This window comes from Streptomyces sp. NPDC058279 (assembly GCF_042881255.1).
Lineage (GTDB): Bacteria > Actinomycetota > Actinomycetes > Streptomycetales > Streptomycetaceae > Streptomyces.
Genome location: NZ_JBHVYA010000019.1, coordinates 56,751 through 114,421, shown reverse-complemented (window position 1 = coordinate 114,421; position 57,671 = coordinate 56,751). Strand labels below are relative to the sequence as shown.

Annotated in this window: 46 protein-coding genes, 1 tRNA gene, 1 pseudogene and 1 riboswitch (2 of these 49 cut by a window edge); of the genes and pseudogenes, 17 read left to right on the top strand and 31 right to left on the bottom strand. The window is 72.2% G+C overall.

Features of this window, described 5'->3' with window-relative positions; genetic code table 11:
• Window positions 1-79 (top strand): annotated as a pseudogene (locus ACFVXJ_RS27155) (type II toxin-antitoxin system Phd/YefM family antitoxin) (it extends 82 nt beyond the left edge of the window).
• Window positions 80-100: 21 nt separating this feature from the next.
• Here ACFVXJ_RS27155 and ACFVXJ_RS27150 read toward each other — a convergent pair.
• From ACFVXJ_RS27150 to ACFVXJ_RS27120, 7 genes are all read right to left on the bottom strand, one after another.
• Complete coding sequence (locus ACFVXJ_RS27150; RefSeq protein ID WP_389665562.1) at window positions 101-1,042, bottom strand: exopolyphosphatase; 942 nt, start codon at window positions 1,040-1,042, stop codon at window positions 101-103.
• On the bottom strand, window positions 1,039-1,578 hold the full coding sequence (locus ACFVXJ_RS27145) for a DUF501 domain-containing protein (protein ID WP_389665560.1): 540 nt from the start codon (window positions 1,576-1,578) through the stop codon (window positions 1,039-1,041). The genes ACFVXJ_RS27150 and ACFVXJ_RS27145 overlap by 4 nt, the downstream gene beginning before the upstream one ends.
• A gap of 53 nt (window positions 1,579-1,631) precedes the next feature.
• On the bottom strand, window positions 1,632-2,120 hold the full coding sequence (locus ACFVXJ_RS27140) for a septum formation initiator family protein (protein ID WP_389665558.1): 489 nt from the start codon (window positions 2,118-2,120) through the stop codon (window positions 1,632-1,634).
• A gap of 112 nt (window positions 2,121-2,232) precedes the next feature.
• Window positions 2,233-3,528 carry a phosphopyruvate hydratase gene (gene eno / locus ACFVXJ_RS27135; protein ID WP_389665557.1) on the bottom strand — a complete coding sequence of 432 codons (1,296 nt, stop codon included), beginning with the start codon at window positions 3,526-3,528 and terminating at the stop codon, window positions 2,233-2,235.
• Between the two features lie 306 nt (window positions 3,529-3,834).
• Window positions 3,835-4,539 (bottom strand): transglycosylase family protein, encoded by a 705-nt coding sequence (locus tag ACFVXJ_RS27130; RefSeq protein WP_389665555.1) that lies wholly within the window; start codon window positions 4,537-4,539, stop codon window positions 3,835-3,837.
• Window positions 4,540-4,542: 3 nt separating this feature from the next.
• A riboswitch (cyclic di-AMP (ydaO/yuaA leader) is annotated at window positions 4,543-4,711 on the bottom strand.
• A 276-nt stretch (window positions 4,712-4,987) separates the two neighbouring features.
• A complete protein-coding gene (locus ACFVXJ_RS27125) occupies window positions 4,988-6,043 on the bottom strand; it encodes a transglycosylase family protein (RefSeq protein WP_389665553.1) in 1,056 nt (351 codons plus the stop codon).
• Between the two features lie 114 nt (window positions 6,044-6,157).
• On the bottom strand, window positions 6,158-7,432 hold the full coding sequence (locus tag ACFVXJ_RS27120; protein ID WP_389665551.1) for a cytochrome P450: 1,275 nt from the start codon (window positions 7,430-7,432) through the stop codon (window positions 6,158-6,160).
• A gap of 115 nt (window positions 7,433-7,547) precedes the next feature.
• Between ACFVXJ_RS27120 and ACFVXJ_RS27115 the strand changes: the two genes are divergently transcribed.
• Window positions 7,548-8,771, top strand: a complete 1,224-nt coding sequence (locus tag ACFVXJ_RS27115; protein WP_389665549.1) for a globin domain-containing protein — start codon at window positions 7,548-7,550, stop codon at window positions 8,769-8,771.
• 57 nt (window positions 8,772-8,828) lie between these two features.
• Here the strand turns inward: ACFVXJ_RS27115 and ACFVXJ_RS27110 are convergent, their stop codons facing one another.
• From ACFVXJ_RS27110 to mfd, 5 genes are all read right to left on the bottom strand, one after another.
• Entirely contained in the window at window positions 8,829-9,830 is a 1,002-nt protein-coding gene (locus ACFVXJ_RS27110) for a nucleoside triphosphate pyrophosphohydrolase (protein ID WP_389665547.1), read from the bottom strand.
• Window positions 9,831-9,910: 80 nt separating this feature from the next.
• On the bottom strand, window positions 9,911-10,534 hold the full coding sequence (locus tag ACFVXJ_RS27105) for a SurA N-terminal domain-containing protein (protein ID WP_389665545.1): 624 nt from the start codon (window positions 10,532-10,534) through the stop codon (window positions 9,911-9,913).
• Between the two features lie 157 nt (window positions 10,535-10,691).
• A complete protein-coding gene (locus ACFVXJ_RS27100) occupies window positions 10,692-12,194 on the bottom strand; it encodes a protein kinase (protein ID WP_389665543.1) in 1,503 nt (500 codons plus the stop codon).
• The gene (locus tag ACFVXJ_RS27095) at window positions 12,191-12,823 is read right to left on the bottom strand and encodes a hypothetical protein (RefSeq protein ID WP_389665542.1); all 633 of its coding nucleotides are present in this window, start codon (window positions 12,821-12,823) and stop codon (window positions 12,191-12,193) included. The genes ACFVXJ_RS27100 and ACFVXJ_RS27095 overlap by 4 nt, the downstream gene beginning before the upstream one ends.
• Before the next feature lie 165 nt (window positions 12,824-12,988).
• The gene (gene mfd / locus ACFVXJ_RS27090; protein WP_389665541.1) at window positions 12,989-16,522 is read right to left on the bottom strand and encodes a transcription-repair coupling factor; all 3,534 of its coding nucleotides are present in this window, start codon (window positions 16,520-16,522) and stop codon (window positions 12,989-12,991) included.
• Between the two features lie 258 nt (window positions 16,523-16,780).
• On the opposite strand from mfd, the gene ACFVXJ_RS27085 reads away from it, so the two are divergent.
• Window positions 16,781-18,181 (top strand): DUF2079 domain-containing protein, encoded by a 1,401-nt coding sequence (locus tag ACFVXJ_RS27085; protein WP_389665539.1) that lies wholly within the window; start codon window positions 16,781-16,783, stop codon window positions 18,179-18,181.
• Window positions 18,182-18,264: 83 nt separating this feature from the next.
• Here ACFVXJ_RS27085 and ACFVXJ_RS27080 read toward each other — a convergent pair whose 3' ends face one another.
• Window positions 18,265-20,841, bottom strand: coding sequence for an ABC transporter permease (locus ACFVXJ_RS27080; protein WP_389665537.1), 2,577 nt, complete (start codon window positions 20,839-20,841; stop codon window positions 18,265-18,267).
• Window positions 20,838-21,614, bottom strand: coding sequence for an ABC transporter ATP-binding protein (locus ACFVXJ_RS27075; protein ID WP_389665535.1), 777 nt, complete (start codon window positions 21,612-21,614; stop codon window positions 20,838-20,840). Before ACFVXJ_RS27075 ends, ACFVXJ_RS27080 begins: the two co-directional genes overlap by 4 nt.
• Before the next feature lie 334 nt (window positions 21,615-21,948).
• Here ACFVXJ_RS27075 and ACFVXJ_RS27070 point away from each other — a divergent pair, with 334 nt between their 5' ends.
• The 3 genes from ACFVXJ_RS27070 to ACFVXJ_RS27060 all read left to right on the top strand — a co-directional run bounded on the left by ACFVXJ_RS27070 (window position 21,949) and on the right by ACFVXJ_RS27060 (window position 25,729).
• A complete protein-coding gene (locus ACFVXJ_RS27070) occupies window positions 21,949-23,595 on the top strand; it encodes an MFS transporter (RefSeq protein WP_389665533.1) in 1,647 nt (548 codons plus the stop codon).
• Window positions 23,596-23,781: 186 nt separating this feature from the next.
• Window positions 23,782-24,693, top strand: coding sequence for a hypothetical protein (locus ACFVXJ_RS27065; RefSeq protein WP_389665531.1), 912 nt, complete (start codon window positions 23,782-23,784; stop codon window positions 24,691-24,693).
• A gap of 142 nt (window positions 24,694-24,835) precedes the next feature.
• Complete coding sequence (locus ACFVXJ_RS27060) at window positions 24,836-25,729, top strand: alpha/beta fold hydrolase (RefSeq protein WP_389665529.1); 894 nt, start codon at window positions 24,836-24,838, stop codon at window positions 25,727-25,729.
• Between the two features lie 112 nt (window positions 25,730-25,841).
• Here the strand turns inward: ACFVXJ_RS27060 and ACFVXJ_RS27055 are convergent, their stop codons facing one another.
• The 3 genes from ACFVXJ_RS27055 to ACFVXJ_RS27045 form a co-directional block, all read right to left on the bottom strand.
• Complete coding sequence (locus tag ACFVXJ_RS27055) at window positions 25,842-26,702, bottom strand: cellulose-binding protein (protein WP_389665527.1); 861 nt, start codon at window positions 26,700-26,702, stop codon at window positions 25,842-25,844.
• A 161-nt stretch (window positions 26,703-26,863) separates the two neighbouring features.
• Window positions 26,864-29,380, bottom strand: a complete 2,517-nt coding sequence (locus ACFVXJ_RS27050; protein ID WP_389665525.1) for an SUKH-4 family immunity protein — start codon at window positions 29,378-29,380, stop codon at window positions 26,864-26,866.
• A 7-nt stretch (window positions 29,381-29,387) separates the two neighbouring features.
• On the bottom strand, window positions 29,388-30,383 hold the full coding sequence (locus ACFVXJ_RS27045; protein WP_389665523.1) for an SMI1/KNR4 family protein: 996 nt from the start codon (window positions 30,381-30,383) through the stop codon (window positions 29,388-29,390).
• A gap of 228 nt (window positions 30,384-30,611) precedes the next feature.
• On the opposite strand from ACFVXJ_RS27045, the gene ACFVXJ_RS27040 reads away from it, so the two are divergent.
• Both ACFVXJ_RS27040 and ACFVXJ_RS27035 read left to right on the top strand, forming a co-directional pair.
• Window positions 30,612-31,145 (top strand): YwqJ-related putative deaminase, encoded by a 534-nt coding sequence (locus ACFVXJ_RS27040; protein WP_389665521.1) that lies wholly within the window; start codon window positions 30,612-30,614, stop codon window positions 31,143-31,145.
• A 5-nt stretch (window positions 31,146-31,150) separates the two neighbouring features.
• Window positions 31,151-31,657 (top strand): SUKH-3 domain-containing protein, encoded by a 507-nt coding sequence (locus ACFVXJ_RS27035; RefSeq protein WP_389665520.1) that lies wholly within the window; start codon window positions 31,151-31,153, stop codon window positions 31,655-31,657.
• Here the strand turns inward: ACFVXJ_RS27035 and ACFVXJ_RS27030 are convergent.
• Entirely contained in the window at window positions 31,654-32,919 is a 1,266-nt protein-coding gene (locus ACFVXJ_RS27030; protein ID WP_389665518.1) for a sensor histidine kinase, read from the bottom strand. The genes ACFVXJ_RS27035 and ACFVXJ_RS27030 overlap by 4 nt on opposite strands.
• Window positions 32,920-33,050: 131 nt before the next feature.
• On the opposite strand from ACFVXJ_RS27030, the gene ACFVXJ_RS27025 reads away from it, so the two are divergent.
• From ACFVXJ_RS27025 to pth, 6 genes are all read left to right on the top strand, one after another.
• The gene (locus tag ACFVXJ_RS27025) at window positions 33,051-33,914 is read left to right on the top strand and encodes a hypothetical protein (RefSeq protein ID WP_389665517.1); all 864 of its coding nucleotides are present in this window, start codon (window positions 33,051-33,053) and stop codon (window positions 33,912-33,914) included.
• Between the two features lie 12 nt (window positions 33,915-33,926).
• Window positions 33,927-33,998: transfer RNA gene (locus ACFVXJ_RS27020), tRNA-Gln, on the top strand.
• A gap of 109 nt (window positions 33,999-34,107) precedes the next feature.
• Window positions 34,108-35,556 carry a bifunctional UDP-N-acetylglucosamine diphosphorylase/glucosamine-1-phosphate N-acetyltransferase GlmU gene (gene glmU, locus ACFVXJ_RS27015; protein ID WP_389665515.1) on the top strand — a complete coding sequence of 483 codons (1,449 nt, stop codon included), beginning with the start codon at window positions 34,108-34,110 and terminating at the stop codon, window positions 35,554-35,556.
• A 145-nt stretch (window positions 35,557-35,701) separates the two neighbouring features.
• A complete protein-coding gene (locus ACFVXJ_RS27010; RefSeq protein WP_136213578.1) occupies window positions 35,702-36,679 on the top strand; it encodes a ribose-phosphate diphosphokinase in 978 nt (325 codons plus the stop codon).
• Between the two features lie 206 nt (window positions 36,680-36,885).
• The gene (locus ACFVXJ_RS27005) at window positions 36,886-37,470 is read left to right on the top strand and encodes a 50S ribosomal protein L25/general stress protein Ctc (RefSeq protein WP_389665513.1); all 585 of its coding nucleotides are present in this window, start codon (window positions 36,886-36,888) and stop codon (window positions 37,468-37,470) included.
• A 101-nt stretch (window positions 37,471-37,571) separates the two neighbouring features.
• Window positions 37,572-38,162: an aminoacyl-tRNA hydrolase gene (gene pth / locus ACFVXJ_RS27000; protein ID WP_361313232.1), complete on the top strand. Its 591-nt coding sequence runs from the start codon at window positions 37,572-37,574 to the stop codon at window positions 38,160-38,162.
• Between the two features lie 74 nt (window positions 38,163-38,236).
• Here pth and ppc read toward each other — a convergent pair whose 3' ends face one another.
• Complete coding sequence (gene ppc, locus ACFVXJ_RS26995; protein WP_389665576.1) at window positions 38,237-40,930, bottom strand: phosphoenolpyruvate carboxylase; 2,694 nt, start codon at window positions 40,928-40,930, stop codon at window positions 38,237-38,239.
• A gap of 377 nt (window positions 40,931-41,307) precedes the next feature.
• Here ppc and ACFVXJ_RS26990 point away from each other — a divergent pair, with 377 nt between their 5' ends.
• Entirely contained in the window at window positions 41,308-42,282 is a 975-nt protein-coding gene (locus ACFVXJ_RS26990) for an acyl-CoA desaturase (protein ID WP_389665511.1), read from the top strand.
• Complete coding sequence (locus ACFVXJ_RS26985; RefSeq protein WP_361313226.1) at window positions 42,279-42,953, top strand: TetR/AcrR family transcriptional regulator; 675 nt, start codon at window positions 42,279-42,281, stop codon at window positions 42,951-42,953. Before ACFVXJ_RS26990 ends, ACFVXJ_RS26985 begins: the two co-directional genes overlap by 4 nt.
• Window positions 42,954-43,017: 64 nt before the next feature.
• On the opposite strand, the gene ACFVXJ_RS26980 is transcribed toward ACFVXJ_RS26985, so the two are convergent.
• Together ACFVXJ_RS26980 and ACFVXJ_RS26975 are read right to left on the bottom strand one after the other, a co-directional pair.
• Window positions 43,018-43,380 (bottom strand): VOC family protein, encoded by a 363-nt coding sequence (locus tag ACFVXJ_RS26980; protein ID WP_389665509.1) that lies wholly within the window; start codon window positions 43,378-43,380, stop codon window positions 43,018-43,020.
• 1 nt (window position 43,381) lies between these two features.
• Window positions 43,382-44,239: a trans-aconitate 2-methyltransferase gene (locus tag ACFVXJ_RS26975; protein WP_389665507.1), complete on the bottom strand. Its 858-nt coding sequence runs from the start codon at window positions 44,237-44,239 to the stop codon at window positions 43,382-43,384.
• Window positions 44,240-44,415: 176 nt separating this feature from the next.
• On the opposite strand from ACFVXJ_RS26975, the gene ACFVXJ_RS26970 reads away from it, so the two are divergent.
• On the top strand, window positions 44,416-44,913 hold the full coding sequence (locus ACFVXJ_RS26970) for a MarR family winged helix-turn-helix transcriptional regulator (RefSeq protein ID WP_136213571.1): 498 nt from the start codon (window positions 44,416-44,418) through the stop codon (window positions 44,911-44,913).
• Here ACFVXJ_RS26970 and ACFVXJ_RS26965 read toward each other — a convergent pair.
• From ACFVXJ_RS26965 to ACFVXJ_RS26920, 10 genes are all read right to left on the bottom strand, one after another.
• The gene (locus tag ACFVXJ_RS26965; RefSeq protein ID WP_389665505.1) at window positions 44,872-45,642 is read right to left on the bottom strand and encodes a LuxR C-terminal-related transcriptional regulator; all 771 of its coding nucleotides are present in this window, start codon (window positions 45,640-45,642) and stop codon (window positions 44,872-44,874) included. The genes ACFVXJ_RS26970 and ACFVXJ_RS26965 overlap by 42 nt on opposite strands.
• Window positions 45,643-46,180: 538 nt before the next feature.
• Entirely contained in the window at window positions 46,181-47,140 is a 960-nt protein-coding gene (galE, locus tag ACFVXJ_RS26960) for a UDP-glucose 4-epimerase GalE (RefSeq protein WP_389665504.1), read from the bottom strand.
• 211 nt (window positions 47,141-47,351) lie between these two features.
• Entirely contained in the window at window positions 47,352-48,044 is a 693-nt protein-coding gene (locus ACFVXJ_RS26955) for a response regulator transcription factor (protein ID WP_389665503.1), read from the bottom strand.
• 128 nt (window positions 48,045-48,172) lie between these two features.
• Window positions 48,173-49,900, bottom strand: a complete 1,728-nt coding sequence (locus ACFVXJ_RS26950; RefSeq protein ID WP_389665501.1) for a PQQ-binding-like beta-propeller repeat protein — start codon at window positions 49,898-49,900, stop codon at window positions 48,173-48,175.
• A gap of 43 nt (window positions 49,901-49,943) precedes the next feature.
• Window positions 49,944-51,608: a PQQ-binding-like beta-propeller repeat protein gene (locus ACFVXJ_RS26945; protein WP_389665499.1), complete on the bottom strand. Its 1,665-nt coding sequence runs from the start codon at window positions 51,606-51,608 to the stop codon at window positions 49,944-49,946.
• Window positions 51,609-51,767: 159 nt separating this feature from the next.
• On the bottom strand, window positions 51,768-53,564 hold the full coding sequence (locus ACFVXJ_RS26940) for an ABC-F family ATP-binding cassette domain-containing protein (RefSeq protein WP_389665498.1): 1,797 nt from the start codon (window positions 53,562-53,564) through the stop codon (window positions 51,768-51,770).
• A 67-nt stretch (window positions 53,565-53,631) separates the two neighbouring features.
• Entirely contained in the window at window positions 53,632-54,537 is a 906-nt protein-coding gene (locus ACFVXJ_RS26935; RefSeq protein WP_389665496.1) for a 4-(cytidine 5'-diphospho)-2-C-methyl-D-erythritol kinase, read from the bottom strand.
• Window positions 54,534-55,436 carry a 16S rRNA (adenine(1518)-N(6)/adenine(1519)-N(6))-dimethyltransferase RsmA gene (gene rsmA, locus ACFVXJ_RS26930; RefSeq protein WP_389665494.1) on the bottom strand — a complete coding sequence of 301 codons (903 nt, stop codon included), beginning with the start codon at window positions 55,434-55,436 and terminating at the stop codon, window positions 54,534-54,536. Before rsmA ends, ACFVXJ_RS26935 begins: the two co-directional genes overlap by 4 nt.
• On the bottom strand, window positions 55,433-56,899 hold the full coding sequence (locus tag ACFVXJ_RS26925) for a ubiquitin-like domain-containing protein (protein WP_389665575.1): 1,467 nt from the start codon (window positions 56,897-56,899) through the stop codon (window positions 55,433-55,435). The genes rsmA and ACFVXJ_RS26925 overlap by 4 nt, the downstream gene beginning before the upstream one ends.
• Before the next feature lie 476 nt (window positions 56,900-57,375).
• Window positions 57,376-57,671, bottom strand: the end of a protein-coding gene (locus ACFVXJ_RS26920) for a TatD family hydrolase (protein ID WP_389665492.1). Its footprint extends 580 nt past the window's final position; 296 of the gene's 876 nt are visible here — the last part of the coding sequence; its start codon lies beyond the right edge, outside the window; it ends in the stop codon at window positions 57,376-57,378.

The following is a 57,671-nucleotide window of genomic DNA, read 5'->3' as shown; positions in this document are numbered from 1 at the left end:
CGAAGCGCTGGAGGAAGCGGCCGACGTGATGTCGGCCCGGGAGGCGGAAGCGGTCCTGGCCGAGGACGCCCCACCGTGACGATGGCCGGCCCGCAGTGGCTCAGGCCACGGACCAGGCGATGCCGTCGAGGATGTCGTGTTCCGAGACGACGACCTCCGAGGCGCCGACGCGTTCCATGATCGCGAGCAGGACGAGGGCGCCCGCGCCGATCACGTCGACCCGGCCCGGGTGCATGACCGGGATGGCCTCCCGCTCGGCGTGGGTGGAGGTCAACATCCGCTCGGTGATCTCGCGGACCTGCTCGTAAGGGATGCGGGAGTGGTGGATCGCCGACGAGTCGTACTCCGCCAGGCCCAGCGCGACGGCGGCGACGGTGGTCACCGAGCCCGCGAGGCCCACCAGGGTGCGGGCCCGCGCCAGCGGCACCGTCTCGGCGGCCAGGTCCAGGGCCGCCTCGATGTCGGCCCGTATGGCGGCCACCTGTGCCGCGCTCGGCGGGTCGCTGACGACCCCGTCCGCCACCAGGTGACGCTCGGTCATCCGGACGCAGCCCACGTCCACCGAACGCGCCGCCTCGACGTGCTGCGAGCCGACGACGAACTCGGTGGAGCCGCCGCCGATGTCCACGACCAGGAACGGCCGGTCCAGGTCGGTGCGGCCCGAGAGTTCCTTGGTGGCCCCGGTGAAGGAGAACTCCGCCTCCTGGTCGCCGGTGATCACCTCGGGCTCCACGCCCAGGATGTCCAGCACCCCCCGGACGAAGTCCTCGCGGTTCTCGGCGTCCCGCGAGGCCGAGGTGGCCACGAACCGCACCCGCTCGGCGCCCAGCTCCTTGATCACGGCGGCGTACTCGCGGCAGGCCGCGAAGGTGCGCTCCAGCGCCTCCGGCGCCAGCCGGCCCGTCTTGTCGACGCCCTGGCCGAGCCGGACGATGGTCATCCGGCGGTCCAGTTCCACGAACCCACCCGTCGCGGCGTCACAGTCCGCGACCAGCAGCCGGATGGAGTTCGTACCGCAGTCGATGCCCGCCACCCGGGTCACCGCGACGACTCCTTCTCACCCGTGCACGGCGTGACACAGGGCCCCTTGGCCCACCACTCCGGCAGCATCGCCAACGCCTCGTCGCCGAACGGGTTCACCCCGGGCCCGGCCGCGAGCGAGTGGCCGACCAGGACGTGCAGGCACTTCACCCGGTCCGGCATGCCACCGGCGCTCGGGAAGCCCTGGAGCACCTCGATGGCGTCGCGGCGGGTGATGTAGTCCTCGTGCGCGGCCCGGTAGGCCGCGGCCAGCTCCGGGTCCTCGGCGAGTCGGGCCTGCATCTGCTTCATCACGCCGTTGGCCTCCAGCGTGCCGATCGCACCGGCGGCGCGGGGGCAGGTCAGGTAGTACAGCGTCGGGAAGGGGGTGCCGTCGGGGAGCCGGGGCGCGGTCTCCACGACGTCCGGCTGCCCGCAGGGGCAGCGGTGGGCGATGGCGCGCAGGCCGCGCGGCGGGCGGCCGAGCTGCTGCTCGAACGCCTCGATGTCCGCGGCGGTCGGCTCGGTGCGGTCGGTCTGGGGCGGGGGCGTCTGCATGCCTGGAGTGCGTCTCTTCGTTTCGTAAGGGTGGTCTGGGTCAGTCGCCGGGGTCAGTCGCCGGGCCGGTCGGCCTTGTCGACGCCGTCCCAGACGTTCGAGTACCAGGGCCGGTCGGAACCGGCCTGCCCGGTGCGGCGGTGCTCGGCGGCCTCGGCACCGGGGTCGTTCATGATGTAGCCGACCTCGCCGGGGCGCAGGAAGTGCAGGTGCTTGCGCGCCTGCTGCTCGGCGTAGGCCGGGTCCTGCCAGCGGGCCTTCTCGTCACGCAACTGTTCGAGGCGCTTGCGCGCGCCGTCGGCGGCCCGCTGCTGGTCCGCGATCTCCGAACGCTGGGACACGTACTGGCGCATCGGGTACGCGAGGGCGACGACCAGCGTACAGAGGACGAGCACCAGCAGCGCCGCCCGGCCGGTGAGCCGGCTGCGGCGGACCTGGCGGCGCGACTGCGAGCGGTAGACGTGGGCGGCGGTCCGCTCGCCGAGCTGCTTGAGCCTGGTCGCGGTCGAGAAGGTGGAGAACCGATCCCGGTTCCCGGCCATGGTCCCGCCTCCCCTTCGCACGCGGTACGCAATACGTCCCCGCACACGGTACGGGACCGAGTGCGGGGACGTACGGAGGCCGGCGCCGCGAGGCGCTCATTGGCCCTGGTGCCTACTGGTCCGCGAAACGGAACCGGGGGAAGGCCGAGCGGCCCGCGTACACGGCGGCGTCGTCGAGGATCTCCTCGATGCGCAGCAGCTGGTTGTACTTGGCGACGCGGTCCGAGCGGGCCGGGGCGCCGGTCTTGATCTGGCCGCAGTTCACGGCGACGGCGAGGTCGGCGATGGTGACGTCCTCGGTCTCGCCGGAGCGGTGCGACATCATGCACTTGAAGCCGTTGCGCTGGGCCATCTCGACGGCGTCCAGGGTCTCGGTCAGCGAACCGATCTGGTTGACCTTGACGAGCAGGGCGTTCGCGGAGCCCTCCTCGATGCCGCGCGCCAGGCGCTCCGGGTTGGTGACGAAGAGGTCGTCGCCGACGATCTGGACCTTGGCGCCCAGGCGGTCGGTGATGGTCTTCCAGCCGGCCCAGTCGTCCTCGAACAGCGGGTCCTCGATGGAGACCAGCGGGTACGCCTCGACGAGCTCGGCGTAGTAGTCGGTCATCTCGGCGGCCGAGCGGGACTGGCCCTCGAACTCGTACTTGCCGTCCTTGTAGAACTCGGACGCCGCGACGTCGAGCGCGAGCGCGATGTCCTTGCCCGGGGTGTAACCGGCCTGCTTGATGGCCTCGATGATGAGGTCGAGCGCGGCGCGGTTGGACTCCAGGTTCGGGGCGAAGCCGCCCTCGTCGCCCAGACCGGTGGAGAGGCCCTTGGTGTGCAGGACCTTCTTGAGGGTGTGGTAGACCTCCGCGCCCCAGCGCAGCGCCTCGGAGAAGGACTCCGCGCCGATCGGGGCGATCATGAACTCCTGGATGTCGACGTTGGAGTCGGCGTGCGACCCACCGTTGAGGATGTTCATCATCGGGACGGGCAGCAGGTGCGCGTTCGGGCCGCCGAGGTAGCGGAAGAGCGGCAGGTCCGACGCCTCGGACGCGGCGTGCGCGACGGCGAGGGAGACGCCGAGGATGGCGTTGGCGCCGAGCGAGCCCTTGTTGTCGGTGGCGTCCAGGTCGAACATGGCCTGGTCGATCAGCCGCTGCTCGGTGGCGTCGTAGCCGACGAGCTCCGGGCCGATCTGCTCGATGACGGCGAGGACGGCCTTCTCGACACCCTTGCCCATGTAACGGTTGGGGTCACCGTCACGGAGCTCGATGGCCTCGAATGCACCGGTGGAGGCGCCGGACGGGACTGCAGCACGGCCGGTGCTGCCATCGTCGAGGCCCACCTCGACCTCGACCGTGGGGTTGCCTCGGGAGTCCAGGATTTCCCGGGCTACGACGACGTCGATGGACGGCACGAGCATCTCCTTCTGGGATGTGACGCTGGGTGTGCGGTGGCAGGGGGCCGTGGGACGGCCCTGCCGACTAGAGCCTAACCGGCTCCGGGCACTGGACCGGCCGACCGCCCGGGTCCTGGGACGAAAAAGCGGCCGTACGCCTGCTTTCCCGGACAAAGGGACCGCCCGTGGACCGCCTCCCGGCCGTGGTCCGGCCCGGATCCGGCCGCGATCCAGCCATGATCCGGTCCGATCCGGCCGCGGACGCGCCACCGCCCGGCGCGTGGAGGGGTACGCGCCGGGCGGTGGTCGGACTCGGTGTCACCCGAGGTTTCAGCTCAGCTTCAACTTCTGGCCCGGGAAGATCAGGTCGGCGTCGGAGACGATGTCCTTGTTCAGCTCGAACAGCTTCTCCCAGCCGCCCTTGACGGCGTTCGCCTCGGCGATGGTGCCCAGGGTGTCGCCCTCCTTGACCTCGTACGAGCCGTTGCCCGTCTTCGGGGCCTCGGTCTTCGGGGCGGCCTTGGGGGCGGCCTCGGAGCGCTCGGAGCGGGTGACCGGGGCCTCGGGCCGCTTGGTCTCCTTCTTCGGCGCCGGGGCGGCCTTGGTCTCGACCTTCGGCTTGGCGGGCTTGGGGGTCTCGGCCGAGCCGCCGCCGCTGTACGAGGAGTTCGACAGGCCCACGCCACAGGACGGCCACGCACCCTTGCCCTGGCCCTTGAGGACCTTCTCGGCGATGGCTATCTGCTGGGCCTTGGAAGCCTGGTTGGCCTGCGCGGCGTACGCCTTGCCGCCGTAGGCGGCCCAGGTGGAGGACGTGAACTGCAGGCCGCCGTAGAAGCCGTTGCCGGTGTTGATGGCCCAGTTGCCGCCGGACTCGCACGCCGCGACGCGGTCCCACTCGGCGCCGGTCGCGGCGCTGGCGGAGCCGGCCGCCATGAGGGGCGCGGCGACGGCGACACCGGTGACACCGGCGAGCGTGACGATGCGGGTGGCCTTGGAGGCGCGGCGGTGCTTGCCCTTGCCGGAAAGCAGCATGGAGTTTCTCCTCACCGACGCCTACGAGGTGAGCTGTCGGGTTCGGGCGAGTGAGTTGCCCGGCCGCGCGACCAGCGCGCGGCTTAACCCCTAGCCGGTGTGACCGTCTCTCGACGGCCGCTCCCGGCGCTTACCTTGGTTCCCCCGCTCCTGCCTTCGGCGCTTGACGCGACGACTGTTCTCTCCGTCCGCCGGCAGGATTCGGCGATGCGGTCGAAGAGGCCCGCGGTGGCGAGCGATTCAGAAGGTAGACAGGTCTCTCCCCGATGTTCAACGAGGGACATCGGGGAGAAATCGACCTGCTTGCGTTCCGCTTAGGGGCGTTTTCGCAGGTGAGGGCGGGGTTTGCGGGAGCTTCGGTACCAGACACGCCAGTTGACCGGAAGAGACGCATGTCTCACTTGCGGATAACGGGCATTCAGCTCTTTACGCATGCCCGAAGTGCCCGTTATTTCTTGGTTAGATCCAGATTCTGACCGGGCTTGATGAGGTCGGCGTCCTTGCCGATGACCTGCTCGTTGGCCGCGTAGAGCGCGTTCCAGCCCCCCTTGAGCCCCTTGGCGTCCGCGATGGCGGTCAGGCTGTCGCCCGCCTTCACCGTGTACGTGGGGTCCGACGCGGCGTCAGTGGCCGCGGGCGTCTCCACCGCCGCCGGGCCGCGGTGCTTGCCGCCGCCCGCCGTGGCGGAGTCGGTGGTGGGCGCGTTCGACGTGGCGGACGGGGTCCCGGTGGTCGGGTCGGCCGGCGTGGAGGGGGTTCCGGACGGGGACGGCGTGACCGGGGTCGTCGGGGTTCCCGAGACGTCGCCGGGGCCGGTCGGGGTCGTCGGGGTCGTCGGCGCCGTGCCGGTCTGGTCGCCGGGCTGGGTCGGTGTCGTCGTCGGCAGGTCCGGATCGGGCATGACGGGCAGTCCGCTGTTGGGGGCGAGCGGCGCGATGGGCAGCGTGAACGGCGCCGTGGCGGACGGGCTCGGGGCGCCGGCGGCCGGGGCGGCCGGGGTGGGCGCGCCGAAGTCGGTGGCGGGGTCGCCCGCGTCGGTGCCCGGCACCGCGTCGTCGGGGCGGGAGGGACTGGGGGCGACCTGCCGCGGGGTCCCCAGTGCGCCCGGGTCCACGTTCGCGGCGGGGCCGTCCTTCACCAGCCCGGACGACGCCGCGCACAGCGGCCACGCCTGGGGGCCCTGGGACGCCAGCACCCGCTCGCCCACGGCTATCTGCTGCGACCGGCTGGCGAGGTCGGGACGCGCCGCGAACTCCCGGCCGCCGGCGCTGTTCCACTGGTCCTGGGTGAACTGCAGTCCGCCGTAGGCCCCGCTGCCGAAGTCCGCGCTCCAGGTACCGCCGCTCTCGCATTCGGCGACGCTGTCCCACGTGGACGTGTCGGCGGCCGAGGCGTTGGTGGCCGCGAGCAGCGGCAGCGCCAGCGCGGAGCCCGTGACTCCTGCGGTGACGACGAGGGCGGGTACCTGGCGGGGGCGTCTGTGGCGGCCGTTCCCGGAACGCATGTAGTGCACCTTTCGCATAACGGCGGGGTAACGGCAGAACCTAGCCCCCTTCGAACGCATGTCACAAGTTCGGCCGGTAACTGACTGCGGGTCAGGGGCTGTCCCGTTACGCCCTCATGTGTTTCGGGGTGTGAAGCGGACCGGAAGGGTGCGCAGGCCACGCATGATGAGTCCGCCCCGCCACCGCAGGTCCGAAGGTGGAACGGCCAGTTCCAGATCCGGCAGACGCATCAGCAAACTCGCGAGCGCGGTCTGACCTTCGAGCCGGGCGAGCGGCGCGCCGAGGCAGTAGTGGATGCCGTGGCCGTACCCGAGGTGCTGATTGTCACTTCGGGAGAGGTCCAGGGTGTCCGGTTCCGCGAACCGCTCGGGATCGCGGTCGGCCGCCGCGAGGACCACCAGGACCGGGTCGCCGGTGGCGATGTCCTGTCCGCCGAGGACGACGGGCTCGGTGGCGAAGCGCCAGGTCGCGAGCTCCACCGGGCCGTCGTAGCGCAGGAGTTCCTCGACGCCGGTGGCGAGCAGGGCGCGCTCCCCGGCGGCCAGCGACGCCTGGAGGCGCGCGCGCTGGCCGGGGTTCATGAACAGGGCGTGCAGCCCGTTGCCGATCAGGTTGACCGTCGTCTCGAAACCGGCGAAAAGCAGGATGAAAGCCATGGCGGTGGCCTCGGCCTCCGTCAGGTGGTCGCCGTGGTCACTGGCCCGGATCAGGTCCGAGATGAGGTCATCGCCCAGATCATCCCTTTTGCGGTGGATGAGTTCACCGAGGTAGGTGCGCATCTGCTTGACCGAGCGGGCGACACCGCCGCGCGGCCCGCCACCGTGTCGGATCATCATCCCGGCCCAGTCCCGGAAGTCGTCCTGGTCCTCGCGCGGTACGCCGAGCAGCTCGCAGATGGCGTAGATGGGGAGGGGGAACGCGAACTCGTGGATGAGGTCCGCCTCACCCCTGCTCTCGAACCGCTCGATGAGCTGGTCGGTCAGCTCCTGCACCCGCGGGGTGAACGCGGCCACCCTGCGCGGGGTGAACGCCTTCGACACCAGCCGCCGCAACCGGGTGTGGTCCGGCGGGTCGATGTTCAGCAGGTGCGTCATCAGCTCGGCCTTGCGCTCGCCCGGGATGCCGGTCTTGCCCTTGGCGTGCGCCGGCTCCGCGTGGTGCGCCGGGTTCTTGCTGAGCCGCTGGTCGGCGAGGGCCTGGCGGGCGTCGGCGTACCGGGTCACCAGCCATGCCTCGACCCCGCTGGGCAGCTTGGTCCGGTGCACCGGCGCGTGTTCGCGCAGCCAGGCGTACGCCGGGTACGGGTCGGTGGCGAACTCCCAGTCGAACAGGGTGGGGCCCTGGGGGGAGAGGGGGTCTTCGGGGGCTGCGGGAGTCGGCTCGTGCACCCGTCGACCGTATCCCGGCCGCCGGCCCGCACCCGCTATGGGCGGTTCGTCGGGGGCTGGCCGTAGATACCCCTTCGCTTGACCCGGCCGCGTTCGCCGTTCCTACTTCGGTGCTGTGGACGTAAGGATCTTGAAGAGCAGCTTCGCCGTGGTGGAGAGACGCGCCGAACACGCGGCCAGGTTCTTCTACTCCCACCTCTTCTGGCACCACCCCGAGATCCGTACGCTCTTCCCCGCCTCCGGGCAGGAGATGGAGCGGCAGCGGGACCGGCTGTTCGCCGCTCTCACCCATGTCGTCGCGCATCTGGAGAGCGAGTCGCTCCTCCCCTATCTACGCGACCTCGGACGCGACCACCGCAAGTTCCTCGCCGGCCCCGAGGAGTACGAGGCCGTCGGCGCCAGCCTGCTCGCCGCGCTCGCCGAGGCCGCCGGCGAGGCGTGGACCCCGGCCGTGGCGCGGGCCTGGGCGGAGGCGTACCGGCTGATCGCCGGGGTGATGAGCGCCGCGGCCGCGCAGAGCGAGGACCCGCCGTGGTGGGACGCCGAGATCGTGCGCCACCTGCGGTACGGCCGGGACCTCGCCGTGCTGACCCTGCGCCCGCACGCCCCGCTGGGCTACCGGCCGGGCCAGTACGTGAGCGTGAGCAGCGACCGTGTCCCGGCCTGCTGGCGCGCGTACTCCCTGGGCAACGCGCCCCGCCCCGACGGGACGGTGGACCTGCACGTCAGCCGGATCGAGGGGGGCCGGCTCAGTACCGTCCTGGTCGGCGGGACGGACCCGGGCGAGTCGCTGCGCCTCGGTGCGCCCGGCGGCGCCCTGACGCTGCGCCGGGACGGCCGCCCCGTCACCCTCATCGCCGCGGGCACCGGCTGGGCCCCGGTCCGCGCCCTGCTGGAGGAACTCGGCCGGCACCCGCCCGATCAGGACGTCCGGCTCTTCGTGGTCGCCCGGGACGCCGCGCACCTCTACGACCGCCCGTTCATCGACGCGTACGCCGACGCCTTCGAGTGGCTCGCCGTCACCTACATCACCCCGGCGCCGGGGCAGCAGCGCAACGAGGCCACCGACCGGCTGGGGACCGCCCTCGGCCACCGCGGGCTGTGGTGGGAGCAGGACGTCTACCTGAGCGGGCCGGCGCCGTTCATCGCGGAGACCGCCCGCCTGCTGGAGCAGCTCGGCGCGCACCCGGGGCACGTCTTCCACGACGCGGTGCCCGCGGTCGAGTCCGGCGGCGGCCACGGCCCGAACGGGCGACCGCTCGGCTTCGGCGAATGGTTCCTCAGTCGCCCGTCCCCGCACTGGATCAACCCCGCGGCCCGCGCGCCCCGACAACCGTGACCCCGCACGGGACCGCTTCCCTACTCCGCTGCTCCCCTCCCCTGCTCCCCTCCCCTACTACTCGCTCTCCGGCGCGACGCCCTCCGCCGCGCGGATCGCCGCCCGGTAGGCGCGGGCCGCCGCGCGCAGCGCCGTCTCGGGGTCGATGCCCTGCGCCTCGGCGCGCGCCGCCAGTTCGAGGAGTTCGTAGCCGATGCCCTCCCCGCGGGGCAGTTCCACGGCGAGCGGGGCCGTCCGGACGCGGCCCGCGAGCTTGGCCGCGAGCGCGAGACCGGGCTGGCCCAGCGGAATGCCGTCGGTGACCGACTCCCGCTGCTTCTCCACCGCCTTGGTGCGCTGCCAGTGCGCGCTGACGTCCTCGGGGGTCTCGGCCGTCTCGTCGCCGAAGACGTGCGGGTGCCGCCGGATCAGCTTCTCGACCAGGTCCCCGGCCACGTCGTCGATCGAGAACGGTTCGTCGCCGTCCTCCGGGCGGCCCTCCTGCGCGATCCGCGCGTGGAAGACGACCTGGAGCAGCACGTCGCCCAGTTCCTCGCGCAGTTCCTCCCGGTCGCCCGTCTCGATCGCCTCGACCAGTTCGTACGCCTCCTCGATCGCGTACTTCACCAACCCCTCGTGCGTCTGGCGCGAGGTCCAGGGGCATTCGCGGCGCACCCGGTCCATCACCTGGACCAGGTCGAGCAGGCGGGCGCCGGGCAGGTCGTAGGACCCGGGCAGCAGTTCCAGATCGGGCATGGCGACGCGGCCGGAGCCGGCCAGCCGGGCCAGTCCGTCGGTGAGCCGCCGGTCGCCCTCGCCGATCGGCAGGACGACGACGGTGCGGCCCCCGGCGCACGCCTCGACGAGGGCCTGGGCGTCGGGGCTCTCGTACGCCACCGCCACGCCCGCCTCGCGCAGGTACGGCACCTGCGGATGGCCGGGATCGGCGCACAGCACCCGGTCGGCGGCCTTCAGGGTCTGCCAGGCCGACCAGGACAGCAGGCCGGGGGCGACCCGGTGGCTGGTGGTCAGCAGGACGATGCGGCCGGTGGGCTCGGAGGGCGGCGCGTGCTCAGTCACCCTCCGAACCTACCTCCGCGCGTCCGGCCCGGGCCCCGGCGGGGCGGGCCCGCGCCCGGCGGGCTCCGCCCGGGTACGGCTCAGGCTCCGGCGGGGGCCTGCTCGGACCGGGTCCGCTGACTGATCCACGGGGTGGTCTCGTCGCCGAGCAGGATCTGCCGCGCGTCCCAACGGCCGTAGCGCGGGTTCACCTGGACGTGCAGGGCGTTCGCGGCGGCGGAGAGCTTCTCCAGCGCCTTGTCCTGGTTGCCGTAGTGCTCGAACAGCTTGTCGCGCAGCAGCTTGAAGCGGGTGTCCGCGTCCATCTGGTCCGGCGCGAGCTGTGCCTGCTGGAGGGCCGCCGTCTCCAGCGCCGCCGGGGTGCCGGCCTGCTGGAGCTGGGCCTTGCGGACGTCCTCGACCTCCCGCGTCGTCACGGTGACGCCGGCGTCCTTCGCGGCGCGCTCCAGGACGGCGGTCTGGATCATCCGGTTCAGCTTCGAGCGGTCCAGGCGCGGGGTCGCCTCGATCAGTTGGGCGCCCTGCCCGGAACGGTTCTGCGCGCTGCGGACCTCGTTCACCTGGGCCTGGAGCGCTGCGGTGGTGATCCGCTCGCCGCCGACGACGGCCGCCGAGCCGGGATGGGCCTGGCCGGAGCAGGCGGACAGCAGGGGAGCCGCCGCGAGCAGGGCGGCGGAGACGGAGAGCGCTGTGCGACGGTGCAAAGGAGCCTCCAGGGCCGGGAGATTGTGCGGCAATGCACAAGAAGGCCGTGCGGTGATCGATGGTATGCAGTCGGGGGGTTCCGAGCCACCGGTTCGACCAACGATTACCGGGGTGTCGGGGTGCGGCGGGTGCGGTGTCGGGAGGCCCGGGGCCGGGTCAGCGGACCTGGCCGAGCCACTGGAGGGTGCGGCGGATCTCCGACGGGAGCGGGTGGTTCGGCCCGTGCAGGCGGTCGGCGTCGAACAGGAGGCGGACCAGGGTGTCGTGGGCCGCCGGCCGGTCGCCCATGGCCAGCAGCAGGTGCGCTATCCGGCGCCGGACCTCCAGCGGCAGGCCCGGGTCCGGGTTGGCGTAGTGGTTCTCGAACAGCGGGAGCAGGGAGCGGTACTCGGCGAGGGCCGCCGCCGGTTCCCCGAGTTGTTCGAGGCACTGCGCGGCGTCGTAGCGGAACCGCAGCGACTGGGCGTCGCCGGCGGGGAACTCCTCGGCGAGCCGGCGCAGTTCGGGCAGGGCGCGGCGGTACTGGCCGTCGTCCATCAGCGTGGCCGCGTACTGCTTGCGCAGCGAGCGGACGACCGGCGAGTGCTCCCCGTGCTCGGCGGCGGCCGCCGGGAGGATGCCGCCGAGGATGTCCACGGCCTGGGTGAGCCGCCCCTCGTCCAGCAGCCGACGGGCCTCGTCCACCGCTCCCGGGATGTCCGGGCGGGGCTCGGCCGGGGGTTGGGGGGCCTCGGGGGTGGCGGTGGCGCGGTCGGGCCAGGGCGCGTGGGGGCGCAGGAACGGCCGGGTCGGGTCGAGCGGCCCGGCGGGGGCGCCGCCCTGGCGGGGCAGCAGCGGCGCGAGGGCCTCGTAGACCGCCTGGGCGGAGGCGGGCCGGTCCTGCGGGTCCTTGGCCAGCAGGTGCAGGAGTACGGCTTCCAGCGCGTGCGGGATCTCGGGCCGGGTGCGGCGCACCGGGGCCGGGGGCTCGTACAGGTGCCGGTGCAGGACGCCCAGCGCGCTCGACCCGGCGAAGGGGACGTTGCCGCTGAGGAGTTCGTACAGGAGCACGCCGAGCGCGTACAGGTCGGTGTGCGGGCCCACCGCGCCGCCCATGGCCTGCTCGGGGGCCATGTAGGCGGGGCTGCCGATGGGTGTGCCGGTGCTGGTGAGGCGGGTGGTGTCGGTGTCCATGACGGAGGCGACGCCGAGGTCCAGCACCAGGACGGTGCCGTCGGGGCGGACCATCACGTTGCGGGGCTTCAGGTCGCGGTGGACGATCGGCACCGCGTGCACCGCCGACAGCACGGAGCACAGTTGGGCGGCCACCGCGACGGCCCACTGCCACGGGTACGGGCTGTGTTCCACCAGGTGGTCGGCCAGGTTGGAGCCGTCGACGTAACCCATCACCAGGAAGAGTTCGTCACCGTCGTCGCCGGCGTCGTGCACGGTGACCAGGCCGGGGTGGTCGACCTGGGCCGTCACCCGGCATTCACGCGCGAAGCGGCGGCGCAGTTCCTCGGCGACGGTGCCGGGGCCGGCGACCTTGTCGGGGCGCAGCAGCTTGACGGCGACGCGGCGGTCCAGGCGTCGGTCGTAGGCGGTCCACACCTGGCCCATGCCGCCCTGGCCGAGGAGGGAGGCGAGCTGGTAGCGCTCGCCGATCAGCCGGTCGGTCACTGCTCGGGGTCCTGCACGGCGGTCGGGTTCGGGTCCTGGTAGGGGCCGCCGGGGCGCGGCGGGTGCGGGGTCTGCTTGCGCAGCAGTTCGCTGAGCTCGTCGAGTTCGGCGCGGACCTGCCCGATGCGCGGCGGCGGGGTCGGCTGCGGCGGGACCTGCGGCGGCGGGGGCGTCGGCACCGGGGACGGGACCGGCGTGTGGACCGGGTTCCGGACCGGCGTCTGGACGGGCGGGTAGCCGTAGGCCGGGTTGGGCGCCGGGTACCAGGGCGCGGCCGGCGCGAGGGCCCGGTTCTCGTGGTGGCGGATGTCGGCGACGAGGAAGTACACGCAGGTGGCGAAGCCGGTGAGGAGCGTGCCGCCGGCTCCGGCGTTGCCCTGCCAGCCGCTGGTGTCGGGGGTCGGGTCCATGCCGATCAGCACGACCCAGGCGACGGAGAGCACACAACTGAGCGCGAGCAACGTCCAGTCGCGGGTGGCGCGGGTCACGATCGCGAGCCGCAACATCGTGCCCCATGCCAGGAACCCGCAGCTCAGGACCGGCAGCAGCGCGAACACCACGCGCAGGGCCACCACACCCTCGTTACCGGGCCGGTGGTGGTGCTGCGGCGGGATGCCGGGGGCGTGCATCGGTGCTCCTGACGGGCCGAGCGGAAGGGTTGCGGGTATGAGCGTATACAGCGTTTCCGGCCATGGTGAGGGGATGTGCCCAACCGTTGTACGGTCGCAGCGCGATCCCCGGCGAAGCGGCCGGAACAGGCGGTTCCGGCCGCCGCGCGTCCGCTGTCACGCGTGTTACGAGCCGAGGATGGTGGTGAGGAATTCGCCCGTCCACCCGAGCAGTTCCCGCCCGACGAGCGGCTTCCCGCCGACCTTCGCGGTCTTGGGCCGCGGGATCAGCACCTGCGAGGTGGCGGACTTGAGGACCGCCCCCGGGTAGAGCCGCTTGAGCCGCAGCTCCTGCGATTCGCGCAACTCCACGGGCCCGAACCTGATGTTGTTGCCCTGGAGGGTGATGTCGCCGACCCCGCAGGCCCGGGCCAGCATCCGCAGCCCCGCCACCAGCAGCAGGTTCTCCACCGGTTCGGGCAGCTTGCCGTACCGGTCGGTCAGCTCCTCCCGCACGGCCTTGATGTCGGCCTCGGAGTTCGCCGCCGCGATGGACCGGTACGCCTGTAGGCGCAGCCGCTCGCCGGGCGCGTAGTCGTGCGGGACGTGCGCGTCGACCGGCAGCTCGATCTTCACCTCCAGCGGCGGCTCCTCCTCCACGGCACCTTCGACGGCGGCCCGGTAGTCGGCCACGGCCTCGCCGACCATGCGGATGTAGAGGTCGAAGCCGACGCCGGCGATGTGGCCGGACTGCTCGCCGCCGAGCAGGTTGCCCGCGCCGCGGATCTCCAGGTCCTTCATCGCCACGTACATGCCGGCGCCCATCTCCGTGTGCTGGGCGATCGTCGCGAGCCGCTCGTGCGCGGTCTCGGTCAGCGGCTTCTCCGGCGGGTACAGGAAGTACGCGTACCCGCGCTCCCGGCCGCGGCCGACACGACCGCGCAGCTGGTGCAACTGCGAGAGGCCGAAGTTGTCGCCGCGCTCCACGATGAGGGTGTTGGCGTTGGAGATGTCGATGCCCGACTCGACGATCGTGGTGGAGACGAGCACGTCGAACTTCTTCTCCCAGAAGTCCACCACGACCTGCTCCAGGGCCTGTTCGGACATCTGGCCGTGCGCCGTCGCGATCCGCGCCTCGGGCACGATCTCACGCAGCTTGGCCGCGGCCCGGTCGATGGACTCGACCCGGTTGTGGATGTAGAAGCACTGGCCCTCGCGCAGCAGCTCGCGCCGGATGGCCGCGCCGATCTGCTTCTCCTCGTAGGGGCCGACGAACGTCAGCACCGGGTGCCGCTCCTCCGGCGGGGTGGTGATCGTCGACATCTCGCGGATGCCGGTCACCGCCATCTCCAGGGTGCGCGGGATCGGCGTCGCGGACATGGTCAGCACGTCCACGTTGGCGCGCAGCTTCTTCAGTTGCTCCTTGTGCTCGACGCCGAAGCGCTGCTCCTCGTCGACGATGACCAGGCCGAGGTCCTTGAACTTCGTCTCCTGCGAGAACAGCCGGTGCGTGCCGATGACGATGTCGACCGAGCCCTCCTTGAGGCCCTCCAGGGTCGCCTTGGACTCGGTGTCGCTCTGGAAGCGCGACAGGGCCTTCACACTGACGGGGAACTGGCTGTAGCGCTCGGAGAAGGTGCCGAAGTGCTGCTGCACGAGCAGGGTGGTGGGGACGAGGACGGCGACCTGCTTGCCGTCCTGGACCGCCTTGAAGGCCGCGCGTACCGCGATCTCCGTCTTGCCGTAGCCGACGTCGCCGCAGATCAGCCGGTCCATGGGGACGGACTTCTCCATGTCCTCCTTGACCTCGGCGATCGTGGTGAGCTGGTCGGGGGTCTCCGCGTACGGGAAGGCGTCCTCCAGCTCCCGCTGCCAGGGCGTGTCCGGGCCGAAGGTGTGGCCGGGGGCCGCCATCCGGGCGCTGTAGAGCTTGATCAGGTCGGCGGCGATCTCCTTGACGGCCTTCTTCGCGCGCGCCTTGGTCTTCGTCCAGTCCGCGCCGCCGAGCCGGTGCAGGGTCGGGGCCTCGCCGCCGACGTACTTGGTGACCTGCTCCAGCTGGTCGGTGGGGATGTAGAGCCGGTCGCCGGGCTGGCCGCGCTTGGCCGCCGCGTACTCCACCAGGAGGTACTCGCGGGTGGCGCCCTGGACGGTGCGCTGCACCATCTCGATGTAGCGGCCCACGCCGTGCTGTTCGTGGACGATGTAGTCGCCGGTCTCCAGCGTGAGCGGGTCGATGGACTTGCGGCGCCGGGTCGGCATCCGGCCCAGGTCCTTGCTGGCGGTGCGCTGGCCCGTCAGGTCGGTCTCGGTCAGCACGGCGATCTTGCGGTCGGGGTCGACGAAGCCCTGGTCGAGCGAGGCGCACGCCACGTGCACGATCGACGGTTCCAGGGTGCGCAGGTCCGCCTCCAGGCGGGCCGCGATGCCCTCGCCGCCGAGCACCTCGACGGTACGGGCGGCCGGGCCGTGGCCCTCGGTCAGGTAGACGGTGTGCCAGCCGTCGGCGATCCACGCCTTGGTGTCGGCGAGGGCCCGGGCGGTGTCGCCGCGGTACGCCTCGGGGGCGTGCATGCCCAGCTTGAGGGTGTCACCGCCCAGGTCGGTGTCGTCGGCGGCGAACGGGGACACCGACCACCACATCATGCCCAGCTCGCGCGCGTGGTCGCGGACGTCCGCGATGCCGCGCAGCGAGGCCGCGCCGACGTCGATGGGCGCCACGCCACCGCCGGCGGTGGCCGCCCAGGACGCCATCAGGAACTCCTGCGAGGTCGCCACCAGGTCGGCGGCCCGCGTCCGGACCCGCTCGGGATCGCAGACCACCGCCATGGACCCGGCCGGCAGGACGTCGATCAGCAGTTCCATGTCGTCGACGAGGACGGGCGCGAGGGACTCCATGCCCTCGACGGCGATCCCTTCGGCGATCTTGTTCAGCAGTTCGCCGAGCTCCGGGTGGGCCTCGGCCAGTGCCGCCGCCCGCTCCCGCACCTCGTCGGTCAGCAGCAGCTCCCGGCACGGCGGCGCCCACAGCCCGTGCTCGGCGATCTCCAGGGACCGCTGGTCGGCGACCTTGAAGTAGCGGATCTCCTCGACCTCGTCGCCCCAGAACTCCACGCGCAGCGGGTGCTCCTCGGTGGGCGGGAACACGTCGAGGATGCCGCCGCGCACCGCGAACTCGCCGCGCTTCTCCACCAGCTCGACCCGCGCGTACGCGGCGGCGGCCAGCGCCTGCGTGACCTGCCCCAGATCGACGCTCTCGCCCTGCCGCAGGCTCACCGGCACCAGCTCGCCCAGCCCCTTGACCTGCGGCTGGAGCACCGAGCGGATCGGCGCGACCACGACACTGACGGGACCCGCGGCCGGATCGTCCTTGCTGGGGTGGGTGAGCCGGCGCAGCACCGCCAGCCTGCGGCCCACGGTGTCGCTGCGCGGCGAGAGCCGCTCGTGCGGCAGCGTCTCCCAGGAGGGGTACTCCGCCACCTCGTCGGCGGGCAGGAAGGACCGCAGCGCTGCCGCCAGGTCCTCGGCCTCGCGCCCTGTGGCGGTCACCGCGAGCACGGTCCGCTCGGTGCGCCGGGCCAGCGCGGCGATCGCGAAGGGCCGCGCGGCGGGCGGCCCCACCAGGTCGACGTGCATCCGGTTGCCGTCCCCGGCCGCGGCGACCGCCTCGGCGAGCGCGGGGTCCCGGGTGACGGCGTCGAGCAGTCCGTGCAGGCTCATGAAGGAGGCTTTCCGTCCGGTGGAGGGGCAACGCGAAGGGCCCGACACGTGAACGGGCCGGGGGCTCCCAGCGTACGACGCGCCGCCGACAGCCGCGCGAGGGATTGCCGCCGCCGCACCCTCCCGCTCGCCTCCCCCACCCCCGGCCCCCGTCCGCCGTCGCACCGCCGTTCTACGATGTGCGGACGTACCGACCGAGCGTGCCGCGTCGCCCTGCCGCAAGGGTTCACCCCCGACCGGCAGAGGGAGCACCACCGCGTGACGACTGACGCCATAGCCGGGCCCGCCCCCGTCATCCGGGGCGCGGCGGGCCGGCGCTTCCACCGCGCGGAGCCGTACGCACTGGCCGCCCTGCTGTTCGTCGCGTACGCCGTGCTCTCCCTCTCCCGGCACCGGCGGATGGAGGCCACCTCCTGGGACCTGGGCATCTTCGAGCAGGCGGTCAGGGCGTACGCGAACCTCCAGGCACCCGTCGCGGACCTCAAGGGCCCCGGCGCCAACATCCTCGGCGACCACTTCAGCCCCGTCATCGCCGTGCTCGCGCCCCTCTACCGGCTCTTCCCCGGCCCCGCGACACTGCTCCTCGCCCAGGCCGCGCTGTTCGCCGTCTCCTGCGTGCCCGTCACCCGCGCCGCGTCCCGCCTGCTCGGCCGCGCCCGGGGCCTGTCGCTGGGCGCCGCGTACGGGTTGGCCTGGGGCATCCAGCGGGCCGTCGACTTCGAGTTCCACGAGGTCTGCTTCGCCGTGCCGCTGCTCGCCTTCGCCCTGGAGGCGCTGCTCGCCCGGCGCCCGCGGGCCGCGCTGCTGTGGGGGTTGCCGCTGTTGCTCGTCAAGGAGGACCTCGGTCTCACCCTCGCCGTCCTGGCCCTGCTCGTCGCCCGGCAGGCCCGGCGCACCGACCGGCGGGCCGCCCTGGCCGCCGCCGTGACCGCGGCGCTGGCCGTCGTGGCCGCCGCCCTGGTGTTCACCGTCGTGATCCCGGCCTTCGGCAGCGGTTACGGCTACTGGGAGAAGGTGGGGCACGCCTCGCCGCTCGCCGGGCTCGCCACCAAAGCGGACACGCTCGCCTGGGTGCTCGTCCCCACCACCGGGCTGTTGGCGCTGCGCTCCCCGCTGCTGTTGCCGGCCCTGCCCACCCTGGGCTGGCGGTTCCTGTCCGGCGACGACCACTACTGGTCCACCGACTGGCACTACAGCGCCGTCCTCATGCCGATCGTCGCCCTGGCGCTGGTCGACGCCCTCGCCGCCGCCGGGCGTTCCACCCGGCCCTGGCTGCGCGCCTACGCCTTCCAGTTGCCCGGCGCCCTCCTCGCCGTCGCCCTCACCCTCAGCGTCACCACCCTCCCCCTGCGACGGCTGGGGGACGCGTCCACGTACACCACCCCCGCCCGCGTCACCGCCGCCGACCGGCTCCTCGCCCGCATCCCGGACGGGGCGAGCGTGGAGGCCGACACCGCGCCCCTGTCCCGGCTGACCTCCCGCTGCCGGGTCTACTGGATCGGCTCCGCCCAGGGCGTGCTGCCGGCCTTCGTCGCGTTCGACACCTCCTCCGGTTGGGCCGGCGACGACCCGGTCGGCTACGCCCTGCGCCTGCATCCCGGCGCCCGGTTCGGGGTGCTCGGCGAGGCCGGCGGGATCATCGTCCTCCAACGGCTGTGACGCGGGGTACGACATCGGCCCCGGCCCCGCCCCCAAGGGCAGGACCGGGGCCGGTGTACCCCCGTTGACGACCGCCTTCCGAACTAGTCGGTGGCGATCGCGTTCAGTACGTTCATCCGCCCCGCCCGGAACGCCGGGACCAGCGCGGCGAACAGGCCCACCAGGGCCGAGCCGGCGAACACCCCGAGGATCGTCGGCCACGGGATCTCCAGCACCTTCAGACCCTCCAGGGCCAGCAGCCGCTGCGCCGTCGCACCCCAGCCCATGCCCAGGCCCAGCCCGAGCAGCGCGCCGAACAGGGCGATGACCACCGACTCCAGGCGGATCATGCGGCGCAGTTGCCGCCGGGAGAGACCGATGGCACGCATCAGGCCGATCTCCCGGGTCCGCTCGACCACCGAGAGCGCCAGGGTGTTCACGACACCCAGCACCGCGACGATGATCGCGAGGGCGAGCAGCCCGTAGACGATGTTCAGCAGTTGACCGACCTGGTCGCGCAGGGCCTGCTTGTAGTCGGCCTGGTTGAGCACCTTGTACTGCGGGTACTGCGCCAGCGCGGCCTTGACCCCGTCGTAGGCGGCGTCCGCCTGGCCGGACTTGGCCGTGGCCAGCAGCATGAAGGGGCGCGGCAGCCTGTCGGCCGGGAGGTTCGCCTCGGCGACGGCGGTGCTGGTGTACTTCATGCCCTTGTCGAGGTTGCCCTCGTCGCTGGTGATCGCCGCGATCCTCAGCTTGGTGGTCTTGCCGCCGTTGAAGGCGACCGTCAGCTCGTCGCCGAGCTTCAGGTGGTGCTCGGTGGCGTAGAGCGAGCCGACCGACATCGCGTTCGGCCCGTACGCGGCCGCGTGCTCGCCGGCCGTCATCGTGCGCCGGATGTCCTTGGCGTACGTGGGGTCCTGCGCGCCCAGGTCGTCGTCGGTGGTGGACCCGTCGGGAGCGGTGATCTTCACCGGGATCTCGCGGTAGGCGGTGACGTGGTCCAGCTTCGCGGCGGCCCGCAGCGCCTGTTCGGCCTGCGGCACGACCGGCTGGCCGGAGGGGGCGTTGACGATGTAGTCCGCGCCGACCGACTTGTCGAGCTCGGCGGTCGCGGAGGCCACCATCGAGGAACCGACCACCGACAGGCAGGCGACCAGCGCCAGACCGATCATCAGGGCGGCGGCGGTGGCGCCGGTGCGGCGCGGGTTGCGCAGCGCGTTGCGCTCCGCGAGCCGGCCGACGGAACCGAAGGGCCGCAGCACCGGCGCGGCCAGCACCCGTACGACGATCCCGGCGAGGAGCGGGCCGACCACGATGAACCCGATGAGGGTCAGCACGACACCGAGCCCCAGCCACAGCGAGCCCTGCGTGGCCTTGTCGGCGGCCGAGGCGAGGTAGAGCGCGGCGCCGCCGAGGCCGGTCAGCACCAGCCCGAACGCGGCCCGGACCCGGCCGGCCCGCTTGTCGCCGGGAGTGCCGGCCTCGCGCAGCGCCGCCATCGGCGAGACCTTCCCGGCTCGGCGACCGGGGATGTAGGCGGAGACGACGGTGACGAGGATGCCGAGGAACAGGCCGACGGCGGGCGTGGTCCAGGCGACCGTCAGGTCGTCGGTGGACAACTCCATGCCCATCCGGCCCATGAGCTTCATCAGGCCGACGGCCAGTCCCACCCCGGCGCCGACGCCGAGGAGCGAGCCGACGACGCCGAGCAGGAACGCCTCGACGAGGACGGATCGGTTGATCTGCTTGCGGTCGGCGCCGATGGCGCGCATCAGGCCGATCTCGCGGGTGCGCTGGGCGACCAGCATCGAGAAGGTGTTGAAGATCAGGAAGATGCCGACGAGGAAGGCGATCAGGGCGAAGCCGAGCATCGCGTACTTCATCACGTCGAGGAACGAGCCGACGCTCTTGCGGTTGGCGTCCGCCGCTTCCTTGGCGGTCTGCAGCTTGTACGTGTCCGCGCCGACGGCCTTGGCGATGTTCTGCTTGAGCTGCTCGTCGCCGACCCCGTCCTTGGCGGTGACGTTGATGTGCGTGAAGCTGCCGGGGGCGCCGAGCAGCAGCTGCTGGGCGGTGGCGGTGTCGAGGTAGACGACGGTCGCGCCCGGGTTGGTGACGGTGAAGGACGCGATGCCGACGATCTTGGCCCGGTTGTCGCCGGTGACGGCGATCGTGCGGATGTCGTCCCCGAGCGCGAGGTGGTGCTTCTTCGCGGTGTCGGCGTCGATCATGACCTCGGTCGGGCCGCGCGGGGCGTGACCGGAGGTGATCTTCATGGACTTGAGTTCGTTCTCGGTCCAACTGCCCGCGAGGGTCGGCGCGCCGCCGTCGGAACCGAGGTTCTCGTTGCGGGCGTCGACGACGGTCACGGCCGCCGAGATCACCCCGCCCTCGGCGGCCTTGACGCCCTCGATCTTCGAGACCCGCTCGACGACCGCGCCGGCGAGCACCTCGGGCTTGCCGCGGTCGCCGGACGCGGTGTCCGCGTCGACCTCCTTCGGGCTCACCGTCACGTCGGAGCTGGTGACCGCGAACAGCTTGTCGAAGGTGGTGTTCATGGTGTCGGTGAACACCAGCGTGCCGCAGACGAAGGCAACGGAGAGCAGTACGGCGACGGCGGAGAGGACCATCCGGCCCTTGTGCGCGACGAAGTTGCGCCGCGCGGTCTTCATGACGGTCACGAGGTCCGCCCGCGTGCGTCGAAGTCCTTCATCCGGTCCAGCACCTGGTCGGCGGTCGGGTTGGCCATCTCGTCGACGATCCGGCCGTCGGCGAGGAAGATCACGCGGTCCGCGTAGGAGGCCGCGACCGGGTCGTGGGTGACCATCACGATGGTCTGGCCCAGCTCGTCCACCGACTGCCGCAGGAAGCCGAGGACTTCGGCGCCGGCGCGGGAGTCCAGATTGCCGGTCGGCTCGTCACCGAAGATGATCTGCGGCCGGGAGGCGAGGGCGCGGGCGACCGCCACGCGCTGCTGCTGGCCGCCGGACAGCTCGGTCGGCCGGTGCTTGAGCCGGCCCGCGAGGCCCACGGTCTCCACCACCCGGGCCAGCCACTGGGCGTCGGGCTTGCGGCCGGCGATGTCCATGGGGAGCGTGATGTTCTCCAGGGCGTTCAGCGTCGGCAGCAGGTTGAACGCCTGGAAGATGAAACCGATCTTGTCGCGGCGCAGCCGGGTGAGCTTCTTGTCCTTCAGGCCGGTGATCTCGATGTCGTCCAGGTGGATGTGGCCGCTGGTCACGGTGTCCAGACCGGCCAGGCAGTGCATCAGGGTGGACTTGCCGGAGCCGGAGGGGCCCATGATCGCGGTGAACCGGCCCCGGTGGATGTCCACGTCGACCCGGTCGAGGGCGACGACCCGGGTCTCGCCCGAGCCGTACGCCTTGACGACTTCGCGCGCCCGGGCCGCGACGGCGGAATGCCCCCCAGTGGCCCCCTGCCTGGTTTCGGTCATGGCCGTTGTCACGGTGTTTCCCCTCGTCGGTGCGGCGCGGATCGCCGGTTGAAGTCTGTTGAGCGGGGGCGCGTGGCGCACTGGTGCCCGTGGCCCTGTCCGTACGGGGGTTACCCCCACCCCCGGCCGGCCCCGCTCATATGAACCAGTTAAGGACCCGCCGGCCTCCGCCACCTCCTCCGCCGGGACGAAAGACCCCTCGCTCTTTGTGGGGAGGGGACCCCTAGGGGATGTCTGCCTGTGGGACGGCGGGGCTCGGGGATACCACCGGCCGGTCCCCGGTGAGAGGGTGTTCCCCGCAGACGCGTGGCAGGGTGGAGGGACTTCGGTGGCCATGGGGGAGCAGGCGGGGAGCCGCCCCGGGGAGGGTGCGCGGAACCGGAGCAGGAGAAACGTTTCAGCCAAAGCTTGCGAGCACGGGGCGGCCGGGGCCGCCGGGGCCGCCTTCGCGCCCGGGGCGGCGGCGAAGGAGGCGGAGGCCGGCGCGACCCCGCCCGGGCGGCCGAAGACCGTCGTCGTCGCCGCACTGATGCTGACCATGGGCCTCGTCGCCCTCGACGGCGCCATCGTCTCCACCGCCGTCCCCCAGATCGTCGGCGACCTCGGCGGCTTCTCCGTCTTCTCCTGGATCTTCGCGGGTTACGTGCTCGCCGGCACGGTCACCCTGCCCGTGTACGGGAAGCTCTCCGACACCTACGGCCGCCGGCCCGTCCTCCTCGTCGGCATCAGCCTGTTCCTCCTCGGCTCGCTGCTGTGCGCCGCCGCCTGGAACATGGCCGCCCTCATCGCCTTCCGCATCCTCCAGGGCCTGGGCGGCGGAGCCCTCCAGGGCACGGTCCAAACCCTCGCCGCCGACCTCTACCCCCTCAAGGACCGCCCCCGCATCCAGTCCCGGATGACCGTCGTCTGGGCGACCTCCGCCGTCGGCGGCCCGGCGGTGGGCGGCGTCCTCGCCACCTACGCGGACTGGCGCTGGATCTTCCTGATCAACCTGCCGCTCGCCCTCGCCGCCCTGGTCATCATCGTCCGCCACCTCACCGAACCGGCCCGGCCGGCCGGGCACCGGGGGCGCATCGACTGGGCGGGCGCCCTCGGCGTATTCGCCTGCGCCGGGGTCCTGCTCTTCGCCGTCGTCCAGGGCGGCGTCACCTGGCCCTGGCTCTCCGCGCCCTCCCTCGGGCTCCTGGCCGCCGGCGCCCTCCTCGCCGCCCTGGTCGTCCGGGTGGAACGACGGGCCGAGGAACCGATCCTCCCCGGCTGGGTGTGGCGCCGGCGCACGATAGCCGCCGTCAACCTCGCCATGGTCGCCCTCGGCCTCCTGATAGCCGCCCCCCAGGTGTTCATGCCGACCTACGCCCAGGCCGTGCTCGGCCTCGGCGCCGTCAACGCCGGGCTCGTCGCCTCCGCCATGACGCTGACCTGGCCGATCAGCGCCTCCCTCGCGCAGCACGTGTACCGGCGCATCGGCTTCCGCGACACCGCCGCCGTAGGGGTCGGGGTGGCCGCCGTGGTGCTGTTCTCCTTCACCCTGCTCCCCTACCCGGCCCGGCCCTGGCAGGCCGCGGTGGTCATGCTGTTGCTCGGCGCCGCCCTGGGGCTGTTCCAACTCCCGCTGATCGCCGGGGTCCAGTCCACGGTGGTCTGGGCGGAGCGGGGCACCACGACGGCCTCCGTCCTGTTCTCCCGGCAGGTCGGCCAGAGCGTGGGGGCGGCCCTCATGGGGGCCGTCGCCAACGCCACCATCGCCGCCCGGTTGACGCCGGCCCCCGTACCCGGGCTACCGGACCACCTGGACGGTGTGTCGAAGGCGCTGGCCCGGCCGGAACTCCTGCCCCGGGCCGCCGCCGACCACCTGCGATCCGCCGTGGACGCGGCCGTGCACCACATCTTCCTCGGTGCGGCCGTCGCCGCCGTGGCCGCGTTGTTGATCCTGCTGACGGTGGCCCCGCGCAGGTTCCCCGTCCTGCCGGGCCAGGAGTAGCCCTTCCCCGGCGCGGTCCGGGCCGCGGTCCGGGCGCGGTCCCGGCCCGGTCCCGGCGCGGTCCCGGCGCGGTCCCGGCGTCCGCCGCAGGGCCGGGAGTAGCCCCCGCGAGTTGTCATGCTCCGGGCCGGCCGGGTATTCCTTCGTGGGGCGACCCACCGCCCCGCGACACCACACGGGGGACCCATGACGTCCGCACTCCTCGCCCTGGCCTTACTCGCCGCCCTGGCCGGCCCGACCGCCCTGCGGCTCTACCACCACCCCGGCTTCATCACCGGCCGCGACGGCCGGCTCTCCACCTCCACCACCCTCGCCCTCGCCTGGACCGTGATCCTGGTCTGGCTGCTGCTCACCTGCCTCGCCTACGGGCTGACGGCGGGCGGCGGAATCAGCTGGCTCCAAGGCGAACACGGCCCGCTGTCCACCCTGGCTTCGGTCTACCTGCCGCTGCTGGGCGGCCCCTACGTGGCGCTGATCGGGGCGAAGACGGTCGTCGGCATCCGGGTCGGCAACGGCAGCCTCGCCAAACCGGCCCCCAAACCCACGACCACGGGCCGCCGGCCGCTACGGGAACTGATCGCGAACGACAGCGGCCGCACGGACCTGGTCGACCTCCAGTACGTGGCGCTGAGCGCGGTCACGATGCTCTACGTCATCCTCTTCTTCCTCGCCGACGTCGGCGGCGGCCTCCCCCACCTGCCCGCGGAGATCTGGGCCCTGACCGGGGCCCCGGCGGGGGCGTACCTGGTGAACAAGGTGGCCACCCGCGCGAACCCGGTGATCACGCACGTCGCCTTCGCGGACGGCGTCCTCACCATCGAGGGCGGTGGCTTCGACGACGCCCGCGTGACGGTGGCCGACACCGTCGTCCCCGCCGTCCGCGACCCCTTGTCCGGCACGCTCACCGTCTCCGTCCCCAGCCCTCCCGCCACCCCGTTCCCGGTGGTGGTCACCTCGCACGGCCTGCGCAGCGACCCGTACCTCGTCACCACCCCGCCGCCCGCCCCGACGAACCCGACCCCCACCCCCACCCCCGCATCAGCCCCGGCCCCGGCTCCGGCGCCCGCGCCGGTGGCGGACGCCGCCGGGCAGCGGTGACGGGCCGCGGGCAAGCACTCGGGCAAGCACCGCCGATCGGCGATCGGATCCCCGTCCGCGGGGCAGGTGTTCAGCAGGTCCGGCGCGACGGCTCCCCGACGAGGGGAACGTCCGTGACCACCCACCGCCTTGGAGGCATGTGATGACCCCCCGTCCCCCCGTCCCTTCCGTCCGCCACCACACCGTCGAGGTGGACGGCGTCACCGTCGCGTACCGCGAAAGCGGACCCGCCGACGCCCCCGTCCTCCTGCTCCTGCACGGCTTCCCCACCTCCTCCCACCAGTTCACCCGCCTGATGGACGCCCTCGGCGACACCCCGTACCGCCTCATCGCCCCCGACTACCCCGGCTCCGGCCGGACCGAGACCCCGCAAGGCTTCACGTACACCTTCGACCGGCTCGCGGACATCGTGGAGGGCTTCACCGACGCCCTCGCACTGGACCGGTTCGCGCTCTACGCCTTCGACTTCGGCGCCCCCGTCGGCCTGCGGATCGCGGTGCGCCGACCGGAACGCATCACCGCGCTCATCGTCCAGAACGGCAACGCCTACGAGGAGGGACTGTCCGACGCCGCCCGCGAGTTGACCGGCCTGCGCCGCGAGGTCCCCGGCACCGAGGAGCAGGTCCGGTCCCTGTTCACCCCCGAGGCCGTCCGGTCCCAGTACGAGACCGGCGTCGCCGACCCGAGCCTGCTCTCCCCCGACGGCTGGACCCTGGACCTGCACTACCTCGGCCTGCCCGGCCGCGCCGACGCCCAGACCGACCTCGCCTTCGACTACGCCGCCAACCTCGGCCACTACCCCACCTGGCAGGCGTGGCTGCGCTCGGCGGGCATTCCGGTGCTGGTGCTGTGGGGCGTGGGAGACCCCTTCTTCACCCCGGCGGGCGCCAAGGCGTACCTCCGCGACGCCCCAGACGCCGAACTCCACCTCTTCGACGGAGCGGGCCACTTCGCCCTGGAAACCCACCTCGCGGACATCGCCCCGCTGATCCACCGCTTCCTGACATCCGGCCGGGGCGGCCCCGGGGGAGTGTGAGGCGCGGGGCGGAGCCCGACGGCGCCGGGCGCGCTCCGCGCCACGGCGTCACGGCGCCATAGAAGGAAGTGCCACAGACCGAGCGCCGCGGACGAGCCCCGCGGGCGCTCGCTCAGCCCTCCGCCGGCGCCCGCCCCGTCAAAGCCGCAAGACTCGACCGCACATGGTTCATGTGCGCCCGCATCTCCTCCTGCGCCTCCGCGTGCTCCCGCAGCACCCGCTCCGTCTCCCGCCCCACCCGCTCCTCCCGGATCCGCGCCGCCGCGAGCAGCTCCGCGGCCCGCGCCTCCGCGTCCTCCTGACCGTGCCGCGCCGCCTCCTCCGCCTCCGCGAAGCCCCGCCGCGCCTCCGAAAGCCGCGCCTCGGCGTGCCGCTCCAGCTCCGACAGCCGCGCCTCCTGGTCCGCCTCCCGCGCGGCGATCTCCCGCTCCGCCGACTCCCGGCGCTCCCGCTGATCCTGCTCCCGCTCCGCCACCAGCACGTCCGCCCGCCGGCGCGTCTCCACCAGCGCCGCGTGCGCCTCCGCCCGCCACCGCGCCGCGTCGTCCCGGGCCTCCGCCCGCGCCTCGTCCGCCTCGCGCTGTGCCCGCTCCAGCCCCTGCCGCGCCCGCACCTCGGTCTGCTCCACCACCGCGTGCGCGTCCTGCCGCGCCAGCTCCGCGACCCGGTCCGCGTACGCGTCCGCCGCGCCCAGCGTCGCCGACGCGTCCCCGCGCGCCTCCCCCCGTACGGCCTCCGCCTCCTCCTGCGCCAACGCCAGGATGCGCCGCGCGCGCTCGCTCAGCTCGTCGTAGGTCTGCGGCGCCAGCGCCGCCACCGCCTCCCGCAGCCGGTCCGCCTCCGACTCCATCCGCTTCGCGAGGACCGTCAACCGCGCCACCCGCTCCCACGCCTCGTCCCGGCTGCCCGACAGCCGTGCGAGGTACCGGTCGACCTGATCCGTCCGGTAGCCGCGACCGCGCGCGGTCGCCAATCCTTGAGGTCCCTGAGGTGACATCGGTGCACTCATCCTGGAAGCGCCTCTCTCGCGGGGATTCCCGTCAAGGATGCGTCATTTGCCACCAGAAGCCGGAATGGCCGGGCCGAAACCCCTTTGCAGGGGCTCCGGCCCGGCCATTGCTCCGACGGGTGCGATCAGAGCAGCCCGTCCCACATCTGCTCCAGCAACACCGACCACCAGCTCTCCGGCGAAGCCAGCGCCGCACTGTCCAGCCCGGCCAGATTCGCCTGGAAATCGACGGTCCACCGACCGGCCTGCTGCGGCGTCAAGTGCTGCCGCAGCCGCCACATCTGACCCAGCATCGCCAGCGAGCGCACGAACTGCGGCAGACTCGAATTCACGAACTGCGGCGGCACCGGCGCCCCGCCCGGCCCACCCTCCACCGGGACCGCCACGATGTGCGCCGTCCCGTACTGCACGCACAGCGCCTTGCCGAAGTCACTGCCGACCACCAGGTACGAACCCGCGTCCGACGCCGGCTGCACCTGCCGCTGCGCCGCCAGCTCGGCCAGCGTCGGCAACGGCTGACCCGGCACGGCCTGCGCCCAGAAGAACGGCCCGAAGTCCACCGGCAGACCCGACCACATCAGCGTCTGCGCCACGATCTCCGGCACACCCTGACGGGACACCGCCCGCTGCTCGAAACGGAACACGCCCTGCGGCCCGAACGCCCCCGCCAGCTCCTGCGCGATCGCGTCCAGCGGGATCGCCGGCTGCAGCGGAACCTGCGGCAGCGGCGCCCGCACCGGCGCGGGGCGCGCCGGACCGTCCGCCACCTGGTGCAGTTCGCTCTGGTGGGTGATCAGGTGCCGCATGCCCTGCTGCCGGCTCGCGTGCTCCGTCCCGTACGGCGCCACGCTCGTGATCCGCACCTGCGGCCACGTCTCCCGGATCATCCGCGCGCAGTAGCCACCGGGCAGCTCACAGGACGCCAGCTCCGTGTGCAGCTCCAGCACCTGCTGCGGAGGCACGTTCATCGCGCGCAGCTCGTACAGGATCTGCCACTCGGGGTGCGGCGTGCCCGGCGCGGAACGACGGATCAGCTGCTGCTCGGAGCCGTCGGGCGCGCGGTAGCGCAAGACGGCCTGGTAGCCGGGACCCACCGTGGGGACACCGGGCTGGGCGACGGGAGCGGGACCGTGCTGCGGCGCGCCGGGCGGGGGGCCGGGAGGGCCGGGAGGCTGCGGCGCGCCGGGGTGGGCGAGCATCGTCGCGGCGTGGTGCGCGCCGCCCGCGGGCCCGCCGGGGCCCGCCGGAACACCGGGCGGGGCAGGCGGAGCCGGCGGCCCCACCACAGCAGGACCCGCCAACATCGTCGCAGCGTGATCAAGCCCACCACCCGGCCCACCACCGGCACCCGGAACCCCAGGCGGACCCGGAGGCACGCCCGGACCCGCCGGCACACCAGGAGCAGGCGGCGGCCCGGGCGGAGCCGGCGGCCCCACCACAGCAGGACCCGCCAACATCGTCGCGGCATGATCAAGCCCACCACCCGGCCCACCACCGGCACCCGGAACCCCAGGCGCACCCGGCACCCCAGGCGGACCCGGAGGCACACCGGGACCCGCCGGCACACCAGGAGCAGGCGGCGGCCCGGGCGGAGCCGGCGGCCCCACCACAGCAGGACCGGCCAACATCGTCGCAGCGTGATCAAGCCCACCACCCGGCGCACCAGAAGCCCCCGGCAGCGCGGGCGGCGCGGGAGGCGCGGACGGCACGTCGGCCGGCGCACCGGCCGCTGCCCTGGAAACCCCCGGCCGTGACACCTGCGCCTTGCTCGTCGGCGCGTCGGCGATGTCCCCGGCACCCTGCCCCAAGGCCGGCGCTATGGCCGTCCTCGGCAACTGGCTACCGCCCGACATCAACGTCGTCTTCGCCTCCGGAGCCACCCCCGAAGGCGCCCCCGCCCGCTCCTCCAGGTCCGATCCCGACAGCGGCGGCGCGAACACCGTCGCCGGCAACGGCACCGACGGCTCGTCCGCGCCGGAGTTCACATCCGTCCCCGCCCACGGCGTCGTCCCCGCCGGCACCCCGTCATTGGCGGTCGGCTCGTACGGCACCTCGCCGCCGCGCCGGAGCGGCACCACGTCGGAAACGGCGCCGGCCGGCCCCGAGGACACAGGCGCGGCAGGCACGGCAGGCGCAACAGGCGCGGCGGCAGCCCCGGAACCGGCAGCGGCGTCTACCCCACCGGAAACCGGAGACCCACCGGACGCACCAGACCCACCCGAAACACCGGACGCGCCACCCACCGAGGAATCGGCACCCGCCGGAGGGATGCCCGCCCGATCCGCCGCCTCCTGCAACCACTCCGGCGGGCTCAACATGAACGACGTCTGCTCCGAGTCGATCCGCGGCGACGGCACCGAAGCCTCCACCACCGGCGTCGACCCCGCCCCGTACTCCTCCTCGTACCGCCGGATCACCTCACCCACCGGCAACCCGGGCCACAACGTCACCTCACCACTGTCCCGCGCGATGACCAGCCGCTGCCGGCCACCACCGGACACCGGACCACCCGCCCGGTCCTCCGACCACACCACGAACCCGAGCCCGAACTCCCGCACCCGCACCTCACGGTGCTGGTACGCGGGCACGTCCCCGTTGATCCACTCCTCGGCGCGCTCCTGCGCCTGCGCAAACGTCACCACCGCGCCGTCACCCCTCCACCGGAGCGGCACCCGCGACGGGAACCGAGCGTGCGAATCCGCCGTCCACCATCAGACCGGCCACCGTCTCCAACTCCGGCGGGTTGCCCGCCAACCGCTCCAGAAAGGCATCGAAATCAGCACCGCACGGCAACAACAGCCGCTCCACGCGCTCCTGCACGGACCAACCGTCCCGGTCCCGCGCGTCGTCGTACGGAGAGAACCACACGGAGCCGATCCCCTCACCCTTCACCTTCACCGCCAGCAACCCGCCCTGGACGAAAGCCACACACAGATAGTCCTTCGTCAGGTGGTCCCGCAGACACTTGTTGACGTACACCAGGTCATTGACCGCAGCCTCCTCACGCACCGTGAAGAACGGCTGGTCCACCAACAGACCCAACTCCACATCCAGCCCCGCACCCACCGGCGCACAACCCCCGGCCGCCTTCAGGAACGAGCGGTACGCCTCCGGCAACCGGTACCCGAGGTCCTCCTCCACACCCTGCACCTGCCGCTCCGACACCGAAACCACCGACTTCGGCAGCTCCAGGTGCACCGGCCGCACCTCCTGCAAGGGCCGCGTACCGCGCTTCTCGTGGTCCACCGGCGCCGTCGCCAACCCGGCGTGGTGCCGCAACAACGCCTTCACCTCGACCGGAACCAACTCCAACCGGCGCGACCCGGCCACGTGGTGCCAGGTCCACCCGTGCGGAGTCGCCACCGCACCCACCGTGTCCCACAACTCATGACCCACCGCGCGCATCGCCGCGTTCGCGGACACGTAGTCCGTCAGCCGCAGCTCGTCCACACCGAAACCCTCCGGCGGCTCCGCGATCTCCACCGCCGCCCGCGCATAAGGAGAGAAATCCGGATGCCCCTCACCGCCCATCCGGACCCCGTGAGGATGCCGGGCAGCCCGGACCGGGTCCGGAAAATGCACGACCTGCCCCGAATAAGCGGCGTTGGGTGGCGGGGCCTGCTGCCCGAGCCGACCTGTCGTCATGGCGGTAGCCCCCTGCTGGATCTGGCTGGTTCACCACAGCCTATGTGCTCCCGCAAGAGCGACATCCGCCCACCGGCCCCGCACCCACACCACGGCCCGCAACATCCGAATTGATACGAAAATTCGACCCCGCTTCCACACCACACGGGACATTTGACAGGCTGTCCCCTCAGCACGGGGGCGTGCGCGACAGCGGCCACCACCGCCGCCACGGGAGGGAAGAGCGACATGCAGCACACGGCAACACGCACGGACCACGCCGAACCGGCACCCACCGGCACCACCGGCGACCCCCGCCTGCGCTGGAGCACCACCGACGGCGCCCACACCGCCCCGGTCCTGCGCTTCCGCCGCGACGGCATCCTCCCCACCATCGCCGCCGCCCTCTCCGTACGCGGCGAAACCCTCACCGGCACCGCCGGCAAAGCCGACCAACCCCCCGCCCTGCACCCCCTCGTCCAGGACTACCTCGACACCCTCACCAGCAACCAACGCGAACGCTTCACCGGCCGATGTCCCGAAGCGATACTCCTCTCCCGCCACATCACCGCCACCGAAGCCGCCCGCAGCAGACGCGCCGCCCGCAAACCCCTCAGCGCGAGCGAAGCCCGCCGCTCCCTGAAACACGCCAAGATCACCGCCCGCCACATCCGCGAGGACGGCGACCCCCTCCACGGCAGCTACGCGCCCCCCTGCCGCTCCTGCCAAGCCCTGCTCGCCCACTTCGGCGTACGCCCCGTCGACCTCTCCCACACCGAGTAGCCGCCATGACCACCTCCGCGTCCTACGACCGCTCCTCAGCCACCCGCTTCCCCACCCCCATCGACACCGCCCTGCGCACCGCCGGATGGGAACCCGGACGCTGGGACATCAAACAAGCCGAATACTGGGCCGACGCCCTCCGCGACCACACCACCCCGGCCGGACACCGCCACACCGTCTTCCCGGCCGCCGTCGAGGCATGGGCCGAATTCGGCGGCCTCACCCTCACCGCACCCGGCCCGGGCCGCCAGATAGCGCCCACCCCCATCCACCTGGACCCCCTCACCGGGCTCCACCTCGCCCGCACCTTCGCCGACCTCGGCCGCGCCCTCTCCACCGAGCTCAGCCCCCTCGGCGCCGAACCCGACACCGGCTCCCACCTCGCCATCGACCGCGAAGGCCGCGTCTACGCCATCGACCACACCGGCGACTGGTACCTCGGCGCCACCCTCGACGAGGCCCTCACCCTCCTCCTCACCGGCCTCCAACCCACCCGCCTCACGACGGGCTAGACCGCACCCACCCCGCGCGCACACGGCAACACGGCCGACACCCGGAAACCACCCGAATCGGTCGACCCCGCCACGAACACACCACCCAACCCCAGCACCCGCTCCCGCATCCCCACCAAGCCGTTCCCCCCGCTCGGCAGACCCGCCCCACCCGCGTCACCGTCACACGGCCCGTTCTCCACCTGCATCGCCACCTCACCCTCCCGATGAGCCAGCCGCACCACGACCTCCGCACCCGGCGCGTGCTTGTGGCAATTGGTCAACGCCTCCTGCACCACCCGGTACGCCGTCTGCTCCACCTCCGCCGCACACCCCGGCCACTCCCCCCGCACCGACAGCTCCACCACCATCCCCGCCGCCCGGGACTGCCCCACCAGCGCCTCCAACTCCGCCAACGACGGCCCCTCCTCCACGGCCGGCACCGACACCGACACCGACGGCACCCGCTCCACCGACCTCGGCGCCTCCGCCCGCAACACCCCCAACATCTCCCGCAACTCCGTCAACGCCTGCCGACCCATGTCCCCCACCAACGCCGCGTTCCGCGCCGCCTTCACCGGGTCCTTCACCGCCACCGCCTGCAACGCCGCCGCGTGCACCACCATCAACGACACCCGGTGCGCCACCACGTCGTGCATCTCCCGCGCGATCCGCGTCCGCTCCTCCGTACGCGCCCACTCCGCCCGCTCCTCGGCCCGCTCCGCCAAAAGCGAGAGCTCCCGCTCCAGCGAATCCGCCCGTTCGTGCAGGCTCTCCATCAGCCGGCGCCGGGCACCGACGTACATGCCGAGCAGCACCGGCGGCACGGTCAGCGCCACCGCCACGAACACCGACAGCGAGATCACCAGGGTCGGCGTCACGCCCGCGTCGCCGTCGGTCCGCAGGTACATCACCACCAGCGTCGCGACGAGCGACATCGACGTCAGGGTCGCCGTGACCCGCCGCGGCACCTCGCACGCGGCCAGCGTGTAGAGCCCGACCACCCCCAGCAGGAACCCCATCACCGCCGGCGTCACCGCGATCGCCACCAGCACCACGGCCACCGGCCACCGGCGCCGCAGCACGAGCGTGGCCCCCACCACGAACCCGAACAGCACCCCGAGCACCACCGGCACCCCGGCCTCGCGGGCGAAACCCACTCCCTCCCACGCACACTCCAGGGCGGACACCGCCCCGATCCCCACGTCCCACACGACGTCCCGCCGCCGCTCCCACCACAAAGGCGGCCCAGCGCGGCCTTGCTCTTCCCCCGTACTGGTCATGCCGTCCAGCGTACGCAGCACCCCCACCACGCCCCGCCGGGATTTTCCGGTAAACCGCCGGTAATCGCACGTACGACTGAACGTCCCGCCTCGCAAGACCTGAATCCCACATTCCGGACGAACCTGGGTCCATGAGCAAATACGCCGACTTCGAGGGTCTGCGCACCCAGGCCGTGGCCCTCCGTCGCGACGGTTTCAGCCGCCGCGAGATCCGCGACCGCCTGCAAGTCTTCAACGGCGAGATCCTGAACCGCCTGCTGCAAGGGGAGCCCGCCCCAGGGTGGACCCGCCGCCCCAACGCCAAGGACGACCTCCGCGACCGAGCCCGCGAGCTCCGCCTCCAAGGCATGACCTACGACCAGATCCAGGTCGAGCTGGGCTGCTCGAAGAGCTCCATCTCCCTCTGGGTCCGCGACCTCCCCAAGGTGGATCACCGCACGCCCCAGGAGCAGGGCCGCGATGCCGCCCTGAAGCGCTGGGCCTTCGAGGGGCCACGCCGGGAGGCCGCGCGCAACGCCTCGATCGACGCCGCGCGAGCAGCGGTCGGCAGCCTGAGCGACCGTGAGCTCTTCCTGACCGGAGTGGCCCTCTATTGGGCCGAGGGCAGCAAGAGCAAGCCGTACCGGCGGGACGAGACCGTGGCGTTCATCAACAGCGACCCCGGGGTCATCCGCGTCTACCTGGCTTGGTTGGGGCTCCTTGGCATCACTCCTGAGCGGCTGCGCTTCCGCGTGATGATCCACGAGACGGCAGACGTGGCCGGCGCGGAGCAGTACTGGGCGGACTTCGTCGGAGTGCGGCGGTCACAGTTCCAGCGGACCACGCTCAAGAAACACAACCCCAAGACCGTCCGGAAGAACACCGGAACCGACTACCGTGGATGCCTGATCGTCCGTGTCTCCGCGAGCTGCGACTTGTACCGTCGCATCGAGGGCACTTGGTGCGGCATAGTAGGTGCCGTCGACTCGATCAACAGAGGCGAATGTCCGATTTAGTCGGGTTTGCTATCCCCTGTGGTGTAATCGGCAGCACTGGGACCTTTGGAGTCCTATGTCCGGGTTCGAGTCCTGGCAGGGGAGCTTTACACGTTCGGGTCCCGACCTCCACGGTCGGGACCCGGCCTCGTTTCCGGCCCCCGGGCCACCGGTATCCTTCACGGGTCCACCCCCGAAGCCGAAGGGCACACCCGTGAGCGCAACCCGCCCGGCAGCCGTCGTCGTACTCGCAGCGGGTGAAGGCACCCGCATGAAGTCGGCCACTCCCAAGGTTCTGCACGAGATCGGCGGGCGCTCGCTCGTCGGCCACGTCGTCGCCGCCGCGCGCGAGCTGGACCCCGCGCACCTCGTGGTCGTCGTCGGCCACGCCCGCGAGAAGGTCACCGCGCACCTCGCCGAGACCGACCCGGGTGTCCGCACCGCCGTCCAGTACGAGCAGAACGGCACCGGGCACGCCGTCCGGATGGCCCTCGAAGAGCTCGGCGGCGAGATCACCGGCACGGTGGTGGTCGTCTGCGGCGACACCCCGCTGCTGACCGGCGAGACCCTGGCCGGGCTGACGGCGACGCACGAGGCCGACGGCAACGCCGTCACCGTGCTCACCGCCGAGGTCCCCGACTCGACCGGCTACGGGCGGATCGTCCGGGACGCGGCGACCGGCGCCGTGACGGCCATCGTCGAACACAAGGACGCCACCGACGCCCAGCGCGCGATCCGTGAGATCAACTCCGGGGTCTTCGCGTTCGACGGGGCGCTGCTGAGCGACGCCCTCGGCAAGGTCCGTACGGACAACAGCCAGGGCGAGGAGTACCTCACCGATGTCCTCGGCATCCTACGCGAGGCCGGTCACCGGGTCGGTGCGGCCGTGGGCGCGGATCACCGGCAGATCCTGGGGATCAACAACCGGGTGCAGTTGGCGGAGGCCCGGGCGTTGCTGAACGCGCGGCTGCTGGAGCGGGCGATGCTCGCGGGCGTGACCGTGGTCGACCCGGCGAGCACGTTCGTGGACGTGACGGTGACGTTCGGGCAGGACGCGCTGATCCACCCGGGTACGCAGTTGCTGGGGCGCACGCACGTCGCGGAGGGGGCCGAGGTGGGTCCGAACACCCGGTTGACGGACACGCGGGTGGGTGCGGGGGCGCGGGTGGACAACACGGTGGCGGATTCCGCGGTGATCGGGGAGTCGGCGAGCGTGGGTCCGTTCGCGTATCTGCGTCCGGGGACGGACCTGGGCGCCAAGGCCAAGGCGGGTACGTACGTCGAGATGAAGAACGCGACGATCGGTGAGGGCACGAAGGTGCCGCACCTGTCGTACGTCGGGGACGCGACGATCGGCGAGTACTCCAACATCGGTGCGGCGAGCGTGTTCGTGAACTACGACGGCGAGCACAAGCACCACACGACCATCGGTTCACATTGCAAGACGGGTTCGGACAACATGTTTGTGGCGCCCGTCACGGTCGGGGACGGTGCCTACACGGCGGCCGGGTCCGTGATCACGAAGGACGTGCCGGCGGGTGCGCTGGCAGTGGCCCGCGGTCAGCAGCGGAATATCGAGGGTTGGGTGGCTCGCAAGCGTCCGGGGAGCGCCGCCGCCGCGGCGGCGGAGTCGGCGGTCGGGGAGGGCTCGGGGTCGCGTTGAGCGGCTGTCCGGGTGAACTGACCGGAAACAGGTGCGCCGGTGACGGCGTACCGTGATAGGTGCACGCAATTCGGCTGGCTCACCGTGTGCGGGACGGACGCACACGGGGGCGAGCAGCTTTCAACACGTCTGAGGAGACTGTGCTGTGACCGGGATCAAGACGACCGGCGAGAAGAAGCTGATGCTCTTCTCCGGCCGCGCCCACCCCGAGCTGGCCGAGGAGGTCGCGCATCAGCTGGGCGTCGCCCTGGTGCCGACGAAGGCTTTCGACTTCGCGAACGGTGAGATCTACGTTCGTTTCCAGGAGTCGGCTCGTGGTGCGGACTGCTTCCTGATCCAGAGCCACACGGCTCCGATCAATAAGTGGATCATGGAGCAGCTGATCATGATCGACGCGTTGAAGCGTGCTTCCGCGCGTTCCATCACGGTGATCGTGCCGTCGTACGGGTACGCCCGTCAGGACAAGAAGCACAAGGGTCGCGAGCCGATCTCGGCGCGTCTGGTGGCGGACCTGCTGAAGACGGCGGGTGCGGACCGCATCCTGACGGTGGACCTGCACACGGACCAGATCCAGGGCTTCTTCGACGGTCCGGTGGACCACCTGTCGGCGCTGACGGTCCTCGCGGACTACGTGGGTGCGAAGGTGGACCGGTCGAAGCTGACGATCGTGTCGCCGGACGCGGGTCGTGTGCGGGTGGCGGACCGTTGGTGTGACCGGCTGGACGCGCCGCTGGCGATCGTGCACAAGCGTCGTGACAAGGACGTGGCGAACCAGGTGACCGTCCACGAGGTCGTGGGTGAGGTCAAGGGGCGGGTCTGTGTCCTGGTGGACGACATGATCGACACGGGTGGCACGATCTGCGCCGCGGCCGACGCGCTGTTCGCGCACGGTGCGGAGGACGTCATCGTGACGGCGACGCACGGCATCCTGTCGGGTCCCGCCGCGGACCGTCTGAAGAATTCGAAGGTGAGCGAGTTCGTGTTCACGAACACGCTGCCGGACCCGTCGGACCTGGAGCTGGACAAGATCACGGTGCTGTCGATCGCGCCGATGATCGCGCGTGCGGTCCGTGAGGTGTTCGAGGACGGTTCGGTCACGAGCCTCTTCGAGGAGCAGCAGTAAGAAGAGCAGCGGTAGGGGGTCGGCGGTCCCGCCGCTGATCCTTTTTGGGTACGGCCTCCGGCCGGGTAGACTCTTCGAGTTGCTCGGCGAGGGAGGCCGTACCTGTTTTTCGGGTGCGGATGCTCCGTTATCGACGCGCTCTTCGTAGCAGGCCGTTTCGGCCGGGTGACTGTCGTCCATTTTCCGTCACCCCACGAGGAGTGAGCATGTCCGAGGTCAAGCTTTCCGCCGAGTCCCGTACCGACTTCGGCAAGGGTGCCGCCCGTCAGGCCCGTCGTGACGCCCTGACCCCCGCGGTCATCTACGGCCACGGCACCGACCCGAAGCACGTCAACGTCGACGCCCACGCCCTTCAGCTGGCGCTGCGCACCCCGAACGTCCTGATCTCCCTGGACATCAAGGACGGCGGCACCGAGCTGGTCATCCCGAAGGCCGTGCAGAAGCACCCGCTGAAGCGTTCGATCTCGCACGTCGACTTCCTGATCGTCAAGAAGGGCGAGAAGGTCACGGTCGACGTCGCGATCGTCACCGAGGGCGAGCTGGCGCCCGGTGGCAACATGCTGGAGACCCTCCAGAACACCATCTCCGTCGAGGCCGAGGCCACGCACATCCCGACCGAGGTCACCGTCTCGATCGCGGGCCTGGAGGCCGGCGCCACCATTCACGCTTCGGACCTGGTCCTGCCGGCCGGCACCACCCTGGCCGTCGACGGTGACATCGCCGTCCTGCAGGTCGTCGCCCCGCAGGCCGAGGAGCCGGCCGCCGACGCCGCCGAGGGCACCGAGGCCTGAGTCACGCCTCTCCCCCTCAGCATTCGCAGCACTTGCTGAACGACCGCCGTCCGGCTCCACTGGAGCGGGACGGCGGTCGTCTTCGTTAAGGAGCTTTTTTGATGTCGGACGACGCGGCGCCCTGGCTGATCGTCGGTCTCGGGAATCCCGGGGCGGAGTACGCGGGCAACCGCCACAACATCGGGTTCATGGTGGTAGACCTGTTGGCGGAGCGGATGCGCGGGAAGTTCAAGGCGCACAAGGCGCGGGCGCAGGTGGTGGAGGGCCGGATGGGTCCTCCGGGTCCGGCGAACCGGCGGGTGGTGCTGGCGAAGCCGATGTCGTTCATGAACCTGTCGGGGGGTCCGGTGTCGGCATTGCGGGACTTCTACAAGGTGCCGTTGGAGCGGATCGTGGCGGTGCACGACGAGCTGGACATCGACTATCCGACGCTCCGGTTGAAGTTGGGCGGCGGGGACAACGGGCACAACGGGTTGAAGTCGATGACGAAGGCGATGGGGCCGGATTATCACCGGGTGCGGTGTGGGATCGGGCGGCCGCCGGGTCGGATGCAGGTGGCGGACTTCGTGTTGAAGGACTTCTCGTCGACGGAGCGCAAGGAGCTGGACTGGTTCGTGGACCGGTCGGCGGACGCGGTGGAGTGTCTGGTCCAGGAGGGTCTGGAGCGGGCGCAGTCGGCGTACAACGCGTAGCGGGTCGTACGGGAAGGGGGTCCCTCCGTGCCTTCGGGGCACGGGGGGACCCCCTTGTCGTGTGTTCGGGCCGGTCAGCCGGTGTTGCGCAGGCCCGCGGCGACGCCGTTGACGGTGAGGAGGAGGGCGCGGGCGAGGAGCGGGTCGGGGTCTTCGCCGCGTTCGGCGGCGGCGCGCTGGCGGGCGAGGAGGGAGACCTGGAGGTAGGAGATGGGGTCGAGGTAGGCGTCGCGGACGGCGAAGGTCTGCTGGAGGACGGGGTGGGAGTCGAGGAGCTTCTCGCCGCCGGTGATGCGCAGGACTTCGCGGACGGTGAGTTCGTGTTCGGCTTCGATGCGGTCGAAGACGTGCTTGAGGTGGTCGGGGACGAGGGTGTCGACGTAGTGGCGGGCGATCCGCAGGTCCGTCTTGGCGAGGGTCATCTCGACGTTGGACAGGAAGTTGCGGAAGAAGTGCCAGCGCTTGCCCATTTCGCCGAGGGCGTCGTCCTGGCCGGCTTCGCGCAGGGCCTTGAGGCCGGAGCCGACGCCGTACCAGCCGGGGACGATCTGCCGGGACTGGGTCCAGCCGAAGACCCAGGGGATGGCGCGGAGGCCGTCGAGGCCGGCGCCGGAGTCGGGGCGGCGGGAGGGCCGGGAGCCGAGGTGGAGGTCGGCGAGTTGGTCGACGGGGGTGGCGGCGAAGAAGTAGGCGGGCAGGTCGGGGTCTTCGACGAGGGCGCGGTAGGCGGCGTGGGCGGCGTCGGAGACGGTGTCCATGGCCGCGTCCCAGCGGGCGAGGTCGTCGTGGGACTGGCGGGGGGCGGTGTGCAGGGCGGATGCCTGGAGGGTCGCCGCGACGGTCAGTTCGAGGTTCTCGCGGGCGAGGGACGGTACGAGGTACTTGTCGGAGATGACCTCGCCCTGTTCGGTGACCTTGATCTCGCCTTCGAGGGTGCCCCAGGGCTGGGCGAGGATCGCGTCGTGGGAGGGGCCGCCGCCGCGGCCGACGGTGCCGCCGCGGCCGTGGAAGAGGCGCAGGCGGACGCCGTAGCGGTGGGCGACGTCGCGCAGCCGGCGCTGGGCGCGGTGGATCTCCCACTGGCTGGTGGTGATGCCGCCGAACTTGGAGGAGTCGGAGTAGCCGAGCATGACCTCCTGGACGTCTCCGCGCAGGGAGACCAGGCGGCGGTAGGAGGGGTCGGCGAGCATGGCGTCGAGGATGACGTCGGCGGCCTTGAGTTCGTCGGTGGTTTCCAGAAGGGGGACGATGCCGATCTTGGCCCAGCCCGCGTGGAGGTCGATGAGGCCGGCTTCGCGGGCGAGGACGGCGGCGGCGAAGACGTCGTCGGCGCCTTGGCACATCGAGATGATGTAGGACTCGATGACTTCGGGGCCGAACTTCTCGAAGGCGTCCTTGATGGCGAAGAAGACGCCGAGGGTCTTGGCGCCGGCGGCGTCGAGGGGTGCGGGGGTAGGGGCCAGGGGGCGCCGGGAGCGGAGTTCCTTGGCGAGCAGCTTGCCGCGGTAGTCGCGGGGCATGTCGGCGTAGCGCCAGGATTCCTCGCCGAGTCGGTCGAAGAGCTGGCCGAGTGCGTGGTGGTGGGCGTCGGCGTGTTCGCGGACGTCCATGGTGGCGAGCTGGAGGCCGAAGGCGGCGAGGGTGCGGATGGTGCGGTCCATGCGGCCGTCGGCGAAGAGGGCCGCGCGGTGTTCGCGCAGGGAGTCCTGGATGAGGGTGAGGTCGGCGAGGAGTTCGGCGGTGCCGAGGTAGTCGCGGCCGTCCTGGTGGGGGGTGCCGTTCGCGAGGCGTTCGCGGGTGTTGAGGAGCTTTTGGCGGACGCAGGTGGCCTTGAGGCGGTAGGGCTCTTCGGCGTTGAGCCGCTTGTAGCGGGGGCTGATCTCGGGCAGGCGTTCGAGGTCGGCCTGGAGGGAGGTGAGGAGTTCCTCGGTGGCCCCGGTGTAGCGGATGGAGTTGGAGAGGAGTCCGCGCAGCTCGTCGATGGCTGCGAGGGCGTCGGTGATGCCGTGTTCGTGCTGGAGGATCAGGACGTCGCGGGTGACGTCGGGGGTGACGTTGGGGTTGCCGTCGCGGTCGCCGCCGATCCAGGTGCCGAAGGTCAGGGGGCGGGTGCCGGGGGGCAGCTCCACACCGACGCGCTGGAGTTCCGCGGCGAGGTCTTCGAGTACGTCCCCGACGGCGCCGGCGTGCAGCTCGTCGAGGTAGTAGATGGCGTTGCGGGCTTCGTCGGCGGGTTCGGGACGGACGACGCGCAGTTCGTCGGTCTGCCAGACGAGGTCGATGTTCTCGGCGAGCCGCAGGTCGTGGCGGCGGCGTTCGCCGGCTCCGGTGGCGGGTTCTTCGAGGAGGGCGGCGATGCGGCGCAGCTTGTTGAGGACGCTGCGGCGGGCGGCCTCGGTGGGGTGTGCGGTGAAGACGGGTCGGACGTTGAGGTTCTTGACCGTTTCGCGCAGGTGGGCGGGGTCGGCGTCCTTGAGCATGTCGGCGGTGCGGGCGAGCAGGCCGCCTTCGGCGGCCCGGTGGGCGCGCAGTTCCTTGCCGCGGTGTACCTGTTCGGTGACGTTGGCGAGGTGGAAGTAGGTGGAGAAGGCGCGGACGAGCTTGGCCGCGGTTTCGAGGTCGGTGTCGCCGAGGAGCCGGGCGGCGGCCTCGCCGTCGGTGCGGGTGAGGGCGCGGACCCGTTCGACGAGGTCGAGGAGGTCTTGGCCTTCCTGGCGTACGAGGGTTTCCCCGAGGAGGTCGCCGAGGCGGCGGATGTCGGCGCGCAGCTCCGCGTTGGCGGTGGCGGCCTGCGTGAGGGTGGCCTTGGTGGCCGGGGCCTGGGTGACGGGGGCCTGGGCGGCCTGGTCAGCACTGCTCACAGGTGCGGCTCCTTGCAGTGTTCGAGCGCTACTGGGCGGTGGGCTTTCCCCGGGCGGGCGCGGCGGTGCCGCTGCGCAGCTCGGGCTGCCCGTGCGGACCGCGCTGTCCGACGTGACCAGGATAGGTGTCCGGTGCTCGGGTGACGGCAGCGCGGGCGTGGTGCGTGCTTCTCTTGCCGTGAGCGCGGGCTTTGCCATACTTACGTTGCCGTAACTTACGGTTCCGTAGGCTCGGCGGTAAGGGCACCTGCCGTCTCCTCACCCCCCAGGGGATCACTGTGACCATGAGTCCCGATCTGAGGGAGCACGCTTCGGCGGGCTCTCGCACGTCCGAGCCGTCCGCGACCCTGGGCGGTGAGAGCAAGCGTTCCGTGGAACAGATCGCGCTGCTGCTGTTCATCATCGTGCCCTTCGTGGCGCTGGCGGGGGCGATCCCGTTGGCGTGGGGGTGGGGGGTGAGCTGGCTCGACATGGGCCTGATGGTGTTCATGTACTTCCTGGCGTGCCACGGCATCACGATCGGTTTCCACCGCTACTTCACGCACGGCTCCTTCAAGGCGAAGCGGCCGTTGCGCATCGTGTTGGCGGTGATGGGGTCGATGGCGGTGGAAGGGCCGCTGGTGCGGTGGGTGGCGGATCACCGCAAGCACCACAAGTTCTCGGATCACGAGGGTGACCCGCATTCGCCGTGGCGGTTCGGCGAGAGCGTGCCGGCGCTGATGAAGGGCCTCTGGTGGGCGCACATCGGCTGGTTGTTCGACGAGGAGCAGACGAACCAGCAGAAGTACGCGCCCGACCTGATCGGGGACCCGGCGATCCGACGGATCTCCCGGGACTTCGTGCTCTGGACGGTGGTGTCGTTGGCGATCCCGCCGTTGGTCGGGGGTCTGGTGACGATGTCGTGGTGGGGGGCCTTCACGGCGTTCTTCTGGGGTTCGCTGGTGCGGGTCGCGCTGTTGCACCACGTGACCTGGTCGATCAACTCGATCTGTCACGCCGTGGGCAAGCGTCCGTTCAAGTCGCGGGACCGTTCGGGGAACGTGTGGTGGCTGGCGGTGCTGTCGTGCGGCGAGTCGTGGCACAACCTGCACCACGCCGATCCGACGTCGGCGCGGCACGGGGTGTTGCGGGGGCAGGTCGACTCCAGTGCGCGGTTGATCCGCTGGTTCGAGCGGGCGGGCTGGGCTTCCGACGTGCGGTGGCCGTCGGAGTCCCGCATCGATGCCCGGCGCAAGGACATGTCGTCGAACGCGGCATGATGGGGGACGTGGCGATCGACGGCAGCAGTTCCAGCGGTGACAAGCCCCGGCGTGGTCGCCGGGTGCGGATGACGGGTGCGGAGCGGCGTCAGCAGCTGCTGGACATCGGTCGGGCGCTGTTCGCCGAGAAGGGCTTCGAGGGCACGTCGGTGGAGGAGATCGCGGCGAAGGCCGGGGTGTCGAAGCCGGTGGTGTACGAGCACTTCGGCGGCAAGGAAGGTCTCTACGCGGTGGTCGTGGACCGCGAGATGCGCCAGCTCCTGGAGGGGGTGACGGGCGCGCTGACGGCCGGGCACCCGCGGGAGCTGCTGGAGCAGGCGGCGTTCGCGCTGCTGGACTACATCGAGAGCTATACGGACGGCTTCCGCATCCTGGTGCGGGACTCGCCGGTGGCGCAGTCGACGGGTACCTTCGCGTCGCTGATCAGTGACATCGCCACGCAGGTCGAGGACATCCTGGGCCTGGAGTTCAAGGCGCGCGGTTTTGATCCGAAGCTGGCCCCGCTGTACGCGCAGGCGCTGGTGGGCATGGTGGCGCTGACCGGCCAGTGGTGGCTGGAGACGCGGCGACCGAAGAAGGCCGAGGTGGCGGCGCACCTGGTGAACCTGGCCTGGCACGGTCTGGAGAACCTGGAGGCGCGACCCCGGCTGGTGGGCCACCGCAAGAGCTGACCGGCGCGGGAGTGCGCACGGCGCCCCGCCACCGATTCCACGGTGGCGGGACGCCGGTGCGTCGTCATGGGGTGGGTTCGAGGAATTCGAGGCGGTTGCCCACGGGGTCGTGCGAGTAGAACCGCCGGTGACCGGGCAGCTCGGTGTCCCAGTGGACCTGGGCCCCGTGCTCGCGGAGCCTGCGGGCGTACGCCTCGATCCCGGTGACGCGCAGGCCCGGGTGGGCCTTTCCGGCGGGCCGGAAGGCGTCTTCGATGCCGACGTGGAGTTGTACGGGACCGGCGGCGAACCAGCAGCCGCCGCGGGCGGCGAGCGCGGGGGGCTTGGGGAGTTCGGTCATGCCGAGGGCGTCGGTGTAGTAGCGGCGCAGCAGGTCCTCGGAGCCGGGCGGGGCGGCGAGTTGGACGTGGTCGAGTGCGGTGAGCACCTCAGAGCTCCTTGCGGGCGATGGCGAAGATACGGCGGAAGGGGAACACGGTGCCGCGGGGGCCGGGCGGGTAGGCGGCGCGCAGCGCTTCCCGGTATTCGGCGAGGAAGCTGTCGACGGCTTCCTTGTCGTCGCCGAGTTCGGTCAGGACGGGGCGCAGGGCGGTGCCCTTGACCCACTCGAGCACGGGGTCCGGGCCGGAGAGCAGTTGGTGGTAAGTGGTTTCCCAGACATCGACGGCGCAGCCGAGTTCGGTGAAGCGGGCGAGGTATTCGGCGGGTTCGAGGATGTGGACGTAGCGCGCGCCGTGGCCGGCGAGGCGGTCGCGCCAGCGGGGGGTGTCGCAGAGGTCGGCGAGCATCCGGTGGCTGGGCGCGGTGAAGTTGCCGGGGATCTGGAAGGCGAAGGTGCCGCCGGGGCGCAGGGCGGCGATCCAGGCGGCGAAGGAGCCGGGGTGGTTGGGCACCCATTGCAGGGCGGCGTTGGAGACGATCAGGTCGTACGACTCCTCGGGGTGCCATTCGGCGAGGTCGGCCCGGTCGAAGTCGAGGTGCCCGCCGCCGGGGGTGGGTCCGGCGTGGTCCTGGGCGGCGCGGTGGAGCATCTCCGGGGAGAGGTCGAAGCCGGTGATGCGCGCGTCGGGCCACCGGTCGGCGAGGAGGGCGGTGACGTTGCCGGGGCCGCAGCCGAGGTCGGCGATGCGGGCGGGGGCGGTGGGGAGTTCGGGTATGCGGGTCAGCAGGTCGAGAAAGGGGCGTGTGCGGTGTCCGGCGTGCCGGAGGTACTGCTGGGGATCCCAGACCGGCGCCGCGGGAGCGGTGGCGACGGGCGTCGGAACCGGGGCGGTATCGGAATGCATATGCGAAGCCTCCCTGCTGATGGGGCGGTTGGAAGCGGAAGCTGTCCGGCCCCCTCCATTCCCATCCTGGCCGAATATATATCTTGACGTCAAGATGCACGAGATCGAGATATCCAGGACCCAAGATCCTCGAATTGAAGAGACTTCATGTCGACAGACCCCTTACACTGATCGGCATGGAGGACGAGGTCGACCGACTGGTCGCGGCATGGCGGCGAGAACGCCCTGACCTCGACGTTGAACCGCTGGAGGTGCTGAGCCGCGTGAGCCGGCTCGCCCGCCACCTCGACCGCGCCCGTAGGCTGGCCTTCTCCGAGCACGGCCTGGAGCCCTGGGAGTTCGACGTCCTCACCTCGCTGCGCCGCGCCGGCGCCCCGTACCAGCTCTCCCCCGGCCAGTTGCTGACCCAGACACTGGTCACCTCCGGCACCATGACCAACCGCATCGACCGGCTCGCCAAGAAGGGCCTGGTGGAGCGGCTTCCCGACCCCAGCGACCGGCGCGGCGTACTGGTCCGGCTGACCCCCGAGGGCCGCGACCGCGCCGACCAGTCCCTGGCCGGGCTGCTGGCGCAGGAACGCGCCATCCTCGCCCAGCTCTCCCAGGGCCAGCGCGGTGACCTCGCGGCGCTGCTACGCAGGCTGACCGCTCCGTTCGACAACATCCCCGGCTAGCTCCGCCGGCCGCACCCCGGCCCGCCGCGCCAGGGCCACCGCCGCGAGCGTCGAGTGCACCCCGAGCTTGCCCAGGACGTTCTGCATGTGGGTGCGCACGGTGTGCGGCGACAGGAACAGCCGCGCGGCCACGTCCTTGCGGCCCAGCCCGGCCACCATGCAGCGCAGCACCTCGTGCTCGCGCGGCGTGAGCGACTCCACCAGCCGTTCGCTGTCCGTACGGTGCTTGCGCGCCGCGGTCAGCTCCCGCAGCACCCCGGTCAGCAGCGCGGGCGGAAGGTGGGTCTCCTCCCGCAGGACGCCCCGGATCACGGCCAGCAGCCGCGAGAGCGAACAGTCCTTGGCGACCCAGCCGGACGCCCCGGCCTGGAGCGCGAGCGCGGCCCGGCGCGGGTCGTCGCGTTCGGCGAGGACCACCGCCCGCACCCCGGGATGCGCCGTCCGCACGCTCGCGACCAGCGCGATCCCGTCCGTGCCGGGAGGCGCGGGCGGTGGCCCCGATCCCGCGCGCTGTACGGGTACGGTCCCCGCGGCGGCGCCCAGGTCGGCGTCCACGAGCATGACGTCGAAGCGGCGGCCCTCGGCCGCCGCGCGTTCGAGGCAGCGCGCGGCGGCGGGAGCACTGCCGGCCGCGGACACGTCCACGTCCGGCTCGGCCGCGAGCGCGGCCGCGAGAGATTCGGCGAAGATGCGGTGATCGTCGACGACGAGAACCCGGATACGAACCACGAAAACCCCCACGGGTCGGGGAACGGACGACGGCGGGTACGGCGCCCGGACCGGGTGGTGATCCGCAGCAGCCGCGGCCGCCGCCGAGACATCTCTGCACTACCCCGGAGCGGACGCCGTACCCGGCGTATCTCGACCCCTGAATCGACGCCGGCCCCCACCGGTGTCACGCATCAGCGTAGAGCGGGTGTGCTCCGGCGGTTGGCCGAATAGCAGAAGTTTTTCGAGGGATTTTCCGGCGCGGTGGCCCTGAACGGGCCGCGGCGTGGCTTGATTTCGCCGGTCTGGTGGATCCGGTGGGGCCGCGCGGCGCGACGGCCGGTTCGGGGTCCCGGTGCGTTCCCCGGGCAGTTGCACGGGGGGCGGTTCACCCGGCGTACGCACGCCGGGCGCCCGCGCAGGGCGCCCGGCCACGGCGCGCGGCCCCATGACACGCGCCCCCGCCGCCGGGCGCCGCCCGCGCGGACGGGAAGCCGCGGGCGGGCCGGGGTGCGCGGGCGGGCCTCGGCGTGCGGGCCGGTCAGGGTGTGCGGGCCGGTCAGGAGTGGTGGCGGCGCGCGAAGTTCCAGGCGTCGGTCACGATGCCGGTGAGGTCGGAGCGGGTGGGGGTCCAGCCGAGGCGCTCGTGCGCCGTGCGGGCGGAGGCCACCAGGACCGCCGGGTCGCCCGGCCGGCGCGGGGCGACGATCTCGGGGATCTCCCGCCCGGTGACCTTGCGGACGGTCTCGATGACCTCGCGGACCGAGAAGCCGCTGCCGTTGCCGAGGTTGCAGATCAGGTGTTCGCCCTCGGCGGCGACACGCAGCGCCGACAGGTGGGCCTCGGCGAGGTCCGCGACGTGGATGTAGTCGCGGACGCAGGTGCCGTCGGGCGTCGGGTAGTCGTCCCCGAACACCGAGATGGACGCGCGCTGTCCGAGCGCGACCTGGAGGACCAGCGGGATCAGGTGCGTCTCGGGGTCGTGCCGCTCGCCGAACTCCCCGTAGGCACCGGCCACGTTGAAGTAGCGCAGCGACACGGCGGCCAGGCCGTGCGCCACGCACTCGCCGGCGATCATGTGGTCGACGGCCAGCTTGGAGGCGCCGTAGGGGTTGGTCGGCGCGGTCACGGACGTCTCCGTCAGCAGCCCTTCGGTGGGCTCGCCGTAGGTGGCGGCGGTGGAGGAGAAGACGAGCTTGCGCACGCCGGCCTCGCGCATCGCGGTCAGCAGCGCGAGGGTGCCGCCGACGTTGTTGTCCCAGTACTTGCCGGGGTTCACGACGGACTCGCCGACCTGCGAGGAGGCCGCGAAGTGCAGGACGGCGTCGAAGGAGGCGTCCAGGTACTCGGCGGCGTCCTGGATGCGCCCGTTGATCAGCGTGGCGCCCGCGGGGACGCCCTCGCCGAAGCCGGTGGAAAGGTTGTCGAGGACGGTGACCTCGTGGCCGGCTTCCAGGAGGTGGGCGGCGACGACGCTGCCCACATATCCGGCGCCGCCCGTGACCAGGTACTTGCTCACGTGATGCTGCCTCTCGCGGGGTGACGCACGCGGGATGCCGCGTGCTGGGTCCGGCTTACCGGATCGCACGCGTCCGGGGAAATCCGCCCCGGACATCCTGCCCCAATCCCCCGGAGCGCGACCCCGGGGGGCGGCGGGGCCCGGTCGACGGGCTTTCAGCCCCGGTCGACGCGCGGCCACACGGGGGCGCCGCCCGGGACGGCGGGCTTGCTCAGTCCCGGTCGGCGGGCGGCCACACGGGCGGCGCCGCCCGGTCCAGGAGCCCGGTACGGGCGGCCAACGCGGCCGCCTCCAGCCGTGATCCCACTCCCAGCTTCATCAGCACCCGCTGGACGTGCGTGCGGGCGGTGCTGGGCGCGATGGCCATGCCCGCCGCGATGAGTCGGGTGTCCTCGCCCTCCGCGACCCGGACCAGGACCTCCACCTCGCGCGGGGTGAGCAGCCGTAGCAACCGGCTGCCCTCGTCGTCGGGCTGGGCGGCGGGGTTGAGGAGTTCCGCGAAGGCGCTCTGCAACAACTGCGGGGAGATGGCGACCTCCCCCGCCCGCGCCTTGGCCAGGGCCCGCTCCACACCCTCGATGCGCTCGTCGTGACGTACGTACCCGCAGGCGCCCGCGGCGAAGGCGGCGGCGATCCCGCGCGGGTTCGGCACCGGACCGAGGACCACGACGGCGATCTGCGGGCGTTCGCGCCGGATGCGGACGACGGGTTCGAAGACGGTCGGTTCGGCGGGGGTGGCGGTACCGAAGAGGCAGACCTCGGGGGCGCGACTGATGACCAGTTCGGCCGCGCCTGCGGCCGGCGCGGCGGCGGCGAGAACCCGGTGGCCGCGCAGTTTGAGGGCCGAGGCGAGCGCCTCGGCCAGCAGGCGGTGCTCGTCGACCACCATGACCCGTACGCCCATGAGGGCACCCTCCCCGTTCCTCCAGACCCGGCAAGCTACACGCTTGTTCGACGGGGCGTGCCGGTTACCGTGCGAAAGCCCCCGGAAGCGTTGGGTCGTCCGGGGGCTCGCGCGAGGAGGTCGACGGTTCAGTTGGCGACGAAGGACACGAACAGGTGCTCCGGGTCGCCGGCGCTGCCGTACGGCTTGCGGACCATCGTGCGGGCGATGAACAGGTGCCCGTTGTGGTAGCGGAACTCCGAGTGGTCGACAACGAATTGGGTCTCGGCGCTGTGCACGGCCTTGTCCGACGGGTTCTGCATCAGGACGGTCTGCTTCATCGTCTTGCCGTCGATGCTGACGATCTGGCCGCCTCCGTCGTACGGGGGCTCCTTGTAGGCGATGATGTTCGACCCGTCCATGCGCAGCGGGAACATCGTGTACCGCTCACCGGCGTCGGCGCGGTCGGTGGTGCCCTTGCCGGTGTCCAGGTCGAAGGAGACGATCTCGTTGGTGCGGCCGATGGAGGACGACGCGCCCTGGTGTTCGTACGTCGGGAGGTAGACCTTGCCGTTGCCGACGACCATGCCGGTGCACTGCTCGACCTCGGTCGCGGGGCAGTCCGGCGCGTAGTTGCCGCTGGAGAGCCCGATGCGGGACTTGAGCTGGCCGGCGTCGTCGATGACGAAGAGGTCGCTGACGTTGGTGGCGTTCTTGGCGGTGTTGCCGACGTTGGCGGCGACGATGAGCGGCTTGGTGGAGATGATGCCGGCCCACTCGATGCCGGGGGCGAGCTTGTACGAAGCCTTCGGCGCGCCCGTGGCGGGGTCGAGGGACTGCGCGTACAGGGTCTGGTTGGGGTCCTGGCCGCACTTGCGGAGGACGGCGAGGGCCTCGCCGCCCGCATAGCCGAGGTCGTAGCAGCCGTCGCCGTCGACCTTGGGCGTCCACAGGGACTTGCCGTCGGCGAGGTTCCAGGCGGCGCCGCCGCGCAGGCCGCCGGCGGCGACGGTCTGGCCGCTGAGGGTGACCTCGGTGAAGGGGACGGGCTTGTCGCCGTTGGTCTGGGACTTGGCGGTGCCGGACCAGACGAGCTTGCCGGTGTCGAGGTCGATCACGCCGACCTGGGTGCACTGCGGGTACTTGTTGCTGTCACTGGCCATGCCCTCTTGGAAGAGGATGGCGGTCTTGTTGCCGCTGACGTGCTTGGTCGCGCCGCAGATCTGGGCGGGGAGCGGGAGTTCCCACTTCTTTCCGCCGTCGACGAGGTTGTACCCGACGACCTTGGCCACGTCGGACTTGACGTAGGTGCTGTCGGTGAGCCAGGAGCCGTCGACGGACACGACGTCGTCGGGCGTGGGGCTGGGGACGTTGATCAGGGTCCGCGACTTGGGGTTGGCGGGGACCTTCTCCGTGCCGCCCTGGGGCGTCGGGCCCTTTTCGTTGCCCGTGGAGCCGGTGGGGTCGCCGTGGGCGACGGGCTGCGTGCCACCGCCGCCGTCCTGGTCGGAGACGTACCAGAAGCCGCCGCCGATGATGAGGACCATGGCCAGCAGGGCGGCGCCGACGATCACCAGCTGGGTGCGCTTGTCGCCGCCGCCCGCGCCGGCGCCCTGGCCGGCGGCCTGCTGCGGCACGGTCGGGAAGCCGGGGGGCTGCTGCTGGGGATAGCCGTAGCCGGCCGGTGCCTGCGGGGGGTAGCCGTAGGAGGGCTGCCCGGGCGCGGCGGCCGGGGGCTGCTGCGGGACCGTCGGCGGCATGGGCGGGACCGGCGGGGGCGCGCCGTAGCCGCCGGCCGGCGGCTGGTTGGGCGGCTGGGGCGCGCCGTAGCCGCCGGGCGGCTGGTTCGGCGGGGGCGGGGTATTGGGCGTGCTCATGGGGGGATCTATTGCCTCTCGGTGGGCGGCTCGGTGGACTCGTTCACTTGCCGAAGGCCATCAGGAGCTTCTCGTCCTTGCCGTCGGCCTGCAGGCGGGTGACGGACACGAAGAACCGGCCGTCCACGTAGTCGAGTTCCGGTGAGTAGAACGCGCTCTCGACCTCCGAGGCGGGTCCCGACGGATTGTGCAGCAGCACGGTGGGGTTGCCGCCGGCGGCCGGGACGGAGACGATCTCGCCGCCCTTGTCCGAGGACACGCTCTTGCGGTAGGCGATGAGCCGCCCCTTCTCGGCGGTGAGGGGGGTGATGCCGGCGTTCTCCCCGGACGGGGTACGCCACTTCGCCTTGCCGGTGCCCAGGTCGAAGGCGACGATCTCGTTCGCCTTGGCGCCGTTCGCGGGGAGGGTCGCCAGGTAGAGGGTGTCGTCGGCGACGGCGGTGGTGCCGCAGCCCTGGAGGCTGTCGCCGGCCACGCCGCAGTTGACGACGAAGGAGCCTTCGGCGGACATGCTGGCGCGCGCCTTCCCGTCCGGCCCCAGGGACATGATGGCCCGCTTCTTGGTGTCGCGGTTGCCGACGTCGATGACGAGGGGGTCGACGGAGTAGACGCTGTTGACTTCGAAGCCCTTGGCCAGCCGGTAGGTCCAACTCTTCGTGCCGGTGGCCGGGTCGATGCCCTGGACCTCGACGGTGCGGTCGGCGTCCTCGCAGGTGGCGAGCCCGATCATCTTGGCGTTGCCGCCGATGTAGGAGCGCGGTTTGCAGCCCTCGGGGACGTTGCCGGTGAAGATCTTGTCACCGGTGCTGATCTTGTAGGCGGTGGTGGAGATGCTCCGGTTCACGGCCACCGTGTCGCCGACGATGCTCGGGTAGGCGCTGATGGCGGTGTCGAAGAGGTTCTGCTGCTCGACAGTCTTCGTCCAGCCCTCCTTGCCCGTCTTGAGGTCGATCAGCTTCATCCGGGTGCAGTCGGCGGTGTCGCTGTCGCCGTCCTTGAGCAGGACGACCGTCTTGCCGTCGCCGGTGGTCTGGTTGGTGCTCCCGCAGACATCGGCGGGGAAGTCGAGCTTCCACTTCTGCTTGCCGTCGGTGACCTGGTAGCCGACGAGGGACCGGCCCACCGTCTTGACGACGGAGTCGCCGACGATCCACTGGCCCTGCGCGGGAACGCCCGCGCCCGGGCCGTCGATCTTCGCGCTCTTGTACCAGAGGACCTTGTCCTCGCCGGGCTTGCGGCCCGCGTTGAGGTCCTCCTGGTCGCCGCTGCCGTTGCCGCTCCCGTCGCCCGTGTCGACGGACGGCGAGCCGGAGGGCTTGTCGTCGGCGGGCGTACTGCCCTGCGCGACGGGATGCTTGGGGGAGTCGCCGCCGCCGTGGCCGAAGGCGAAGTAACCGCCGGCGCCGAGGACGACGACGGCGCCCACCACGGCGGCGAGGATGACGGCCGGCTGCCGCGGGCGTTTCCCGCCGGGGTGGCCGGGGGCACCGGGCATGCCCTGGGGGACGGTCGGGGGCGGCGGGTAGCCGTAGCCGGGCTGCGCGAACTGCCCGGGCGGCGCCTGGGGTTGCGGGACCGTCGGGGGCTGCTGGGCGTACGGGTTCGCGCCCGGCGGGGGCACGTGGGCGGGCTGCGGCGGGCCGGGCAGGTGGCCGTAACCGGAAGGCGGTGGCGGCTGGTTCGGCGGCGGCTGGGGCGGCTCGGTCATCAGCGCATACCTTCGGCGTCGGACGGTCGTGACGGGAGGATGACCTTTCTATCACTGACGCCGAACATACATCGGGCCGGTCCACGCCCTGTTCCCAAGGGCGGACCGGCCCGTGACGTGGCCGTTATCCGGCCGGCGGGCGGCCGTGCGCGGCGCGGATCACGCGTCTTCGGCCAGCTCCAGCCAGCGCATTTCCAACTCGTCCCGTTCTGCGATGAGTTCGCGCAGCTCCGCGTCGAGCTTGGCGACCTTGTCGTAGTCGGTGGAGTTCTCGGCGATCTGCGCGTGCAGGTTCGACTCGCGGTCCGACATCTTGTTGAGCTGCCGCTCGATCTTCTGGAGTTCCTTCTTCGCGGCGCGCGCGTCGCCCGAGGACGACGACTTGACGGCCGCGGGGGCGGGCGCGGGGGCGGCGGCCTCGATCATCGCCCGGCGGCGCTCCAGGTACTCGTCCAGGCCGCGCGGCAGCATCCGCAGGGTCGCGTCGCCGAGGAGCGCCATCACGGTGTCGGTGGTGCGCTCGATGAAGAACCGGTCGTGGGAGATGACGATCATCGAACCGGGCCAGCCGTCGAGGAGGTCCTCCAACTGGGTCAGGGTCTCGATGTCGAGGTCGTTGGTCGGCTCGTCGAGGAACAGGACGTTGGGCTCGTCCATCAGCAGGCGCAGGATCTGCAGGCGTCGCCGCTCGCCGCCGGAGAGGTCGCCGACCGGCGTCCACTGCTTCTCCTTGGTGAACCCGAACTGCTCGCAGAGCTGACCGGCGGTCATCTCGCGGCCCTTGCCGAGGTCGACGCGGTCACGGACGCGCTGGACGGCCTCCAGGACGCGCAGCGACGGGTCGAGTTCGCCGACCTCCTGGGAGAGGTAGGCCAGCTTCACGGTCTTGCCGACGGTGACGCTGCCGCCCGCGGGCTGCTCCTCGCCCTGGGTGCGGGCCGCCGCGGCGAGGGCGCGCAGCAGGGAGGTCTTGCCGGCGCCGTTGACGCCGACGAGGCCGACGCGGTCGCCGGGACCGAGGTGCCAGGTGAGGTGCTTGAGGAGGATCTTGGGGCCGGCCTGGACCGTGACGTTTTCCAGGTCGAAGACGGTCTTGCCGAGGCGGGCGTTGGCGAAGCGCATCAGCTCGGAGGTGTCGCGCGGCGGCGGCACGTCGGCGATGAGCTCGTTGGCGGCCTCGATGCGGTAGCGGGGCTTGGAGGTGCGGGCGGGGGCGCCGCGGCGCAGCCAGGCGAGCTCCTTGCGCATGAGGTTCTGCCGCTTGGACTCCTCGGTCGCGGCGATCCGGTCGCGTTCGGCGCGGGCGAAGACGTAGTCGCTGTAGCCGCCCTCGTACTCGTGGACGGCCCCGCGCTGGACGTCCCACATGCGGGTGCAGACCTGGTCGAGGAACCAGCGGTCGTGGGTGACGCAGACGAGCGCGGAGCGGCGTTCCTGGAGGTGCTTGGCCAACCAGGAGATGCCCTCGACGTCGAGGTGGTTGGTGGGCTCGTCGAGGACGAGGAGTTCCTGCTCGGCGATGAGGAGCTTCGCCAGGGCGATGCGGCGGCGCTCGCCGCCGGAGAGCGGGCCGATGACGGTGTCGAGGCCCTGGCCGAAGCCGGGCAGGTCGAGGCCGCCGAACAGGCCGGTCAGCACGTCGCGGATCTTGGCGTCGCCGGCCCACTCGTGGTCGGCCATGTCGCCGATGATCTCGTGGCGGACGGTGGCCCGCGGGTCGAGGGAGTCGTGCTGGGTGAGGACGCCCATACGCAGTCCGCCGGACTGGGTGACGCGGCCGGTGTCGGGTTCCTCCAGCTTGGCGAGCATCCGGATGAGGGTGGTCTTGCCGTCGCCGTTGCGGCCGACGACGCCGATGCGGTCTCCCTCGGACACGCCGAGGGAGATGCCGTCGAGCAGGGTACGGGTGCCGTACACCTTGCTGACTGCCTCGACATTGACCAGATTGACGGCCATCAGACGCGCTCCAGGTGGGGGTCCCCCCGGCCGGTGTCCGGGAGAGGGTGTGGATCAGCCCCTCAGCCTAACCCTCCGGGAGGGCGGTGGCTCCGGGGGCGGGGCTGGTCGCCACCCGCGTGGTACGGCAGGTCCCGGACGCTTCCAGGGCGGCGGCCACCGTGCCGGCGGACTCCGCGTCGCGGACCAGGAACGCGGTGGTGGGGCCGGAGCCGGAGACCAGTGCGGCCAGGGCTCCGGCCCGGGTGCCCGCCGCGAGGGTGTCGGCGAGCCGGGGCCGCAGCGACAGCGCGGCGGGCTGGAGGTCGTTGGCCAAGGTCGCCGCGAGCGCGTCGGGGTCGCCGGAGGCGAGGGCCGCCAGCAGCACCGGGGACGCCTCGGGCGTGGGGATGTCCCGCCCGGCGGCGAGCCGGTCGAACTCGCGGAACACGGCCGGGGTCGACAGCCCGCCGTCGGCGACCGCGAACACCCAGTGGAAGGTTCCGGCCGGGACCGGGGTGAGGAGCTCCCCGCGGCCCGTGCCCAGCGCCGCCCCGCCGACCAGGCTGAACGGCACGTCGCTGCCCAGCTCGGCGCAGATGTCCAGCAGCTCGGCGCGCGGGGTGTCCAGCCCCCACAGGGCGTCGCAGGCCACGAGGGCCGCCGCGCCGTCGGCGCTGCCGCCGGCCATGCCGCCCGCCACCGGGATCCGCTTCGCGATGTGGAGGTGTACGGACGGGGTGAGGCCGGCCCGCTTGGCGAGGAGTTCGGCGGCGCGCGCGGCCAGGTTGCCGCGGTCCAGGGGCACCTGGTCGGCGTCGGGGCCGTCGCAGGTCACCGTCAGCTCGTCGGCGGGGGTCGCGGTGACCTCGTCGTAGAGGGACACGGCGAGGAAGACGTTCGCCAGGTCGTGGAAGCCGTCGGGGCGGGCGGCGCCCACCGCCAACCGGACGTTGACCTTCGCGGGGACCCGTACGGTCACGGAGCGGCTCACAGCGCGGGCCTCTCGGCGGCCGGCTTGTGCTCGGCGATCGCGGCGAACTCCTCCACGGTCAGCGACTCGCCGCGGGCCTGCGGGGAGACGCCCGCGGCGACCAGCGCGGCCTCGGCGCCGGCCGCGGAACCGGCCCAGCCGGCGAGGGCGGCGCGCAGGGTCTTGCGGCGCTGCGCGAAGGCCGCGTCGACGACCGCGAAGACCTCCGCCTTGGAGGCGGTGGTCTTGATCGGCTCGGCGCGGCGGACCAGCGAGACCAGACCGGAGTCGACGTTGGGGGCGGGCCAGAACACCTTGCGGCCGATGGACCCGGCCCGCTTGACGTGCGCGTACCAGTTGGCCTTGACGGAGGGCACCCCGTACACCTTGTTGCCCGGCTCGGCGGCGAGCCGGTCGGCCACCTCCGCCTGCACCATCACCAGCGTCCGTTCGATGCTGGGGAAGCGGTCGAGCATGGTGAGCAGGACGGGCACGGCCACGTTGTAGGGCAGGTTCGCCACGAGCGCGGTCGGAGCGGGGCCGGGCAGTTCGGTGACGAGCATGGCGTCGGAGTGGACGAGCGCGAAGCGGTCCTTGCGCGCCGGCATCCGCGCCTCGATGGTGGCGGGCAGCGCGGCGGCGAGGACGTCGTCGATCTCGACGGCGGTGACCCGGTCGGCGGCCTCCAGCAGCGCGAGCGTGAGCGAGCCCAGCCCCGGCCCGACCTCCACGACCACGTCGTCCGGCCGCACCTCGGCGGTGCGGACGATCCGGCGGACCGTGTTGGCGTCGATGACGAAGTTCTGGCCCTTCTGCTTCGTCGGCCGGACGCCGAGTACGGCGGCCAGTTCCCGGATGTCGGCCGGGCCCAGGAGGGCGTCGAAAGGGGTCTCGTGGGGCTGCTGCTCTGCGGTGCTCACCGGTAAAGCCTACGGCCGCAGTGGGGCCAGGGAGTCGCCCCCCGTTGCACGTAGAGCTTCTTGGCCCGGTACGTCTGCTCCGCGCCCGGGGCGTCCTGGGGGCGGCCGCTGCCGCCGAGGCTCTGCCAGGTGGTCACGTCGAACTGGTACAGGCCGCCGTAGGTGCCCGAGGCGTCGGTGGCGGCGGGCCGGCCGCCGGATTCGCACTGGGCGAGCGCGTCCCAGTCGAGGTCATCGGCGCCCGCGACCGAGGCCGGCAGCGGCTTGGTGCCGACCTTGACGAGTTGGGTGACGGGTTCGCGGATGACCTCGTCGGCGAGCCGGCGGGGCTTCTCCTGTACGCCGTTGACGGTGCGCAGGCTGTAGGTGACCCGGCGGGCGCCGGGCCGGCCGGCGCGTTCCACAAGCTCGGTGCCGGCGAACAGGTTGTCGTCCTCGGCCCGCTCGGTCTCGAAGGGGATGCTCTCCTCGCGGACCTCGCGGGTGCCGGTGATGCGCAGGACGGTGACGGTCTGCCCGTCGCGGGGGAAGGACTCCGGGGGGACCGAGGTGGTGTCCTGGCCGCGCAGGGTGATCCCGGCCTGTCCGAGGGCTTCCTGGACGGTGGCCGCGTTGGTGCGGATGGTGGTCTCGTGGCCGTCGGCCATGAAGGTGACGCCGCGTTCGGTGCGGACGGTGAGGGTGAGTCCGGTGCGCGGTACGGCGGTGGTGCGGGCGGCGGAGAGGTAGGCGCCTGCCGCGCGGACGCCGAGCTGGTGCAGGGCGCCGTCCACGGTGCGGGCGGTGGTCCACACCTGGCGGCGCTGTCCGTCGAGGGTGAGGTGGAGGGGGCGGCCGAAGCGGACGACGACCTCCTCGCCGTCTTCGAGGGCGGTGTCGCGGCCGGGGGCGACGAGGTCGTGGGGGCCGACGCCGAGGTGTTCGGCGGCGAGCAGTTCGTCGACGCCGTCGGCGAAGGTGTGGAGGGTGCGGGGTACGCCGTCGACGGTGAGGCGGACCGTCTTGTCGGCGGCGACGAACGCGGTGGTGCCGCCCGCGAGGAAGGCGACGACCAGGGCCTGCGGGACGATGCGGCGCCAGTGGTCGGGGCCGGCGGGCGCGGGGGCGGGCGCCGCCCGGCGTCTTCCGGTGCCCGCGCCGGCCGGGGCCGGCAGCGGCGCCGGCGGCGGCCCCTCGCTCCGGCGGCGGCGCCCGGGTCCGGTCTCGGCGGGGGGCGCGAGGGTGGCGGCGCCGGCTTCGGGGCGGCGCCGGCGGCCGGGGCCCGGGGGGGCCTCGGTCGGGGTGCGGTACGGGGTCTCGTGCGGGGCGGTGGTGCGCCCGCGGGCCTTGCGGCGCCGGGCGGCACGGGGGGCGGGGACGGCGGGTTCGGGACCGGCTCCGGGGTCGGGTCCCGGCTCGGGGTCGGGGGCCGGGTCCCGGTTCCAGGGCGAGGCGGGTTCGGCGTCGCCGTGCGGGCCGAACAGGTCGTCGAGCGGGCCGCCGGGGCGGCTCCCGTACGGCCCGTCACCCTGCCGCTCGTACCGGGTGTCGGACGGGCGGTCGTACGGGCGGTCGTACGGGGCGACGGAGGCGCCGTGGCCCTGACCGACGTCCGGGGCGCCGGCGGGTGCTTCGCCCCGGCGGTGGGCCGGTCCGTGCCGGAGGGCGGCGGCGGGCGGGTCCGGGGGCCACGGCCCCGGGCCGCTCCGGGGCCGGTCGGGGGCCGGGCCGCTGCCGTCGGGCTCCGGCCACGCCATCGGCTCCGCCGTCCGCGCGCCGCGGCCGCCACGGCGGTGTCCGCCACTGCCCTGTGTCTCGCTCACGACGCTCGCTCCACGTGTCCGGCCCCGCGCTGGTTCGGGCACGGCACCCTAGCGGGAACGGCCGTCACTCATCAAAGCCGGCGCGCTACCCAGCGTGTCGGCGGGTCGCGGGCTCGTACAGGTGACCCAGTGGTGGCTCAGTAGGCGAAGGCGCGGGCGGTGTTCGCGGCCAGCGCGGTGGCCATCGCGTCCTCGTCGATGCCGCGGACCGCGGCCATCGCCCGCACCGTCAGCGGAACGAGGTAGGGCGCGTTGGGCCGCCCCCGGTACGGGGCGGGGGTGAGGTACGGGGCGTCCGTCTCGACGAGCACCAGCTCCGCCGGCGCCACGGCGAGCGCCTCGCGCAGCGGCGCGGCGTTCTTGAAGGTGACGGTCCCGGCGAAGGACATGTAGTAGCCGGCGGCCGCGCACTCCCGGGCCATGGCCGCGTCCC

Coding starts and splice junctions, on each gene's coding strand:
- ACFVXJ_RS26945 (WP_389665499.1), bottom strand. CDS start 51,608: ATGACCGAGCCGCCCCAGCCGCCGCCGAACCAGCCGCCACCGCCTTCC.
- ACFVXJ_RS27065 (WP_389665531.1), top strand. CDS start 23,782: ATGACGTCCGCACTCCTCGCCCTGGCCTTACTCGCCGCCCTGGCCGGC.
- pth (WP_361313232.1), top strand. CDS start 37,572: ATGTCGGACGACGCGGCGCCCTGGCTGATCGTCGGTCTCGGGAATCCC.
- ACFVXJ_RS27095 (WP_389665542.1), bottom strand. CDS start 12,823: ATGCACGCCCCCGGCATCCCGCCGCAGCACCACCACCGGCCCGGTAAC.
- ACFVXJ_RS26955 (WP_389665503.1), bottom strand. CDS start 48,044: ATGGGCGTACGGGTCATGGTGGTCGACGAGCACCGCCTGCTGGCCGAG.
- ACFVXJ_RS26970 (WP_136213571.1), top strand. CDS start 44,416: ATGGAGGACGAGGTCGACCGACTGGTCGCGGCATGGCGGCGAGAACGC.
- ACFVXJ_RS27030 (WP_389665518.1), bottom strand. CDS start 32,919: ATGACCAGTACGGGGGAAGAGCAAGGCCGCGCTGGGCCGCCTTTGTGG.
- ACFVXJ_RS26975 (WP_389665507.1), bottom strand. CDS start 44,239: ATGCATTCCGATACCGCCCCGGTTCCGACGCCCGTCGCCACCGCTCCC.
- ACFVXJ_RS27035 (WP_389665520.1), top strand. CDS start 31,151: ATGACCACCTCCGCGTCCTACGACCGCTCCTCAGCCACCCGCTTCCCC.
- ACFVXJ_RS26950 (WP_389665501.1), bottom strand. CDS start 49,900: ATGAGCACGCCCAATACCCCGCCCCCGCCGAACCAGCCGCCCGGCGGC.
- ACFVXJ_RS27125 (WP_389665553.1), bottom strand. CDS start 6,043: ATGCGTTCCGGGAACGGCCGCCACAGACGCCCCCGCCAGGTACCCGCC.
- ACFVXJ_RS27005 (WP_389665513.1), top strand. CDS start 36,886: ATGTCCGAGGTCAAGCTTTCCGCCGAGTCCCGTACCGACTTCGGCAAG.
- mfd (WP_389665541.1), bottom strand. CDS start 16,522: ATGAGCCTGCACGGACTGCTCGACGCCGTCACCCGGGACCCCGCGCTC.
- ACFVXJ_RS27075 (WP_389665535.1), bottom strand. CDS start 21,614: ATGACCGAAACCAGGCAGGGGGCCACTGGGGGGCATTCCGCCGTCGCG.
- ACFVXJ_RS27025 (WP_389665517.1), top strand. CDS start 33,051: ATGAGCAAATACGCCGACTTCGAGGGTCTGCGCACCCAGGCCGTGGCC.
- ACFVXJ_RS27045 (WP_389665523.1), bottom strand. CDS start 30,383: ATGACGACAGGTCGGCTCGGGCAGCAGGCCCCGCCACCCAACGCCGCT.
- ACFVXJ_RS26985 (WP_361313226.1), top strand. CDS start 42,279: ATGATGGGGGACGTGGCGATCGACGGCAGCAGTTCCAGCGGTGACAAG.
- ACFVXJ_RS26990 (WP_389665511.1), top strand. CDS start 41,308: ATGAGTCCCGATCTGAGGGAGCACGCTTCGGCGGGCTCTCGCACGTCC.
- ACFVXJ_RS27140 (WP_389665558.1), bottom strand. CDS start 2,120: ATGGCCGGGAACCGGGATCGGTTCTCCACCTTCTCGACCGCGACCAGG.
- ACFVXJ_RS27070 (WP_389665533.1), top strand. CDS start 21,949: ATGGGGGAGCAGGCGGGGAGCCGCCCCGGGGAGGGTGCGCGGAACCGG.
- ACFVXJ_RS27130 (WP_389665555.1), bottom strand. CDS start 4,539: ATGCTGCTTTCCGGCAAGGGCAAGCACCGCCGCGCCTCCAAGGCCACC.
- eno (WP_389665557.1), bottom strand. CDS start 3,528: ATGCTCGTGCCGTCCATCGACGTCGTCGTAGCCCGGGAAATCCTGGAC.
- ACFVXJ_RS27040 (WP_389665521.1), top strand. CDS start 30,612: ATGCAGCACACGGCAACACGCACGGACCACGCCGAACCGGCACCCACC.
- ACFVXJ_RS27060 (WP_389665529.1), top strand. CDS start 24,836: ATGACCCCCCGTCCCCCCGTCCCTTCCGTCCGCCACCACACCGTCGAG.
- ACFVXJ_RS26940 (WP_389665498.1), bottom strand. CDS start 53,564: ATGGCCGTCAATCTGGTCAATGTCGAGGCAGTCAGCAAGGTGTACGGC.
- ACFVXJ_RS27145 (WP_389665560.1), bottom strand. CDS start 1,578: ATGCAGACGCCCCCGCCCCAGACCGACCGCACCGAGCCGACCGCCGCG.